Annotated in this window: 53 protein-coding genes and 1 other RNA gene (2 of these 54 cut by a window edge); 29 read left to right on the top strand and 25 right to left on the bottom strand. The window is 64.8% G+C overall.

The window, feature by feature from the left end; translation table 11 throughout:
* Together rnpA and yidC are read left to right on the top strand one after the other, a co-directional pair.
* Window positions 1–393 carry the 3' portion of a ribonuclease P protein component gene (gene rnpA / locus DDF70_RS09880; protein ID WP_114944700.1) on the top strand. It extends 42 nt beyond the left edge of the window, so the window shows 393 of its 435 coding nt (coding positions 43–435); its start codon lies beyond the left edge, outside the window; it ends in the stop codon at window positions 391–393.
* Window positions 386–2,245 carry a membrane protein insertase YidC gene (gene yidC, locus DDF70_RS09875; RefSeq protein ID WP_114944699.1) on the top strand — a complete coding sequence of 620 codons (1,860 nt, stop codon included), beginning with the start codon at window positions 386–388 and terminating at the stop codon, window positions 2,243–2,245. Before rnpA ends, yidC begins: the two co-directional genes overlap by 8 nt.
* A gap of 72 nt (window positions 2,246–2,317) precedes the next feature.
* Here the strand turns inward: yidC and DDF70_RS09870 are convergent, their stop codons facing one another.
* Window positions 2,318–2,902: an NUDIX domain-containing protein gene (locus tag DDF70_RS09870; protein WP_114944744.1), complete on the bottom strand. Its 585-nt coding sequence runs from the start codon at window positions 2,900–2,902 to the stop codon at window positions 2,318–2,320.
* A 195-nt stretch (window positions 2,903–3,097) separates the two neighbouring features.
* Between DDF70_RS09870 and DDF70_RS09865 the strand changes: the two genes are divergently transcribed.
* The 5 genes from DDF70_RS09865 (at window position 3,098) to DDF70_RS09845 (ending at window position 7,727) form a co-directional block, all read left to right on the top strand.
* Complete coding sequence (locus DDF70_RS09865) at window positions 3,098–4,648, top strand: CYTH and CHAD domain-containing protein (RefSeq protein WP_162820319.1); 1,551 nt, start codon at window positions 3,098–3,100, stop codon at window positions 4,646–4,648.
* Window positions 4,649–4,710: 62 nt separating this feature from the next.
* Window positions 4,711–5,367, top strand: coding sequence for a ribosome biogenesis GTP-binding protein YihA/YsxC (gene yihA / locus DDF70_RS09860; RefSeq protein ID WP_114944697.1), 657 nt, complete (start codon window positions 4,711–4,713; stop codon window positions 5,365–5,367).
* Window positions 5,364–5,732: a DUF423 domain-containing protein gene (locus DDF70_RS09855; protein ID WP_114944696.1), complete on the top strand. Its 369-nt coding sequence runs from the start codon at window positions 5,364–5,366 to the stop codon at window positions 5,730–5,732. The genes yihA and DDF70_RS09855 overlap by 4 nt, the downstream gene beginning before the upstream one ends.
* Window positions 5,733–5,891: 159 nt before the next feature.
* A complete protein-coding gene (gene argB / locus DDF70_RS09850) occupies window positions 5,892–6,797 on the top strand; it encodes an acetylglutamate kinase (RefSeq protein WP_114944695.1) in 906 nt (301 codons plus the stop codon).
* A 198-nt stretch (window positions 6,798–6,995) separates the two neighbouring features.
* A complete protein-coding gene (locus DDF70_RS09845; RefSeq protein WP_114944694.1) occupies window positions 6,996–7,727 on the top strand; it encodes a pyrimidine 5'-nucleotidase in 732 nt (243 codons plus the stop codon).
* A 188-nt stretch (window positions 7,728–7,915) separates the two neighbouring features.
* On the opposite strand, the gene DDF70_RS09840 is transcribed toward DDF70_RS09845, so the two are convergent.
* Together DDF70_RS09840 and DDF70_RS09835 are read right to left on the bottom strand one after the other, a co-directional pair.
* Window positions 7,916–8,419 carry a YciE/YciF ferroxidase family protein gene (locus DDF70_RS09840; protein WP_114944743.1) on the bottom strand — a complete coding sequence of 168 codons (504 nt, stop codon included), beginning with the start codon at window positions 8,417–8,419 and terminating at the stop codon, window positions 7,916–7,918.
* Between the two features lie 139 nt (window positions 8,420–8,558).
* Entirely contained in the window at window positions 8,559–9,746 is a 1,188-nt protein-coding gene (locus DDF70_RS09835; RefSeq protein WP_114944693.1) for a DNA recombination protein RmuC, read from the bottom strand.
* Between the two features lie 199 nt (window positions 9,747–9,945).
* On the opposite strand from DDF70_RS09835, the gene def reads away from it, so the two are divergent.
* Genes def through truA form a run of 4 tightly spaced genes read left to right on the top strand, consistent with a single transcriptional unit; the run spans window position 9,946 to window position 12,644 of the window.
* Complete coding sequence (gene def / locus DDF70_RS09830; protein WP_114944692.1) at window positions 9,946–10,464, top strand: peptide deformylase; 519 nt, start codon at window positions 9,946–9,948, stop codon at window positions 10,462–10,464.
* On the top strand, window positions 10,461–11,393 hold the full coding sequence (gene fmt / locus DDF70_RS09825; RefSeq protein ID WP_114944691.1) for a methionyl-tRNA formyltransferase: 933 nt from the start codon (window positions 10,461–10,463) through the stop codon (window positions 11,391–11,393). The genes def and fmt overlap by 4 nt, the downstream gene beginning before the upstream one ends.
* A gap of 8 nt (window positions 11,394–11,401) precedes the next feature.
* Complete coding sequence (locus tag DDF70_RS09820) at window positions 11,402–11,896, top strand: GNAT family N-acetyltransferase (RefSeq protein WP_114944690.1); 495 nt, start codon at window positions 11,402–11,404, stop codon at window positions 11,894–11,896.
* Window position 11,897: 1 nt separating this feature from the next.
* The gene (gene truA, locus DDF70_RS09815) at window positions 11,898–12,644 is read left to right on the top strand and encodes a tRNA pseudouridine(38-40) synthase TruA (protein ID WP_114944689.1); all 747 of its coding nucleotides are present in this window, start codon (window positions 11,898–11,900) and stop codon (window positions 12,642–12,644) included.
* 58 nt (window positions 12,645–12,702) lie between these two features.
* Here truA and DDF70_RS09810 read toward each other — a convergent pair whose 3' ends face one another.
* The 8 genes from DDF70_RS09810 to ffs form a co-directional block, all read right to left on the bottom strand.
* On the bottom strand, window positions 12,703–13,293 hold the full coding sequence (locus DDF70_RS09810) for a hypothetical protein (protein WP_114944688.1): 591 nt from the start codon (window positions 13,291–13,293) through the stop codon (window positions 12,703–12,705).
* A gap of 108 nt (window positions 13,294–13,401) precedes the next feature.
* Window positions 13,402–14,562 carry a succinyl-diaminopimelate desuccinylase gene (gene dapE, locus DDF70_RS09805; RefSeq protein ID WP_114944687.1) on the bottom strand — a complete coding sequence of 387 codons (1,161 nt, stop codon included), beginning with the start codon at window positions 14,560–14,562 and terminating at the stop codon, window positions 13,402–13,404.
* Complete coding sequence (locus DDF70_RS09800; protein WP_114944686.1) at window positions 14,559–14,963, bottom strand: DUF805 domain-containing protein; 405 nt, start codon at window positions 14,961–14,963, stop codon at window positions 14,559–14,561. The genes dapE and DDF70_RS09800 overlap by 4 nt, the downstream gene beginning before the upstream one ends.
* 50 nt (window positions 14,964–15,013) lie before the next feature.
* Window positions 15,014–15,856, bottom strand: coding sequence for a 2,3,4,5-tetrahydropyridine-2,6-dicarboxylate N-succinyltransferase (gene dapD, locus DDF70_RS09795; protein WP_114944685.1), 843 nt, complete (start codon window positions 15,854–15,856; stop codon window positions 15,014–15,016).
* Between the two features lie 306 nt (window positions 15,857–16,162).
* On the bottom strand, window positions 16,163–16,768 hold the full coding sequence (gene recR / locus DDF70_RS09790) for a recombination mediator RecR (RefSeq protein ID WP_114944684.1): 606 nt from the start codon (window positions 16,766–16,768) through the stop codon (window positions 16,163–16,165).
* 7 nt (window positions 16,769–16,775) lie between these two features.
* A complete protein-coding gene (locus tag DDF70_RS09785; RefSeq protein ID WP_114944683.1) occupies window positions 16,776–17,096 on the bottom strand; it encodes a YbaB/EbfC family nucleoid-associated protein in 321 nt (106 codons plus the stop codon).
* Between the two features lie 27 nt (window positions 17,097–17,123).
* On the bottom strand, window positions 17,124–18,947 hold the full coding sequence (locus DDF70_RS09780; protein WP_114944682.1) for a DNA polymerase III subunit gamma/tau: 1,824 nt from the start codon (window positions 18,945–18,947) through the stop codon (window positions 17,124–17,126).
* Between the two features lie 29 nt (window positions 18,948–18,976).
* Window positions 18,977–19,073: signal recognition particle sRNA small type (gene ffs, locus DDF70_RS09775), an RNA gene on the bottom strand.
* Window positions 19,074–19,304: 231 nt separating this feature from the next.
* Here ffs and DDF70_RS09770 point away from each other — a divergent pair.
* Together DDF70_RS09770 and nudC are read left to right on the top strand one after the other, a co-directional pair.
* Complete coding sequence (locus DDF70_RS09770; RefSeq protein ID WP_114944681.1) at window positions 19,305–19,715, top strand: HIT domain-containing protein; 411 nt, start codon at window positions 19,305–19,307, stop codon at window positions 19,713–19,715.
* A 4-nt stretch (window positions 19,716–19,719) separates the two neighbouring features.
* A complete protein-coding gene (gene nudC, locus DDF70_RS09765; RefSeq protein ID WP_114944680.1) occupies window positions 19,720–20,622 on the top strand; it encodes an NAD(+) diphosphatase in 903 nt (300 codons plus the stop codon).
* A 794-nt stretch (window positions 20,623–21,416) separates the two neighbouring features.
* Here nudC and DDF70_RS09755 read toward each other — a convergent pair.
* Genes DDF70_RS09755 through DDF70_RS09745 form a run of 3 tightly spaced genes read right to left on the bottom strand, consistent with a single transcriptional unit; the run spans window position 21,417 to window position 23,553 of the window.
* A complete protein-coding gene (locus DDF70_RS09755) occupies window positions 21,417–21,947 on the bottom strand; it encodes a GNAT family N-acetyltransferase (protein ID WP_114944678.1) in 531 nt (176 codons plus the stop codon).
* On the bottom strand, window positions 21,944–22,798 hold the full coding sequence (locus DDF70_RS09750; protein WP_425374067.1) for a prephenate dehydratase: 855 nt from the start codon (window positions 22,796–22,798) through the stop codon (window positions 21,944–21,946). The genes DDF70_RS09755 and DDF70_RS09750 overlap by 4 nt, the downstream gene beginning before the upstream one ends.
* Window positions 22,795–23,553, bottom strand: coding sequence for a 3-deoxy-manno-octulosonate cytidylyltransferase (locus tag DDF70_RS09745; RefSeq protein WP_114944676.1), 759 nt, complete (start codon window positions 23,551–23,553; stop codon window positions 22,795–22,797). Before DDF70_RS09745 ends, DDF70_RS09750 begins: the two co-directional genes overlap by 4 nt.
* 335 nt (window positions 23,554–23,888) lie before the next feature.
* Here DDF70_RS09745 and DDF70_RS09740 point away from each other — a divergent pair, with 335 nt between their 5' ends.
* The 15 genes from DDF70_RS09740 to DDF70_RS09670 all read left to right on the top strand — a co-directional run bounded on the left by DDF70_RS09740 (window position 23,889) and on the right by DDF70_RS09670 (window position 43,038).
* On the top strand, window positions 23,889–24,431 hold the full coding sequence (locus DDF70_RS09740) for a c-type cytochrome (RefSeq protein WP_170316049.1): 543 nt from the start codon (window positions 23,889–23,891) through the stop codon (window positions 24,429–24,431).
* Window positions 24,432–24,585: 154 nt separating this feature from the next.
* Entirely contained in the window at window positions 24,586–26,430 is a 1,845-nt protein-coding gene (locus DDF70_RS09735) for an extracellular solute-binding protein (RefSeq protein ID WP_114944674.1), read from the top strand.
* Window positions 26,427–28,289 (top strand): extracellular solute-binding protein, encoded by a 1,863-nt coding sequence (locus DDF70_RS09730; protein WP_114944673.1) that lies wholly within the window; start codon window positions 26,427–26,429, stop codon window positions 28,287–28,289. Before DDF70_RS09735 ends, DDF70_RS09730 begins: the two co-directional genes overlap by 4 nt.
* A gap of 86 nt (window positions 28,290–28,375) precedes the next feature.
* Complete coding sequence (locus DDF70_RS09725) at window positions 28,376–29,485, top strand: microcin C ABC transporter permease YejB (RefSeq protein ID WP_114944672.1); 1,110 nt, start codon at window positions 28,376–28,378, stop codon at window positions 29,483–29,485.
* 144 nt (window positions 29,486–29,629) lie between these two features.
* Complete coding sequence (locus DDF70_RS09720; protein ID WP_114944671.1) at window positions 29,630–30,793, top strand: ABC transporter permease; 1,164 nt, start codon at window positions 29,630–29,632, stop codon at window positions 30,791–30,793.
* Window positions 30,790–32,418 (top strand): ABC transporter ATP-binding protein, encoded by a 1,629-nt coding sequence (locus DDF70_RS09715; RefSeq protein WP_114944670.1) that lies wholly within the window; start codon window positions 30,790–30,792, stop codon window positions 32,416–32,418. Before DDF70_RS09720 ends, DDF70_RS09715 begins: the two co-directional genes overlap by 4 nt.
* Before the next feature lie 185 nt (window positions 32,419–32,603).
* Window positions 32,604–33,437 (top strand): hypothetical protein, encoded by an 834-nt coding sequence (locus tag DDF70_RS09710; RefSeq protein ID WP_114944669.1) that lies wholly within the window; start codon window positions 32,604–32,606, stop codon window positions 33,435–33,437.
* A 101-nt stretch (window positions 33,438–33,538) separates the two neighbouring features.
* Window positions 33,539–34,741: a cadherin domain-containing protein gene (locus DDF70_RS09705; protein ID WP_114944668.1), complete on the top strand. Its 1,203-nt coding sequence runs from the start codon at window positions 33,539–33,541 to the stop codon at window positions 34,739–34,741.
* A gap of 154 nt (window positions 34,742–34,895) precedes the next feature.
* Window positions 34,896–36,116, top strand: a complete 1,221-nt coding sequence (locus DDF70_RS09700; protein WP_114944742.1) for a phosphopentomutase — start codon at window positions 34,896–34,898, stop codon at window positions 36,114–36,116.
* Window positions 36,117–36,376: 260 nt separating this feature from the next.
* Entirely contained in the window at window positions 36,377–37,639 is a 1,263-nt protein-coding gene (locus DDF70_RS09695; RefSeq protein ID WP_114944667.1) for a GTP cyclohydrolase II, read from the top strand.
* A 101-nt stretch (window positions 37,640–37,740) separates the two neighbouring features.
* The gene (locus tag DDF70_RS09690) at window positions 37,741–38,994 is read left to right on the top strand and encodes a URC4/urg3 family protein (protein ID WP_114944666.1); all 1,254 of its coding nucleotides are present in this window, start codon (window positions 37,741–37,743) and stop codon (window positions 38,992–38,994) included.
* 137 nt (window positions 38,995–39,131) lie between these two features.
* Window positions 39,132–39,761: a uracil phosphoribosyltransferase gene (gene upp / locus DDF70_RS09685; RefSeq protein WP_114944741.1), complete on the top strand. Its 630-nt coding sequence runs from the start codon at window positions 39,132–39,134 to the stop codon at window positions 39,759–39,761.
* Between the two features lie 16 nt (window positions 39,762–39,777).
* A complete protein-coding gene (locus DDF70_RS09680; RefSeq protein WP_162820318.1) occupies window positions 39,778–40,680 on the top strand; it encodes a 2-dehydro-3-deoxygalactonokinase in 903 nt (300 codons plus the stop codon).
* A gap of 60 nt (window positions 40,681–40,740) precedes the next feature.
* On the top strand, window positions 40,741–42,123 hold the full coding sequence (locus DDF70_RS09675) for a leucyl aminopeptidase family protein (protein WP_114944664.1): 1,383 nt from the start codon (window positions 40,741–40,743) through the stop codon (window positions 42,121–42,123).
* A gap of 63 nt (window positions 42,124–42,186) precedes the next feature.
* Complete coding sequence (locus DDF70_RS09670; RefSeq protein ID WP_114944663.1) at window positions 42,187–43,038, top strand: C40 family peptidase; 852 nt, start codon at window positions 42,187–42,189, stop codon at window positions 43,036–43,038.
* 178 nt (window positions 43,039–43,216) lie between these two features.
* Here the strand turns inward: DDF70_RS09670 and DDF70_RS09665 are convergent, their stop codons facing one another.
* The 10 genes from DDF70_RS09665 to DDF70_RS09620 form a co-directional block, all read right to left on the bottom strand.
* Window positions 43,217–44,158: a 2-hydroxyacid dehydrogenase gene (locus DDF70_RS09665; RefSeq protein WP_114944662.1), complete on the bottom strand. Its 942-nt coding sequence runs from the start codon at window positions 44,156–44,158 to the stop codon at window positions 43,217–43,219.
* Window positions 44,155–45,477, bottom strand: coding sequence for a thymidine phosphorylase (deoA, locus tag DDF70_RS09660; RefSeq protein WP_114944661.1), 1,323 nt, complete (start codon window positions 45,475–45,477; stop codon window positions 44,155–44,157). The genes DDF70_RS09665 and deoA overlap by 4 nt, the downstream gene beginning before the upstream one ends.
* 1 nt (window position 45,478) lies before the next feature.
* Window positions 45,479–46,240 (bottom strand): deoxyribose-phosphate aldolase, encoded by a 762-nt coding sequence (gene deoC / locus DDF70_RS09655; protein WP_114944660.1) that lies wholly within the window; start codon window positions 46,238–46,240, stop codon window positions 45,479–45,481.
* Window positions 46,233–47,054 (bottom strand): purine-nucleoside phosphorylase, encoded by an 822-nt coding sequence (locus DDF70_RS09650; RefSeq protein WP_281024354.1) that lies wholly within the window; start codon window positions 47,052–47,054, stop codon window positions 46,233–46,235. Before DDF70_RS09650 ends, deoC begins: the two co-directional genes overlap by 8 nt.
* A gap of 59 nt (window positions 47,055–47,113) precedes the next feature.
* Window positions 47,114–47,518, bottom strand: coding sequence for a cytidine deaminase (locus DDF70_RS09645; protein WP_114944659.1), 405 nt, complete (start codon window positions 47,516–47,518; stop codon window positions 47,114–47,116).
* 2 nt (window positions 47,519–47,520) lie between these two features.
* Window positions 47,521–48,426, bottom strand: a complete 906-nt coding sequence (locus tag DDF70_RS09640) for an ABC transporter permease (protein WP_114944658.1) — start codon at window positions 48,424–48,426, stop codon at window positions 47,521–47,523.
* A 3-nt stretch (window positions 48,427–48,429) separates the two neighbouring features.
* Window positions 48,430–49,533 carry an ABC transporter permease gene (locus tag DDF70_RS09635; RefSeq protein ID WP_114944657.1) on the bottom strand — a complete coding sequence of 368 codons (1,104 nt, stop codon included), beginning with the start codon at window positions 49,531–49,533 and terminating at the stop codon, window positions 48,430–48,432.
* Window positions 49,530–49,964, bottom strand: a complete 435-nt coding sequence (locus DDF70_RS09630) for a VOC family protein (RefSeq protein ID WP_114944656.1) — start codon at window positions 49,962–49,964, stop codon at window positions 49,530–49,532. The genes DDF70_RS09635 and DDF70_RS09630 overlap by 4 nt, the downstream gene beginning before the upstream one ends.
* Complete coding sequence (locus DDF70_RS09625) at window positions 49,964–51,487, bottom strand: ABC transporter ATP-binding protein (protein WP_114944655.1); 1,524 nt, start codon at window positions 51,485–51,487, stop codon at window positions 49,964–49,966. Before DDF70_RS09625 ends, DDF70_RS09630 begins: the two co-directional genes overlap by 1 nt.
* Window positions 51,488–51,610: 123 nt before the next feature.
* Window positions 51,611–52,615 carry a BMP family lipoprotein gene (locus DDF70_RS09620; protein ID WP_114944654.1) on the bottom strand — a complete coding sequence of 335 codons (1,005 nt, stop codon included), beginning with the start codon at window positions 52,613–52,615 and terminating at the stop codon, window positions 51,611–51,613.
* Between the two features lie 258 nt (window positions 52,616–52,873).
* On the opposite strand from DDF70_RS09620, the gene DDF70_RS09615 reads away from it, so the two are divergent.
* Window positions 52,874–53,650 (top strand): HesA/MoeB/ThiF family protein, encoded by a 777-nt coding sequence (locus DDF70_RS09615; protein ID WP_114944653.1) that lies wholly within the window; start codon window positions 52,874–52,876, stop codon window positions 53,648–53,650.
* A gap of 185 nt (window positions 53,651–53,835) precedes the next feature.
* On the opposite strand, the gene pheT is transcribed toward DDF70_RS09615, so the two are convergent.
* Window positions 53,836–55,781 carry the 3' portion of a phenylalanine--tRNA ligase subunit beta gene (gene pheT, locus DDF70_RS09610; protein ID WP_114944652.1) on the bottom strand. The gene runs 466 nt beyond the window's last position, so the window shows 1,946 of its 2,412 coding nt (coding positions 467–2,412); its start codon lies beyond the right edge, outside the window; it ends in the stop codon at window positions 53,836–53,838.

The following is a 55,781-nucleotide window of genomic DNA, read 5'->3' as shown; positions in this document are numbered from 1 at the left end:
AAAAGACCTGACTTCGTCGCGGCGGCCTCTGGCCGCCGCTTTCATACCGAGCGGATGTCGGTTCAGGCTCGGCTGCGCGAGGGCTCCGGCCTCGGCCTGCGCTTCGGCCTCACGGTCACGAAGCGTGTCGGCCATGCCACCGAACGCAACCGGATCAAGCGCCGGCTCCGGGCCGCCATTCCTGCGGCAGTCCAGGATTACGCGAATATCGATGCGGACGTCGTCATCATTGGACGACGCGATATCCTCTCCGCCGATTTCGATCTGCTCATCGACGATCTGAGACGCGCGCTGCGGACGGTCACCAAGCCGAGAAGCGCACCGCCAGCAGAGCGTCGGCCCCCTTCCTCACCTCCCACCAACGGCGAGCGTCGCGGACATTCCCATGCGTGAAGACAACAGAAACCTCATCGTCGCCATCGCGCTATCGCTGGCGATCTTGCTAGGCTGGCAATACTTTTATGCGGCACCTCAGGCCGAGAAGCAGCGGCAGGCCGCCCAGCAGGCGCAATCCACGCAGGTGAACCCCACGGCGCCGAACCCGCCGGCGAGCCCGAGCCAGGCTGGCGGAGCCTCCCCGACCGTGCCGGGAACCGTCCCGAGCACTCCGGCGGCCCCGACCGTTCAATCCCGTGAGGCGGCGCTTGCCGCCTCGCCGCGCATCACCATCGACACGCCGGCGATCTCCGGCTCGATCAACCTGCGCGGCGGTCGCGTCGACGACGTGTCCCTCAAGCATTACCGCGAGACGGTGGACCCCAAGAGCCCGATCATCGTGCTCCTGTCGCCCACCGGCACCCAGAACCCGTATTACGCGGAATTCGGCTGGATCGGCACCCAGGCCGGCAGCCTGCCGAACCAGAACACGGTCTGGACGGCCGACAAGACCTCGCTCACTCCCGGCAGCCCCGTGACCCTGACCTGGCAGAACGACCAGGGCCTGGTCTTCCGCCGCACGATCTCGGTGGACGACAAGTACATGTTCACGGTCAAGGATGCGGTCGAGAACCGGGGCTCGGCTCCCGTGACGCTGCAATCCTACAGCCTCGTCTCCCGCCACGGAAAACCCGTGACCCTCGGCTATTACGTGCTGCACGAAGGCATGATCGGCGTGCTCGGCGACAACGGCCTCCAGGAAGTCACCTACGCGAACCTGGACAAGAAGGAGCCGATCTCGGGCGGCAGCACGGTCGGCCAGATCTGGGATTCGGTTACCGGCGGCTTCCTCGGCATCACCGACAAGTACTGGGCGGCGGCCGTCATTCCCGACCAGACGCAGCCCTTCCAGGGTTCCTTCACGTCGCAGCAGGGCCAGACGGCGGATCGCACCTACCAGGCAACCGTGGCCGGTGCGTCCCAGACGCTCCAGCCCGGCGCCACCACGGAAGTGACCCAGCGCCTCTTCGCCGGCGCCAAGGAAGTCGCGACCGTCGACGCCTATCACAGCGCCCTGAACATCAAGAACTTCGATCTCCTGATCGATTGGGGCTGGTTCTACTTCATCACCAAGCCGCTCTTTAAGGTTCTGGACTTCTTCTTCCGCCTGTTCGGCAATTTCGGCATCGCGATCCTCCTCGTGACCGTGATCCTGAAGGGCCTGTTCTTCCCGCTCGCCAGCAAGTCCTATCGGTCCATGGCGAAGATGAAGGCGGTGCAGCCGGAGATGGCCTCGATCCGCGAGCGCTATGCCGACGACAAGATGAAGCAGCAGCAGGCGCTGATGGAGCTCTACCGCAAGGAGAAGATCAACCCGGTCGCCGGTTGCTGGCCGGTGCTGATCCAGATCCCGGTGTTCTTCGCGCTCTACAAGGTGCTCTTCGTCACCATCGAAATGCGCCATGCGCCGTTCTTCGGCTGGATCCGCGACCTCGCGGCACCCGATCCGACCTCGATCTTCAACCTGTTCGGCCTCCTGCCCTACAACCCGGGCGCCGTGCCGGTGATCGGCCACTTCCTGATGCTCGGCGTCTGGCCGATCATCATGGGCTTCACCATGTGGCTGCAGATGAAGATGAACCCGGAGCCGCCGGACCCGGTGCAGAAGCAGGTCTTCTCCTGGATGCCGGTGATCTTCACCTTCATGCTCGGCTCGTTCCCGGCCGGCCTCGTGATCTACTGGGCCTGGAACAACCTCCTCTCGGTCACCCAGCAGGGCTTCATCATGCGCCGCAACGGCGTGAAGATCGAGCTCTGGGACAACCTGCGCAAGACCTTCAGCCGCAAGGCCAGCCCCGCCAAGGGCTGACCGGCAACCGATCGAAACCAACAAAGAACCCCGGGCTGAGCCCGGGGTTTTTCTTTGCCCGCTCGACGAGGCTCAGTCTCCCACAAGCCCTTTCAGCTTCAGGTGCTGCAGCAGCATGATGGTCTTGCCGTCGATTATGCGACCCTGATCGACCATGCCGAGGGCTTCATCGAGCGCCATTTCCAGCACCTCGATATCCTCCCCCTCATGCCTGTCGCCCCCACCCTGCCCGATGCGGTCATCCGGCGAATATCGGGCGATGAAGAACATGAGTCTCTCGGTCACGCTGCCCGGGCTCATGAAGGCGTGGAAGACGGGCTCGGCCTCGCGCAGCCGGTAGCCGAGCTCCTCCTCCGCCTCGCGGCGGATGCAGGTTTCCGGGTCATCCTTGTCGAGGAGCCCCGCGCAGGCCTCGATCAGGGGCTCCGAGTGGCCGCTCACATAGGCGGGCAGCCGGAACTGCCGGACGAGCAGCACCGTGCCGCGCTCAGGATCGTAGGGCAGGATCACGGCGCCATGGCCGCGGTCATAGGTCTGCCGCACCTGCCGCTCCAGGCTGCCGTCCCGGCGCCGGTAGTCGAACGTAAATTTCTTGAGGATGGCCCAATCGTCGGAGAGGACCTCGACCGAGCGGATGAGAATGGGGGCGTCCGTCATGTTCGAGCTTTCGTCATTGTCACGACGACCAAGCATGGCGGCGCAAAGCCCGAATGCACTCCTCCGGTTTTGGAGAAGAGTGGTACATTTCTGGTAGCCGCTGTCTGAAAGGCCCTGCCAGAGATCTTCCACGTGGCTTTCGTCGGGCATCGCTCTACATGATGGCCTAAGAAGAAACCGGAGATGCGGTTGGCCATGAATGCCGGATGGCAGGACAAGACGGGCCATGAAAGGACCAGCGAGATCGAGCTGAAGCTTGAACTCGCCGCGGATACCGCGGGCGAGCTCCTCCGCCATCCCCTGATGGCCCAGGCCCGGGCACTCCCCGACCAGGGCGGAGCCCTCCACGCCGTCTATTACGATTCGCCGGACTGCGCCCTGCACAAGGCCGGACTGACCCTCCGGGTCCGGCAGCGGGACGGGCACCGTACCCAGACCATCAAGGCGGAACGCAAGGCGCGGGGGCTCGCCCTCGACCGGGGCGAATGGGAAACCCCGGTCGACGATGGACCCGATCTCGCGGCCGCCGCCGGCACGCCCCTTGCTCCACTCGTGGCCAAGGATGACCTCCGCCGAGGCCTGAAGCCTGTTTTCACCGTGGACACGGACCGCCAAGCCTTCGAGATCGAACGCGACGGCGCCACGATCGAACTCGCCCTGGACGAGGCCAGAACGTCGACCGAAGCCGGTGCCGAGCATTTCTGCGAGGTCGAGCTGGAATTGAAGGAGGGCAGCCCGTCCGCCCTTTTCGCGCTGGCCGACGATCTCGCCGACAGCCTCCCGCTCCGTCTCTCTCCGGTGACGAAATCAGAGCGTGGCTACCGGCTTCTCGGCCAGGCCGACGGCGCACCGGTCAAGGCGGGCCGGATCGTCATTCCGACCCAGGCCTCGTGCGCCGAAGCGTTCCAGACGATCGCGCGTGCCTGCCTGTCCCAGATCATCCGGAACGAGGCGCTCCTGCGCCGGGGCAATGATCCCGAGCTGGTGCATCAGATGCGGGTCGGGTTCAGGCGGCTCAATGCGGCCGTCTCGCTGTTTAGGCCGATGCTGCGGGACCGGGACAGCGAGACCGTCCGGACCGAGCTTCGATGGGCGGGCAGGAAACTCGGCTTGGTCCGCGACCTCGACGTACTGGTCGCGCGGCTGCGGAAGGCCGACGACCAGGACAAGGGCCCGCAGGTGCTGGAGGAAACCGAACGGCTGCGGGCAAAAACCTTCGAAAGGCTCATGAAGACCCTGTCGAGGCCCCGCTTCATGCGGGCGATCCTGAAGGCCGCGACATGGATCGAGTCCGGTCGGTGGCTCACGCGAAGCAAGCCGTCCGCCAGGGCTGCGCGAGAACTGCCTGCTCGGGCGCTGGCCGCCGAGGAACTCTCGCTCCGCTGGCGGAGGATCCGGAAGGGCGCAAAGCGGATGGCCGACCTGAACGGGGAAGACCGCCACAAGCTTCGTATCCGCATCAAGAAGCTGCGCTACGGCGTGGAGTTCTTCGCCACCCTGTTTCCCGGCATTCCGGCGCGGAAGAGCCGCAAGGCGATGCTGGACCTTCTCGAAGGCCTGCAGGACACGCTGGGCAAGCTAAACGATATCGAAGTGGGCAAAACTCTGCTCGACCCGCCCTTCCGAAAATGGGTCCGTAAGGCTGCCGGCGACACGAAAAACCGCGAACGCAAGCTCCTGTCCCAGGCCGAAAAAGCCTCCAGGAAGCTCACGAAGGCGGAACCGTTCTGGGCTTCGACGCCCTGACGGCCGGAAAAGCTTGAGCGAGGTGCCTTGAACTCCGGTCACCAAGCGCCGATAAGGACCCCATGACCGATATGGAACCTGATACCGACCCCTTTCTCGAGATCGGCCGCAAGATCTTTGCCGGCGAGGCGGATTTCATCTGGGCCGCGAACTCGCTGAAGAACCTGCCGCCCATGAGCAAGGTGGAGATCGCCTTCGCGGGCCGCTCCAATGTCGGCAAGTCGAGCCTCGTGAATGCGTTGACCGGGCGCAACACGCTTGCCCGCACGTCGCATACGCCGGGCCGCACGCAGCAGCTCAACTTCTTCAACATCAACGACCGCTTCCACCTGGTCGACATGCCCGGCTACGGCTATGCGGCCGTCGACAAGCAGAAGGTCGCGGCCTGGACTCAACTGATCCACGACTACCTTCGCGGCCGCGCGAGCCTCGCCCGCGTCTACGTGCTGATCGACGCCCGCCACGGCATCAAGCCGGTGGACGAGGCGGTTCTCGAGACCCTCGGCACGGCCGCCGTCTCCTACCAGATCGTCCTGACGAAAGCCGATGAGCTGAAGAAGGACGAGCTCGACAAGCGCATGGCCGACACGCTCCAGAAGATCGAGAAGCGCGCCGCCGCCTTCCCCGAGATCCTGCCGACGTCGAGCCGCACGGGCTTCGGCATCCCCGAGCTGCGCGCCGGGATCGCCAAGCTCCTGAGTGAAAGAGGCGCGGGATGAACCTCGCCGCCCGGATCCTGATCGTCCTGGCCTCGCTCTCGGGCCTTCTCGGTGTCGGCCTGTCGGCGGCCGCAGCTCACATCACGGGCGGAAACCTCGCCACGGCGGCGCAGTTCCTGCTGTTTCACGCCCCTGCCCTACTGGCCCTCGTCGCCCTGCTGGGCGCCGGGGCCGTGAACCCCATGCTGGCCCAGATCGCCGGCTATGTGCTGGTTCTCGGCCTGATCCTGTTCTGCGGCGACCTTTCTCGCCGCGCCTTCTCCGGGGTGGCGCTCTTCCCCAGGGCCGCGCCGACGGGCGGCATCCTCCTCATGGTGGGCTGGCTCCTGGTCGGAATCTCGGCCCTTCTCCGCCTGAGAGCCTGAACTCCTGTTTGCAGCCGCCTGTTCTTGAGCCAGCGCATCGGACGATGCGCCAGTTTCCAAGCCGAAGCATCGGATGGATCCCAAAAGTGCATTCCACTTTCGGGTCCGATGCTCTAGAAGGCAGGCCGTTTGATCCCGATCCCCGCGCCGGAGCCGTTCATGTCCGATCCGTCCATCCCCCTTCCCGACGTTCATGTGCAGGCGGAGGTGCTCGTGCAGGCCCTGCCGCACATGCAGCGCTATGACCAGCAGGTGGTGGTGATCAAGTATGGCGGCCACGCCATGGGCGACCGCGCCGCGGCCGAGGACTTCGCCGAGGACGTGGTCCTGCTCGAACAATCGGGCATCAAGCCGATCATCGTCCATGGCGGCGGGCCGCAGATCGGCAAGATGCTCGAAAAGCTCGGAATCAAGTCCGAGTTCAAGGGCGGCCTGCGCGTCACGGACGAAGCCACGGTCGAGGTCGTCGAGATGGTGCTCGCGGGCTCCATCAACAAGCAGATCGTCGGCTGGATCGGCGCCGAGGGCGGCAAGGCGGTAGGCCTCTCCGGCAAGGACGGCAACATGGTCACCGCCCGGAAGGTGACCCGTACGGCCGTCGATCCCGATTCCAACATCGAGAAGGTGGTGGATCTCGGCTTCGTCGGCGAGCCGGAGCATGTGAACCGCGCCGTCCTGGACCAGGTTCTCCAGGCCGAGCTGATCCCCGTCCTCGCCCCGGTCGCGACCGGGCATGACGGCCAGACCTACAACGTCAATGCCGACACCTTCGCGGGCGCCATCGCCGGCGCCATGACGGCCAAGCGCCTCCTGCTGCTCACGGACGTTCCAGGCGTTCTCGACAAGAATAAGAACCTTATCCCTGAGATGACCATCGAGGATTGCCGCCGACTGATCGCCGACGGCACCATCACGGACGGCATGATCCCGAAGATCGAGACCTGCATCTATGCCTTGGAGAAGGGCGTGGAAGCGGTGGTCATCCTCGACGGCAAGGTGTCCCATGCGGTCCTGCTGGAGCTGTTCACCGACCATGGCGCAGGCACGCTGATCCGGAGGGGGTAGAGCATCGTCCGGAAAAGTGGACCCGGTTTTCCGGCCCGAACGATGCTCTCATTGATAGACGAAGCATCGGATGAATCCCAAAAGTGCAAGTCCACTTTTGGGTCCGATGCTGGAGAGCGTCACCCTTCACGGATGGGTCGAAAGAGCCTATATATTAGTCAGTGGGGCCGCACGGCCCCATTGTCGTCTTTGGGATCCATGAACGTTAAGCCGTCTGCCGAAAACCACCTGTCGTCCGCTGAATCCCGCCCCTTCGCGCATGTGGAGACGTGGGTCTTCGACCTGGACAATACGCTCTATCCGCACACCTCGCGGGTCTGGCCCCAGGTCGACGAGCGGATCACGCTTTATGTCGCAAACCTGTTCGGCATCGACGGTCTCTCTGCCAAAGCTCTGCAGAAGTACTTTTATCATAAGCATGGCACGACCTTGCGGGCGCTGATCGAGGAACACGACATCGACCCGGCCGACTTCCTCGACTTCGCCCACGATATCGACCACACGGATATCGAATTGAATCAAAGCCTGGGCGACGCCATCGAGAAGCTGCCGGGCCGCAAGCTCATCCTCACCAACGGCTCCCGGAAGCACGCGGAGAACGTGGCGAGGAAGATCGGCATCCTCGACCATTTCGAGGACGTGTTCGACATCGCCGCCTCGAACTTCGTGCCCAAGCCCGACCGGCGCGCCTACGAAGTCTTCCTCGACAAGCACGGGGTGGAGCCGGCACGCGCGGCCATGTTCGAGGATATCGCCAAGAACCTCACGGTTCCGCACGAACTCGGCATGACGACCACGCTCATCGTGCCCAAAACCTTCGACCCGTTCCGGGAGAGCTTCGAACAGGAGGCCGTCCGGACGCCGGAGATCGATTACATCACGAATGATCTGGCGGAGTTTTTGCGCGCCTATGCGTTGCCGGTAAAGTAGAGGCGGGATCGACGCTACCTCTCGACGTCATGGCCGGGCTTGTCCCGGCCATCCCGATTGCTTGAAACGCGGCGCCTTCCGGATCGAGATCACCGGCACGAGGCCGGTGATGACGTGCGAGGGATCATAGTGCCAAAATAAAAATGGCCCCCTTTCGGAGGCCATTTCCGTTTCATCGAACGAAGGCCCTATGCGGCCTTCGTGTTGATCTTGCTCTCGGCGATCCGGTTGAGCTTCTGGTCAGTGGACTTTTCCTGATCCAGGATCTGATGCAGGACGCCGGCGCAATCTTCGCGGCCGAGCTGCTTCGCCCAGGCGACGAGCGTGCCGTAGCGGGTGATCTCGTAGTGCTCCACGGCCTGCGCGGCGGCCAGGAGCGCCGCATCGAGAACCTGCGGGTCGTCGATGTCGCCGGCAATGTCCTGGGCTTCGTCGATGATGCCGTCGATTGCCGGGCAGGTCACGCCCTTCGGGTCGTGGCCATGCATGCGGAACACCTGCTCGACCATCTGGATCTGCTGCTGGGTTTCGCCGAGATGGGTCTGGAACGCCTGCTTCAGCTGCGGGTCGCTCGCCTTCTCGATCATCTCCGGCAGCGCCTTCGTGATCTGCTGCTCGGCGTAGTAGATGTCCTGCAGGGTGTGGATGAAGAGATCATCCAAAGACTTGATGTCCTTCGAGAAAAGGCCCATAGCGCAATCCTTCCCAAAATCCGTGATGTACCGATCATCGAACGCCATCATCCCATGGCGTCTCGTGCAGCGTGGGAAGAACGTTGCGGGAGAAAGGCGGTTCCCGGCGCCAACGCTCATGAACGTATGTCGGATCCTTTTATTCCACGGCCCGGAGATTACGACCCTGAAGGCGCAGCCACTCGGCCCGGGCCTCGGCCTCATCCTCGTCGAATTCGAGGGTCTCGATCTTCTGGCCGCGCTTGACGATCTTGTCGGCCGAGACCCGGATCTGCGACACGTCCTCCTGAGCCTGCCGGAAGTGGGTGTCGAGCTTCGCCACCCGGGCGTCCAGGCGCACCACATCCTCCAGGAGCTTCTGCACCTCGACCTGGATCACCCTCGCCTCCTCGCGGATGCGGGCATCACGGACGAGCGCCTGCATCACCTGGATGGCGAGGGTCAGAAGCGACGGCGACACGATGACGATGCGGGCGCGATGCGCCTTCTGGACTACATCGTCGAAATGTTCGGCCAGATCCGCATAGATCGATTCCGCCGGAACGAAGAGCATGGCGATATCCTGGGTCTCGCCCGGGATCAGGTACTTTTCCGCGATGTCCTTCACATGGACGAGCATGTCGTTGCGAACCTTGGCGGCCGCGCGGCTGCGCGCCTCATCGCCCTTGGACTCCCGGAAGAGGGTGAAACCCTCCAGGGGGAACTTGGCGTCGATCACGAGACCGCGCTCGTCGCCCGGCAGGCGCACGAGGCAGTCGGGCCTTGTACGGTTCGACAGGGTCGCCTGGAACTCGAAGGCATTGGACGGAAGCCCGTCGCGGACGATCGCCTCCATCCGCCCCTGTCCGTAGGCGCCCCGGGTCTGCTTGTTGGAGAGAATGTCCTTCAGACCCACGATCTCGCCGGTGAGGCTCGTCAGGTTCTGCTGCGCCGCGTCGATCACGGCGAGACGCTCGTTGAGCTTCGAGAGATTTTCCGTCTGGTGACGCGTGGATGCCTCCAGCCCTTGCCCGACCCGGTGCTGCAATCCATCGATCCGTTCCGAAATCATCCGGACGAAATCGCTTTGGCGGGAGCCGAAGACCTCGGCCATCGTGCGCATCCGTCCGGTCATTTCCGACTGGATGCGGGTGAGTTCGGCCACCTTGTCGTCCATCTCCCGTGCCCGCTCGTCCGCAATGGCGGCCTCCAGGGCCCTCTCCCGGCGCGTCCGCAGGAGAAGCATCGTCACGAGCAGGAGCAGGACGAGGCTCAGCCCGGCCATGCCCATGACGATCTGCCCCCAGGTCAGGGGAGTTTGGCCGAGGATCACGACGACATCGTTCATGGGCTCTATGGTTCCGGTTGACGGACGCATCCGAACACAAGTGCCTCGTGCGGAAAAGTGGAATCCACTTTTCCGCGAAAACGATGCACTCAGGAATGATACGCATCGGATGAGTCCCCAAAAGTGGGTCCACTTTTGGGTCCGATGCTCAAGACGAACGATTTGACCATCCATCCTCAAGCGCTTATCTCCCGCGATCATGAGCATCAGACCCCTCGTCATCATCCCCGATTCCAAGCTCCGCCTGGTTTCCGAACCCATCAAGGAAATCACGAGCGAGATCCGCCAGCTGGCCGACGACATGCTGGAAACCATGTACGACGCCCCCGGCGTCGGCTTGGCTGCCATCCAGATCGGCGTGCCGGTCCGCATGGTGACCATGGACGTGTCCAAGTCCGACGACGAGCGCCAGCCGATGGTGCTCATCAATCCGGAGATCACCTGGGCGTCGGAGGAGAAGCGGGTCTACGAGGAGGGTTGCCTGTCGATCCCCGAATATTACGAGGAGGTCGAGCGCCCCGACCGGGTGCGGTTCCGGTTCATGAACCTGCAGGGCGAGACCATCGAGCAGGATGCGGACGGGCTGCTCGCCACCTGCGTGCAGCATGAGATCGACCATCTGAACGGGGTGCTGTTCATCGACTACCTGTCGAAGCTCAAGCGCGACCGGGTGATGACTAAGTTCAAGAAAGCCGCCAAGCGCGAGGCCGGGGCATGAGCCTGCGCGTCGTCTTCATGGGCACGCCGGATTTCGCCGTGCCGACCCTGTCCGAGATCGTCGGCCAGGGCCATGACGTGGTGGCCGTCTATACCCGCGCGCCCGCAGCGGCCGGCCGTGGCATGGAGCTGAAGCCCTCCCCGGTCCACCGGATGGCGGACCGTTTCGGCTTTCCGGTGCTGACGCCGAAAACCCTGCGCACGGAGGAAGCCGCCGAGATTTTCCGCAGCCACGACGCCGACGTGGCGGTGGTGGTGGCCTACGGCATGCTGCTGCCGAAGGCCGTCCTGGAGGCGCCGGAACTCGGCTGCCTCAACCTTCACGCCTCCCTGCTCCCCCGCTGGCGCGGCGCGGCGCCGATCCAGCGTGCCATCATGGCCGGCGACCGGGAGACCGGCGTCGCCGTGATGAAGATGGAGGAGGGCCTGGATACCGGCCCCGTCGCCATGGTCGAGCGGGTGGCGATCGCGCCGGACATGAACGCGGGCGAGCTCCACGACCGCCTCATGGTCCTCGGTGCCGACCTCATGGTGCGGGCGCTCGCCGCCCTCTCCCGTGGGGGTTTGGGCTTCACGCCCCAGCCCGAGGAGGGCGTGACCTACGCCCACAAGCTCAAGAACGAGGACGCGCGGATCGAGTGGTCGAAGCCGGCGCAGGCGGTCCACGACCACATTCGCGGCCTTTCTCCCTTTCCGGGGGCCTATTTCACGGCCGATTTCGGCAAAGGCCCGGAGCGGGTGAAGGTTCTCAGAGCGGTCTTGGGAAAAGGTTCAGCTTTGCCCGCGACACTGCTCGACAACGATGGTACAATATCCTGTGGCGAGGGTGCGATCCGCCTGATTCAGGTTCAGCGTGCCGGCAAAGGCCCCGTGGCTTTCGAAGAATTCCTGCGGGGAGTGAGGCTTGGTCCGGGCGCCAGATTCGCGTGAGGTCCGGCATGAGGCTTCGTCTGGAGGAATCCGCCGACTGGGCTGGCCTCTGCGCGATTTACCAGGCTGCTTTCGGGCAATTGGCTGAAGCCAGTCTCGTCCAGCGCCTGCGCAATGACGGCGACCTCATCCTGTCCCTCACGGCTTATGGAGCGAAAGCGGTCGGGCATATTGCCTTCTCCCGTCTGTTCCTCGACGACGCTCCTTTCGTCAAAGGGTGCGGCTTGGCTCCTCTTGCAGTGATTCCCGCTCACCAGCGGCAAGGCGTGGGAGCCTTTCTCATCGAAGAGGGCCTGAAACGGATGAAGGCCAAGGGGTTCGACCTCGTGCTCGTGCTGGGCGAGCCGGGTTACTATGGCCGCTTCGGCTTCTCGACAGCGCTGGCGCGCAGGCTCAAGACGCTCTATGACGGACCCTATCTTCAGGCCCTTGCCCTTTCCGACACCGGGAAAGAGGCTCACGGCTCGGTCACTTACGCCAGAGCCTTTGCAGAACTGAAATAACATGCCTCGCTACAAGCTTGTCGTCGAATATGACGGCACGCCCTTCACCGGTTGGCAGCATCAGACGAACGGGCTCTCCGTGCAGCAGGCGGTGGAGGATGCCATCGCGCGCTTTACGGGCGCGGCCGTCCGAATCCATTGCGCAGGAAGGACGGATTCGGGGGTTCATGCCACCCACCAGGTCGTTCACGTGGACCTGGACAAGGAATGGCGGCCGGACACGGTCCGCGACGCCACCAACTCCCACCTGCGGCCGGCCCCCGTGGCGATCCTTTCGGCCCAGGTCGTACCCGAGACGTTCCACGCCCGCCTCTCCGCCGTGAAGCGCCACTACGTCTATCGCATCCTCAACCGCCGCGCGCCTCCGGCCCTGGACGCGAGCCGGGTCTGGCACGTGGCCTGGAAGCTCGATGCCGACGCGATGCACGAGGCCGCACAGACGCTGATCGGGCGGCACGATTTCACCACGTTCCGGGCCGCGGAATGCCAGGCCAACAGCCCGGTCCGGACCCTCGATCGGCTCGATGTGGAGCGGATCGGCGACGAGATCCGCATCTATGCCTCCGCCCGTTCGTTCCTGCACCATCAGGTGCGCTCCATGACGGGGACCCTGGAGCGGGCCGGCGCGGGACGCTGGTCGGTGGAGGATGTGCGCGCGGCCCTCGACGCCCGCGACCGCAGACGCTGCGGGCCGATGGCCCCATCGACGGGGCTTTACCTGATCGGCGTCGATTATCCGACGCTTTAAGGTTTTGTTTGTCGCATCTTTACACGCAAAACCGGTTCCCACTTTTGCGTTCGATGCTTTAGCCTAAAAGCCCCCGCATCGCGGTTCCGATCATGGAATTGAGCACGATGCCAAGCACCACGACGCCGAGGGCCGGCAGGCTCGCGAGGTTCAGGGTCGCCTTGGTGGCGAACCATTGCAGCCGCACGATGATGATCGCGAAGGCGAGGCCGAACAGGCTGGCGAGCCCTGGAGGCGCCCAGCCGAGCAGCATGAGCATGGCCGGCACCGACAGGAGCAGCATGCCGATGACGGAGATCCAGTTCGTCACGATCACGAAGGGCACATAGGCCTTCTCGAGCCGAAACCACCGGGCGATCCAGATCATGGCGACCGGCAGGGCGACGAAGCCCGCCACATGGCCGAGAGCGACGACGAGATCGATCCAGAAGCTATCGAGAAGAGGCCGGTCCGGCTGCAGGAGACCGAGGCGGAGGCGCTCGAAGGCAAGGGATACGACATAGGCCGGGAGCGTCAGCCAGATCGCCGTGAAGGAGCGCCAGAAGCCCCGCTCGCTCATGTCGAAGGACTTCAGGCCCTCTGACCTGCTGTTGAGCAGGTCGAGCGTTCCCCGGAACGAGCGGTTGACCTCATCAGCCGTAACGATCATGAGCGGCCCCTTCTTCGAAGACGATTGCCCTCGGAAATGGACGGACCCGATAAAACGTTCCGGCTATTCTTCGACTTTAGTCTAAACAGTCAAGTTCCAAATTTGGGCTCACGCGGCGAAATAGGCTTCAAGCACCTTGCGGTAAACCGTTGCGAGACGATCCAAATCGGCGACGGCCACCCGCTCGTCGATCTGGTGCATGGTCTGTCCGACGAGGCCGAATTCGACCACGGGGCAGTACTTCACAATGAAGCGAGCATCCGACGTGCCGCCCGTGGTGGAGAGCTTCGGCTGCGAGCCAGTCTCAGCCTTGATGGCATCGGCAATGAAGCCCACGAAGGCATTCGGCGGCGTGAGGAAGGCGACCGCGTTGGTCGGCTCCATCGTCAGGGTGTAGCGCACCGTGTTGCCGGCGGCCTCGCGCAGGCGGCGCTCGATCTCCGCCTCAAGGCTTTGGGGCGTCCAGAGATCGTTGAACCGGATGTTGAAGGTCGCCTTCGCCTCCGCCGGGATCACGTTGGCGGCGGGATTGCCGACGTCGATGGTGGTCACTTCGAGGTTCGAGGCGTCGAAATGGTCCGTGCCCCGATCGAGCGGCTCCTTCAGCAGCCCGTCGAGCAGGCGCATCATGCCCGGAATGGGATTGTCCGCGAGATGCGGATAGGCCACATGCCCCTGCTTGCCCTCGACCACGATCCGGCCCGTGAGCGACCCGCGCCGCCCGATCTTGATCATGTCGCCGAGCTGGTTCGGATTGGTGGGCTCGCCGAGGATGCAATGATCGAACCGCTCGCCGCGGCCCTTCGCCCATTCGAGGAGCTTCACCGTGCCGTTGACGGCCGGCCCCTCCTCGTCTCCCGTGATCAGGAAACCGATGGAGCCCTTGAAATCCGGGTTGTCGCGAATGAAGGCAAGCGCCGCCGCCATCATGCAGGCGATGCCGCCCTTCATGTCGACCGCGCCACGCCCATAAAGCTCGCCGCCATGGATCTCACCGCCGAACGGATCGTATTGCCACCGGCTCACATCGCCCGGCGGCACCACATCCGTATGTCCGGCAAAGAGCAGGTAGGGCTCACCCTTGCCGTAGCGGGCATAGAGGTTCTCGACATCGGGCGTACCGGGCTCGGAAAAGACCGGCCGGTGAACCTCGAACCCCGCCTCCTTCAGCACGTCCTCGATGAAGGCCAGCGCCCCGCCCTCCTCAGGCGTCACAGAGGGGCAGCGCAGGAGGGATTGGGCGAGGGAAAGCGGAGTATGGGAGGTCATGCTGGCACAGGTTCAGGAGGTGGCTGCTGAGCAGGACCATAATGGTTTGGCCCTCTTGTGCCAGCCATAATCAGCAACTCAACCATGTGTTCAATGGAAACCAATAGGAGCGTAGCTAACGAAACAGGGAAAATGGCTGTGGTCAGGAACAGAATGCAGAAGATGCTCACACGCCAACCAGTACGGTTCCGATCATGAAATCGCTTCACTTGCAGCGCTGTGCATGAGACAGCTGCCACCAGAACGATGAGGGTCAAAGGTGATAAGCAGAACCAGATCGTCTCGAGATAAACAGTAAATGCAACGGTCAGCGCTGCAGCCCAGAACAGGATGCCATAGAGGAATTGAAGCCGTCCGATGCGGCCCTGAAAGCTGAAGAAAAATCTCAGTACAGCCCACATATCTGCCTAGCCCAGAATGTCACCGAGCTAGACAGATACAATGTTTCAGATCAGTCCCGCAACAGCTCGTTGATCCCTGTCTTTGCCCGCGTCTGCGCATCGACGCGCTTCACGATGACGGCGCAGTAGAGCGACGGGCCGGGGGTGCCGTCCGGGAGCGGCTTGCCGGGGAGCGAGCCGGGGACGACGACCGAATACGGCGGCACGCGGCCCACAAAAACCTCGCCGGTGTTGCGGTCGATGATCTTGGTCGAGGCCGAGATGAACACGCCCATGGAGAGCACCGAGCCCTCGCCCACGACCACGCCTTCCACCACCTCGGAGCGGGCGCCGATGAAGCAGTTGTCCTCGATGATGGTGGGGTTGGCCTGGAGTGGCTCCAGCACGCCGCCGATGCCGACGCCGCCGGAGAGGTGCACGTTCTTGCCGATCTGGGCGCAGGAGCCGACCGTCGCCCAGGTATCGACCATGGTGTTCTCGTCCACATAGGCGCCGAGATTGACGAAGGACGGCATCAGCACCACGCCGGGCGCGATATAGGCGCCGCGCCGCGCGGTGCAGTTCGGAACGGCGCGGAAGCCCGCGGCCCGAAAGCGGTTCTCACCCCATCCGGCGAACTTGGACGGCACCTTGTCCCACCACGTGGCCTCGCCCGGGCCGCCGCCGATCACTTCCATGTCGTTGAGGCGGAAGGACAGCAGCACGGCCTTCTTCAGCCATTGATGCACCTGCCACTCGCCGCCGGTCTTCTCGGCCACACGGGCCTTGCCGGAATCGAGAAGGTTCATCGACTCCTCGACGGCTTCACGGACGGCGCCGGTCGTCGAAGGGTTGACGTTAGCCCGGTCTTCCCAGGCGGCGTCGATGGTGCGGGCGAGATCAGCGGTGGACATGGGCAACTCGGGTCAGGGTTTCGTTGCCGCCTGATTAGCAACGGCGCTCCGGCCTGTCACGTCATCATCTGCGGCTCGCATGAGATCCGCGCTTGTCATTCCGGGGCCGCGAAGCGGAACCCGGAACCCATAGCCGCTGACGGCGCAGGAAGAGGCGCAACGCTGCTCGCTCTTTCCTTCCGCGTCGTGATTATGGGTTCCGGGTTCGCCTGGGGCGCCCCGGAATGACAGCGGTGTGGGGAGCGCCTCTCCAATCGAGATCACCGGGACAAGCCCGGTGATGACATCGGAGGAATCAGAGCCGCTTCAAAACGACGTGCGCTGCCGGATCGCCGCCGAGAGCGTGCCCTCGTCGAGATAGTCGAGTTCGCCGCCGACGGGTACGCCGTGGGCGAGCTTCGTCACCTTCACGGGCAGATGGGCGAGCAGCTCGGTGATGTAATGGGCCGTGGTCTGGCCGTCGACCGTGGCGTTGAGCGCCAGGATCACCTCGTTCACGCCGGGTTCGGACGCACGGGCGACGAGGCGCTCCAGGTTCAGGTGCTCGGGCCGAACGCCGTCGAGCGGCGAGAGCACGCCGCCGAGTACGTGATACCTGGCGTTGACCGCGCCGGACCGCTCCAGCGCCCAGAGATCGGACACGTCCTCCACCACCACGAGGATGGACGGATCGCGCTTGGCATCCCGGCAGATCGTGCAGGGATCCGACGTATCGACGTTGCCGCAGGACGAGCACACGACGATGCGCTCGTTGGCGATGCGCATGGCATCGCTCAACGGGTTGAGCAGCGTCTCGCGCTTCTTGATGAGATGGAGCGCCGCGCGCCGCGCGGACCGAGGCCCCAGGCCCGGCAGGCGGGCGAGGAGCTGGATCAGGCGCTCGATCTCGGGACCGGCAACGTGCTGGGCCATCGATGTCTCAGAACAGCTTCAGGCCCGGAGGCAGCGGCAGGCCCTTGGTGATGCTTTCCATGCGCTCCTGGGTGACGCGCTCGGCCTTGCCGCGGGCATCGTTCATGGCCGCGACGATGAGATCCTCGAGGATCTCCTTCTCGTCAGGATTCATGAGCGAGGGATCGATGTTGATGGATTTCAGGCTGCCCTTGCCGGTCACCTTCACGGTCACGACGCCGCCGCCGGCGGTGCCGTCGACTTCGAGGGTGTCGAGCTCGGCCTGGGCGTCCTGCAGCTTCTGCTGCATGGCCTGAGCCTGCTTCATCAGTCCCATGATGTCCTTCATGACCGTATCCTCAATCTCAAAAGAAAATCAGAAAAGATCGTCGTCGTCCTCGGCCTCGTGCGCGGCCAGCGCATCGGCCTCGCCGAGGATCTCGGTTTCCGCATCCTCGCCGGGCTTCTCCGCCCGTTCGATCACGTTCACGATCTGCGCGCCGGGGAACTTCGTCAGCACCGCCTGCACGAGCGGATGATTGGCGGCGCCTTCCTTGCGCTCGCGCTCGGCCTCGACCGCCTTCTCATGCAGGGTCGCCTGGCCCTCCTCCGAGGACAGAGCGACCATCCAGCGCTCACCGGTCCATTGCTGGAGGGCGCGGGTGAGGTCGTTGGCGATGGTGCGGCTGCCGGTCTCGGTGAGGCTGAGCTCAATGCGGCCCTCCTCGAAGCGCACGAGGCGCACGTCCCGTTCGAGCTGCGCCTTCAGCACGATCTCGCGCTTCTCGCCGGCCAAGGCCACCACGTCCTCGAAGCGGCGAAGCCGCATGGTCGGCTCGGTCTGCACGGCGGCCTGGGGCCTCGGCTGCGGATAGGGCTGGGATGTCGCAAGCGCCATGTTGCCGGAGGTGGTGGGACCGGACGGCCGGGGCGAAGGCGCGGAAGGACCGCCGGCGGGAACCGGCGCGCCGTCCTTCAAGGCGCGCAGGGCTTCGTCCGGCGTCGGCAGGTCGGCCGCATAGGCAAGGCGAACGATCACCATCTCGGCCGCCGCGATGGGGCGGTTTGAGGATTGCACCTCGGGAATGCCCTTCAGGAGGATCTGCCAGGCGCGCGACAGGGTCCGCACGGATAGCTTCTGGGCGTACTCGGTGCCGCGCGTCCGCTCGATCTCGGAGAGGGCCGGATCCTTCGCGGCTTCCGGGATCAGCTTGAGGCGGGTGACGACGTGCGAGAAGGCCGCCAGATCGGACAGGATCACGGCGGGATCCGCACCGGCATCGTATTGCGAGCGCAGGCCTGCGAAGGCGGCCGGCACGTCGCCGCGCATCACGGCCTCGAAGAGATCGATCACCTGAGTGCGGTCGGCGAGCCCCAGCATGTCGCGCACCGTGTCGGGCGTCACCACGCCGGCGCCGTGCGCGATGGCCTGGTCCATCAGCGACAGGGAATCGCGCGCCGAGCCTTCCGCCGCGCGGGCGATGGCGGCGAGCGCTTCCGCATCGGCCTGCACGCCCTCGGCGGTGCAGATGCGGCCGAGATGGGCCACGAGCTTGTCGGCCTCGATGCGGCGCAGGTCGAAGCGCTGGCAGCGGGACAGGATCGTAACCGGGACTTTGCGGATTTCGGTGGTGGCGAAGATGAACTTCGCGTGCGGCGGAGGCTCCTCCAGCGTCTTCAGGAAGGCGTTGAACGCCTTCTCGGAGAGCATGTGGACCTCGTCGATGATGTAGACCTTGTAGCGGGCCGAGACCGGCGAATAGCGGATGCCGTCGATGATCTGGCGGACGTCGTCGATGCCCGTATGGGACGCGGCGTCCATCTCCAGCACGTCCACGTGCCGCGATTCCATGATCGCCTGGCAGTGCACGCCGAGTTCCGGCATGTGGATGGTAGGCTGACCGGTGCCGTCCGCCTTCTGGTAGTTGAGGCCGCGGGCCAGAATGCGGGCCGTGGTGGTCTTGCCGACGCCGCGGACGCCGGTGAGCATCCAAGCCTGCGGAATGCGCCCGGTCTCGAAAGCGTTCGAGAGGGTGCGCACCATCGCTTCCTGACCGATCAGGTCATCGAAGGTGCGAGGGCGGTATTTTCGGGCAAGGACGCGATAGGGGGAGGCCGGCGCTGCTGAAGCGGGCGCGGCGGGGAAGCCCGGCAGGGCCGGCTCGTCGTTCAGGGGCGTGCCGGCTGTGGTATCGTCCATCGACTGCAAGGCTTTGGAGAATCTTAAAAGGTGGGAGGCTGGACGAAGACCCGTTCGGTCTCGTTAGGGCTGCTTCCTTCCGGACCTGACCCGGTTGGCGAGTGAGACGTCCCTCGCCAACCTCCCACGGGCTATATGGGCGTATTGCCCGAGAAACGCAAGTTGGAAACGAGCCGCCCCCACGGCCATCCCCGCTCTCCACCGCCATCCGTGTCATTCCCGGCCGAAGCGCAGCGGAGGGGAAGGGAACCCATCGCTCAGCGCCTGATCGTGGATCCCCTTCCCGCACTCCGTGCGCCGGGGATGACATGCGAGGTTCAGGCTGACACGAAGCCGCAGGCTCGGTTACATAGCGCTATGACATTCACGCTCGATTCCCGGCTCGAAGCCGACACGATCCCCGTCGGCGACCTCGCCCTCTCGTCCGTCCTGTTTCTGAACGATGCGCGCTTTCCCTGGTTCGTGCTGGTGCCGCGCATCGCGGGAGCGAGCGAGTTCACCGACCTCTCGGAGGCCGATTACGCGCAGCTTGCCCAGGAGATCCGCATCGCCACCAAGGTGATGCTGGAGCTCTCCAAGCCCGACAAGGTGAATGTGGGTGCGCTGGGCAACATCGTGACGCAGCTTCATGTGCACGTTATCGGGCGCTTCCGCTCCGATCCGGCCTGGCCCGGCCCCGTCTGGGGACACGGCACCCGCACGCCTTATCCCGACCACGCGGCGACGGCCCTGATCGAGCGCGCCGCAGCCCTTTTCGCAGCGGCCTGACCCCATGACCCGACCCATCGCCTACATCACGAACCCGCTCGTCCGCCACAGCGCCGAGCGGGACCCGGAAGCGCTTGCCAATGCGGCGCGGGATCCGCGCACCGCCATGGTGGTCCTGGCCGGCGACCTGCCGGTCCTCCAGGCCGGCGAGCCTGGAACGAGCCTCCTTCCCTCCTCCATTCTGGGCCGCCTCCCCGGCCATCAGGAGCAGGTCTTTCTCGGCACGCTCGGAGACCGTCCCGTGGTGGCGACCCTGGCCGCGCCGGAGGCGGCTGAATCCTTCCTGGACGATCCGGCCTTCGCAGTCGTGGACCTGCGCTCCATCGCCGTGCGCGGCCTCGTTCCGGCGGAGGAGCTCGGGCTGCTCGCGATGGCGAAATCCCTGCTGGACTGGCACCGGCGGCATCGCTTCTGCGCCAATTGTGGCGCGCCGACGCAACTCGCCCAGGCCGGCTTCCGGCGCGATTGCGGTGCTTGCGGCGCCCAGCACTTTCCCCGCACCGATCCGGTGGTGATCATGCTGATCACGCGGGGCGACAAATGCCTCATGGGCCGCCAGCCGCGCTTTGCCGAGAAGATGTATTCCTGCCTCGCGGGCTTCCTGGAGCCGGGCGAGACCATCGAGGATGCGGTCCGCCGGGAGACGTTCGAGGAAGCCGGCATCCGGGTCGGCGCGGTGCGCTACATGACCTCCCAGCCCTGGCCCTTCCCGTCGAACATCATGATCGGCTGCATCGGCGAAGCGCTCACCGAGGAGATCACCTTCGACGGTGAGGAGCTGGAGGACGCCCGCTGGTTCACGAAGGACGATGTCAGGCGCATGCTGGAGGGCACCCACGAGCAATTCGACGCCCCCTCGCCGATCGCGATCGCCAACCATTTGGTCCGGGAGTGGGTGAAGAATTAGGCGCGTTTGAAGGGCGTCATTCGCGAGGGGTGGTGAAGGCGATCCGGGACCATGCGCCGAGAACGGCGCGGAAACCTGCGCCCTTGTCATTCCCGCGCAGGCGGGAACCCAGAACCGCGACGTCTCAAGACAGGGCGAGCCGCGTCGCGTCTCCTGCTGCACCGTCGGCGGCTCTGGGTCCCGGGTTCCGCTTCCGCGGCCCCGGGATGACGGGGGTTGTGTCTGATGTCAAAGAGCCAGCACCTGCGGGCCCGCAGCTTGTGCTGCGAGCCTGCAGGGATCGAGGGAGGGTGCCAGGACCATCCGGCTCGCTGTGTCTGTGAGAGTGGAAGAGCCGGACGGCGTCTTGCACGCGGTTCTTTTAGGCGTTTCGACTTGGCAGCCCACAGGCACCAAGGGCCTCCGGCCACAGGGTTGCGAGGCCTGCGACCGGACCGCTTCCCGCCCCGTTCTTGCGACGCCTCGCGAGCGCGCCCCTCGCCGGGCGGGAATAGAGAACGATATAGCCGAGCCTAGGAAGCTTGTCAAGAACAAAGTGAGAACATAACGTTCGCTCGATCACCCTCTCTGACCTCATCCTGAGGAGCCGCGCCAGCGGCGTCTCGAAGGATCGTCCAGAGAGCACGGGGACGCCCTCGTCCTTCGAGACGCTTCGCTCCTCAGGATGAGGGCTGCGGGGGTGGCCACAGCAGACCGAGATGGCCCAGACGAGCCCGGCCATGACGGGAGAGCGTTGCGGGAAGCGAGTCATTTCCAGGTGGAGCGACGACGATGAGATTGTGGGAACTGCGCCTCTAAGGCTGCGTCGCCAACTCGAACCGGTAGGCGACCTCGACGACCATCTGGCCGCGCAGGTCGAAGGATTGTTCGGCGCCCGGTTGCCCGCCCAGGGCCTCGTAGAAGCGACGGGCGGCGAGATTGTCCTTCAGCACCCACAGGCCGGCCGAGCGGAAGCCGTGCCGACCGAGATGATCGAGAACGCCACCCATCAGCCCGCGGCCGATACCCTGGCGCTTGACCTTGTCGAGCAGGTAGATGGCGAAGAGCTCGGCCTCGGTGCCGAGCAGTTCGGCACCGTCGCGGATCGGCCCGCCACGGGCAAAGCCGACGATCTCGCCGCTATCCGTCTCCGCGACGAGAAGCCTGGCCCGTGGATCCGGCTGCGCGAAGGCGCTTTCCCACATCCGCATCCGCTCTTCGACGGAGAGGCCCGCGAGCGCCTCGGGGCGCAGGAAATCCTTGTAGGATTCACGCCAGCCCTGGACGTGGACCCTGGCGATCCCTTCGATATCACCCCCAACCGCTTCGCGGATGAGGATGGTCACTCGGCCGCTTCCTTGATCTTCTCCCGGAACGGATCGGCCGGGTAGACGCCGAGAATGCGCAGTTCGCGGGAGAAGAATTCCAGCTCCTCCAGGGCCCGCTTGAGATTGGCGTCCTCCGGGTGGCCGTCCACCTCGGCGTAGAACTGCGTCGCCAGGAACTCGCCTTCGAGCATGTAGCTCTCGAGCTTCGTCATGTTGATGCCGTTGGTCGCAAAACCACCCAAAGCCTTGTAGAGCGCGGCAGGCAGGTTGCGGACGCGGAACACGAAGGAGGTCACGGTCGGCCCCTGCCTGGCGGGCGCCCAATACGGCGTCTTCGACAGGATGACGAAGCGGGTGGTGTTGTGCGCCTCGTCCTCCACGTTCTCCAGCAGGATCTTCAGGCCGTAGATGTCGGCCGCCATGCGGGGCGACAGCGATGCCCGGGTCGGATCCTCCCACTCCGACACCTCGCGGGCCGAGCCCGCGGTGTCGCCGGCCACGTGGGCCTTGAGCCCAAGCTTCCGGATGATCTTGCGGCACTGCCCCAGGGCGTGGACATGGCTGTAGACGTCCTTGACGGTGCCGAGATCCGCGCCCGGGATCGCCATGAGATGGAAGTGGATCGGCAGGAAATGCTCGCCGACGATATGCAGCCCGGAGGTCGGCAGCATGTGGTGGATGTCGGCCACGCGCCCGGCGATGGAGTTCTCGATGGGGATCATGGCGAGGCCCGCCGTTCCCTCGTTCACGGCTGCCAGGGCATCCTCGAAGGTCGGACAGGGGAGCGGCTCCCAGTCGGGGCGCGCCTCCGAACAGGCCGTGTGGGAATTGGCGCCCAGCTCACCTTGGAAGGAAATAAGCTTGCTCATGATGTCCTCCGGGACCCAATCATTCTGGCCGCGATGATCTCGCGCGCCCTTTCCAGATCGTGAGGGGTGTCGACGCCGAGCGGCACGTCATCGACCACGACGGCATCGATCCTCATGCCGGCTTCCAGCGCCCGCAGCTGCTCCAGTTTCTCGCGCGTCTCCAGGGGCGACGGCTTGAGGCCGACGAAACGCTGCAACGCCTTGCGGCGATAGGCATAGAGGCCGATGTGGTGATAAAGCGGACCTTCGCCGTAGGGCGCGGTCGCACGGGTGAAGTAGAGGGCGCGGAAATGTCCAGCCGAGAGCGGGCTGCCCACCATCTTCACCACGTTGGGATTGGTCTTCTCCTCCTCCCGGGCGATGACCGCCACGAGAGTCGCGATGTCGACCTCCGGATCGGAGAGCGGGACGATGGAGGCCGCAATCGCCGCCGGATCGATGGTCGGCAGGTCTCCCTGAACGTTCACGATCACGTCATGCCGCCCGTCCGGGTCGAGCTTTTCCACAGCCTCGAAGATGCGATCGGAGCCGGAGGCGTGGTCCGTCCGGGTCATGACCGCGCTCCCCCCTGCCCTGGTCACCGCTTCGGCGATCTCGGGGGCGTCGGTCGCCACGGCCACGGGCCCGATTCCCGCCTCGACGGCCCGCCGCCATACATGGACGATCATGGGTTCGCCGGCGATCTCGGCCAGAGGCTTGTTCGGCAGACGGGTCGCGGCAAGGCGGGAGGGGATCAGGACGATGGGATCGGACATGGTGCGGTCTTCAAGGAAACTGCGCGTCCTTAGAGCATCGGACCCGAAAGTGGAATGCACTTTTGGGATTCATCCGATGCCCCTGCCCTCAAGTCAGCATCGGACCGAAAAGCGGAGGGCGGGGCTTGTCGTCATCGGCCGGAACCGAACCTTCGAGCGGTTCAAGGCGTTCGGCACCCGTGCTGCGACCACGAGAACGGCGAAAACTCCTGGAAACCCCATTGTCAAAACCCCATCACTACGGCTAAGCAACGGCCCTGTCGTGGGCATCCGCCCGCGGATCCGTTCTGCTGCGCTGATTTCGCCGGTGTACGAAGGCGAGGAGAGCCTAACTGATGAATATCGAGACCAATAAGATCGCGGGCGCCGTTTTCGGTTCGCTTCTCTTCGTGGTCGGCGTCAACGTTATCGCCGGCGGCCTGTTTGCTCCCCATAAGCCCGCTGTCCCCGGATACGATCTCCCGGCCCCCGAAGCGGCTGCCGCTGGCGGTGGTGCCGCTCCCGCAGAGCCGGCACAGCCGCTTCCGGTCCTCCTGGCCAGCGCCGATCCGGCGAAGGGCCAGGCTCAGTCCAAGAAGTGCGCCGCCTGCCACACCCTCGAAAAAGGCGGCCCGAACAAGGTCGGCCCGAACCTCTACGGCGTCGTCGGACGCCCGGTCGCCTCGCACGAGGGCTTCAACTACTCGGCCGGCATGAAGGCCCATGGCGGCAACTGGACCTACGAGGCCCTGGACGCCTTCGTCCACAACCCGAAGCAGGCCACCCCCGGCACCATCATGGCCTTCGCGGGCCTTGCCGGAGCCAAGGACCGGGCGGATCTGCTGGCTTACCTGCGGACCCTCTCGGACAACCCGGTTCCGCTCCCGGCTGCCCAGTAAGTCATTCGCATCGATCGCATTTCGGAAAGCCGGGCTTGCTGCCCGGCTTTTCTTTTAGGCGCTCGCGGCATTTACGGTTTATCCCTTGCGCTCGACCCGCCGCGCCCAAAATGTAAGCTGACGACAGACGCCTCGCCCTTTCAGGAGACGCCTTGTGATCCGTACCCTTCTGCCGAGCTTCCTCGCTGCCTGCCTCGCCTTCACCCCTCTCGCAGCCCAGGAAGCCTCATGGCGGCACGGTGCGGCCCTCCTCGACGAGCCCAAATATCCTCAGGGCTTCCCGCATTTCGACTACGTCAACCCGAACGCTCCGAAGGGCGGTCTGGTGCGCCTGGGCGCGCTCGGCACCTTCGACAGCTTCAACATCGTGGTCGCGGGCGTGAAGGGATCGCCCGAGCAGGGGCTCGGCCTGATCTACGAAACCCTGACCACCGCCGCCCTCGACGAGGCGAACGCGGCCTACGGCCTGCTCGCCGAATCCTTCTCCTATCCGGAGGATTATTCCTCGGTGAGCTTCCGCCTGCGCCCGGAAGCCAAGTGGCACGACGGCCGGCCGGTGACGGCGGATGACGTGATCTTTTCCTTCGAGAGCCTGAAGGCGAACAGCCCGACTTACGCCTTCTACTATGCGAACGTCGTCAAGGCTGAGAAGACCGGCGAGCGCGAGGTCAAGTTCACGTTCAACCAGAAAGGCAATCGCGAGCTGCCGCAGATCATGGGCCAGCTGAACATCCTTCCGAAGCATTGGTGGGAAGGCACCGCGCCGGACGGACGCAAGCGCGACGTGACGCAGACCACGCTCGAACCGCCGCTCGGTTCGGGCCCCTATCGCCTCAAGAATTTCGACGCGGGCCGCAACGCGTCTTACGAGCGCGTGAAGGATTACTGGGGCGAAAAGATCAACGTGAATGTGGGGCAGAACAATTTCGACGAGATCCGCTACGAGTACTATCGCGACGCGACGGTGCTGCTCGAAGCCTTCAAGGCGGATCGCCTCGACTTCCGTACCGAGAACAGCGCCCGCAACTGGGCCACGGGCTACGACTTCCCGGCACGCCAGGAAGGCCGCGTCGTCCTGGAAGAATTCCCGTTCCGCGCCACGGGCGTCATGCAGGCCTTCGTGCTCAACATGCGGCGTGACAAGTACAAGGATCAGCGCGTCCGCCGGGCCTTCAACCTGGCCTTTCCCTTCGAGGAACTGAACAAGACGATCTTTTACGGTCTCTATGAGCGCCCCTCGAGCTATTTCTACGGGCTCGACCTAGCCTCGTCGGGCCTGCCCGAAGGCAAGGAACTGGAGATCCTGGAGAGCGTTCGCGACAAGGTGCCGGCGAGCGTCTTCACGGCGCCCTACAAGAACCCGGTCAACGACTCGCCCGAAGCGATCCGCAACAATCTGCGCGAGGCGGATCGCCTGCTCAAGGAAGCCGGGTGGGAGGTGAAGAACGGCCGCCGCGTCAACGCCAAGGGCGAGGTGCTGAGCGCGGAACTGCTCAGCAGCAGCCCCAACGAGGAGCGCGTGTTCCTGCCCTACAAGGCATCCCTGGAGCGGCTGGGCATCGCCGCGAGCGTGCGCACCATCGACGACGTGCAATACACCAACCGCACCCGCTCCTTCGATTTCGACATCGCCACCGGCCTCTGGCCGCAATCCCTCTCGCCCGGCAACGAGCAGCGCGAATTCTGGGGATCGCAGGCCGCGTCACGGGAAGGCTCCCGCAACCTCGCCGGCATTGCCGATCCCGGCATCGACGCGCTGATCGACAAGGTGATCTTCGCCACGGACCGCGAGGATCTCGTGGCCGCAACGAAAGCGCTCGACCGCGTTCTGCTCGCCCACGATTACGTGGTGCCGCAATGGACCTCGCTGAAGCAGCGCACGGCGCGCTGGAACCGCTACTCCCATCCCGAGACGATGCCGCGCTACGGCGGTGCCGCCTTCCCGACCATCTGGTGGTACGATGAAGCCAAGGCCGCCAAGACGGGAGCACCGCGATGAGGGACATCAGCCGCCGGACCATTCTCATGACGGGAGCGGCAGGTGCCGCTCTTTCCTTGCTGCCGCGCAACGCTCTGGCGCTGGTGGGTGAAACCGAGACGTATGGTCTCTCAAGCTTCGGCGAGTTGAAATACGCGCCCAACTTCAAGCATTTCGATTACGTCAACCCGAATGCGCCCAAAGGCGGCACGCTGGCGATCCAGATCAAGCAGACCACCGGCAACCAGAACTTCGACACCTTCAACACGCTCAACGTCTTCGTGCTGCGCGGCGACGGCGCGGCCGGAATGACGAGCACCTTCGACAGCCTGATGGCCGGCTCGGGCGACGAGCCCGATGCGCTGTACGGGCTTGTGGCGAAGAGCGTGCGCATCTCGGAAGACAAGCTCACCTACCGCTTCATCCTGCGCCCCGAAGCACGCTTCCACGACGGCTCGAAGCTGACCGCGAAGGATGCGGCCTTCTCGCTCAACATCCTGAAGACCAAGGGTCATCCGGTCTTCAACCAGCTCCTGACCCAGATGGCCTCGGCGGAAGCGGAGGCGGACGATGTCCTGCTCGTCCGGTTCACGCCGCAGCGCAGCCGCGACATCCACCTCATCGTCGGCGGCATGCCGATCTTCTCCGAGCGCTACTGGCAGGGGAAGGATTTCGAGGCCTCCACGCTGGAAGCGCCGCTCGGCTCCGGCCCCTACAAGGTCGGACGCTTCGAGGTCGGGCGCTTCATCGAGTTCGACCGCGTTCCTGATTACTGGGCCAAGGACCTGCCGGTGAATGTGGGCCAGAACAATTTCGAGCACGTCCGCTACGAATATTTCCGCGACCGCACCGTGGCCTTCGAGGCGTTCAAGAACGGCACGCTCAACTACAACGAGGAATACACGTCCCGCATCTGGTCGACGGGCTACGATTTTCCGGCCGTGCGCGAAGGCAAGGTGAAGAAGGAAGAGATCTCGAACGACGCGCCCTCGACGATCCAGGGCTGGTACTTCAACACGCGCCGGGACGCCTTCAAGGACCCACGCATCCGCGAAGCCATCGGCCTCGCCTTCGACTTCGAATGGACGAACGCCAACATCATGTTCGGCCTGTTCAGGCGCACGACATCGTTCTTCGAGAACAGCGACATGAAGGCGGTCGGCAAGCCCTCGCCGGAAGAGCTGGCGCTGCTCGAACCGTTTCGCGGCACGCTCCCGGCCAGCGTCTTCGGCGATCCCGTTCTGCCTCCCGTGTCCGACGGATCCGGCCAGGACCGGCGCCTTCTGCGCCGTGCCGACGAGCTGCTGCGCGAAGCGGGATGCAAGCGCGAGGGCGGAGCGCTGAAACTGCCGAACGGGCAACCCTTCAGGATCGAGTTCCTCGATTTCCAACCCTCGCTTCAGCCGCACACGCAGCCATTCCAGGCGAACCTGAAGCGGCTCGGCATCGACGCCACGTCGCGCATCGTCGATGCGGCGCAGTACCAGCGCCGGATGGACGAGTACGATTTCGACATGGCGAGCCGCAATCTCGTCGGCTCGTCCACGCCCGGGGACAGCCTGCGCATCGTCTACGGATCGGCTGCCGGCAAGAGGCCTGGCTCGCAGAACCTCGCCGGGATCGACAACCCGGCCGTGGACGCACTCATCGAGACAATCGGCAACGCCAAGTCGCGCCAGGAGCTGAACGTCGCCTGCCGTGCCCTGGACCGGGTCCTCCGTTCGGGCCATTATTGGGTCCCCATGTGGTACCGGGCCAGCGAATGGCTTGCCTATTGGGACCAGTTCTCCCGCCCCGAGACCAAGCCCCGTCTCTCATCGGGCGCACCGGGAACTTGGTGGTACGATGCCGAGAAGGCGAAGCGGATCGGAAGAGGATAAGGCTTGGACACGAACGGCTCGAAACACGCGTCAGGCTTCAACGCCCCCCACCTCGGCCGCATCGGCCTTAAGTTCGCAGGCGCTTGATGCTCGCCTATATCGCACGCCGCATTCTCCTCATGATCCCGACCATCCTCGGGATCATGCTCATCTCCTTCGCCCTGGTGCAGTTCGCCCCCGGCGGCCCGGTCGAGCGCATCATCGCGCAGCTGCAGGGACAGGATTCCAGCACGTCTTCCCGTATCTCCGGCGGCGGCGGCGATTTCGGCGTCCAGAGCCCCGGAGGCGCGGGCGCAGGCGGGGGCGACACCTCCCGCTATCGCGGCGCGCAGGGCCTCGACCCGCAATTCATCAAGCAGCTCGAAGCGCAGTTCGGCTTCGACAAGCCAGCCTATGAGCGTTTCCTGAAGATGCTGTGGGATTATGCCCGCTTCGACTTCGGCAAGAGCTACTTCCGCGACATCTCGGTTCTGGAACTGATCAAGGAGAAGCTGCCCGTTTCCATCAGCCTCGGGCTCTGGATGACGCTCCTGTCCTATGCGATCTCGATCCCGCTCGGCATCAAGAAGGCCGTGCAGGACGGCTCCTCCTTCGACATCTGGACCTCCGCCGTCGTCATCATCGGCTATGCCATTCCGGGCTTTCTCTTCGCGATCCTCCTGATCGTGCTCTTCGCCGGCGGCTCGTTCTGGCAGATCTTCCCGTTGCGCGGCCTGACCTCGGAGAGCTGGTCCCTCATGCCCTGGTATTGGCAGATCGTCGATTACTTCTGGCATCTGGTGCTGCCGATCACCGCCATGGCGCTGGGCGCCTTCGCCACCTCGACCCTGCTGACGAAGAACTCGTTCCTCGACGAGATCCGCAAGCAATACGTGCTCACGGCGCGCATGAAGGGATTGTCCGAGCGGCAGGTCCTCTACGGCCACGTGTTCCGCAATGCCATGCTCATCGTCATCGCGGGCTTTCCGGGAGCCTTCATCGGCGCCTTCTTCGCCGGAGCGCTTCTCATCGAAACCATCTTCTCCCTCGACGGGCTCGGGCTTCTGTCCTTCGAGTCCATCGTGAACCGCGACTACCCGGTGGTCTTCGCCAATCTCTACATCTTCTCGCTGGTGGGCCTGGCCGTGAACCTGGTGTCCGACCTCACCTATACCTGGATCGACCCGCGGATCGATTTCGAGACCAGGGAGGCGTGAGATGGAGCATCCATCACACCTCAGTGTCGTTCCCGGCCGGAGCGTAGCGAAGGGGAAGGGAATCCACTCACACGCTCGGCGCTATGGATCCCCTTCTCGGCCCTTGTGGGCCGCCGGGGATGACAACGGCAAGGGAGGCGTGAGATGAACGAGAACGTGCCCGTCGTCTCGCCGGCCTCGTCGCCCGTGGCTCCGCCCCTGCCGAAGGAAGGCTTCATCAGGCTCTCGCCTCTCAATCGGCGGCGCCTGCAGAACTTCAAGGCCAATCGGCGCGGATACTGGTCGTTCTGGATCTTCATGATCCTGTTCGTGCTGAGCCTGTTCGCGGAGCTGATCGCGAACGACAAGCCGATCCTCGCCTCCTACAAGGGCGAGCTGCTTTACCCGGCCTTCGTGGACTACCCGGAGGAGAAGTTCGGCGGCTTCCTGGCGCAGACCGATTATCGCGATCCGATCATCGCCAAGGAGATCCAGGACAACGGCTGGCTGCTCTGGGCGCCGGTCCGGTTCTCCTACAACACGCACAATCTCGACCTGCCCGTCCCCGCGCCCGCGCCGCCCACATGGATGCTCACCGACGAGCAATGCCGCCCCATCGCGGAGCGCACCGGCGGCACCGGCTGCAAGGATATCGAGTGGAACTGGCTCGGCACCGACGACCAGGGACGCGACGTCGTGGCGCGCCTCATCTACGGCTTCCGCATCTCCGTGCTGTTCGGGCTGACGCTCGCCGGCATCTCGTCCATCGTGGGCATCCTTGCCGGTGCGGTGCAGGGCTATTACGGCGGCTGGACCGACCTGCTGTTCCAGCGCTTCATCGAGATCTGGACAGCGATCCCTTCGCTCTATCTCCTCATCATCATCTCGGCCGTGATCACGCCGAGCTTCTTCGTGCTGCTCGGCATCCTGCTGCTCTTCTCCTGGGTGTCACTCGTAGGCGTGGTGCGCGCCGAATTCCTGCGCGCGCGAAACTTCGAATACGTGCGCGCCGCACGCGCCTTGGGCCTGTCCAACGGCACCATCATGTTCAAGCATCTCCTGCCGAACGCCATGGTGGCGACGCTGACCTTCATGCCGTTCATCATCAACGGCTCGATCACGACGCTCACCTCGCTCGACTTCCTCGGCTTCGGACTTCCGCCCGGCTCGCCCTCGCTCGGCGAGTTGCTGGCGCAGGGCAAGGCGAACCTTCAGGCGCCGTGGCTCGGCCTCGCGGGCTTCTTCGTGATCGCCATCATGCTCAGCCTCCTCATCTTCATCGGCGAAGCGGTGCGCGACGCCTTCGACCCGCGGAAGACGTTTCGATGACCGAGCCCCTCCTCTCCGTCCAAGACCTCTCCGTCGCCTTCCGCCAGGGCGGCGGCGACATGCTGGCGGTCGATCGCGTATCCTTCGACGTCATGCCAGGCGAGACGGTGGCGCTGGTGGGAGAATCCGGGTCGGGCAAGTCCGTCACCGCCCTGTCGGCACTCAAGCTCCTGCCCTACCCGTCCGCGCATCATCCCTCGGGCCGCATCCTGTTCAAGGGCAAGGACCTGGTCGCCGCCGACGAGGACGAGATGCGAAAGGTGCGCGGCGACGACATCACCATGGTGTTCCAGGAGCCGATGACCTCGCTCAACCCGCTCCACACCATCGAGCGGCAGATCGGCGAAATCCTGAAGCTGCACCGTGGCCTGTCCGACCGTCAGGCGCGCGCCCGCACGCTCGAGCTTCTCACCCTCGTCGGCATCCGCGATGCGGAATCGCGGCTCGACGCCTATCCGCACCAGCTCTCCGGCGGGCAGCGCCAGCGCGTGATGATCGCCATGGCGCTCGCCAACGAGCCCGATCTCTTCATCGCCGACGAGCCCACCACGGCGCTCGACGTGACCGTGCAGGCCCAGATCCTGAAGCTGCTCGCCGAGCTGAAGAGCAGGCTCAACATGTCGATGCTCTTCATCACCCATGATCTCGGCATCGTGCGCAAGATCGCCGACCGGGTCTGCGTGATGCTGAAGGGCAAAATCGTCGAGCAGGGAACCGTCGCGGAGGTGTTCGGCAATCCGCAGCATCCTTACACGCAACGGCTCCTCGCCGCAGAGCCGAAGGGCCGCGCCAATCCGGTGTCGAAGGATGCGCCGGTCATCGTCGATGCCGGGCCCATCAAGGTGTGGTTTCCGATCAAGCGCGGCTTCTTCCAGAAGACCGTAGGCCATGTGAAGGCCGTCGACGGCGTTTCCGTGCGCGTGCGCAGGGGCGAGACCGTCGGCGTGGTGGGCGAATCCGGCTCCGGCAAGACGACGCTCGGCCTCGCCATCCTGCGCCTCGTGCAGTCGGAAGGCCCCGTCGTCTTCCTCGGCAACCGCATCGACGGCATGCGCGGGAAGGAGATCCGCCCCCTGCGCAAGGACCTGCAGGTGGTGTTCCAGGATCCTTACGGCTCCCTCTCGCCCCGCATGTCCATCGCCGAGATCGTGGAGGAAGGGCTGCTCGTTCAGGACAAGGGCCTCACCTACGCGCAGCGTCGCGACATCGTCGCGCGAGCCTTGCAGGACGTGGGCCTCGATCCCTCCACCATGGACCGCTACCCGCACGAGTTCTCCGGCGGCCAGCGCCAGCGCATCGCCATCGCCCGCGCCATGGCGCTCGAACCGCAATTCATCATGCTCGACGAGCCGACCTCGGCGCTCGACATGTCGGTACAGGCGCAGATCGTCGAGTTGCTGCGCGATCTGCAGAAGCGGCGCGACCTCGCCTACATGTTCATCAGTCACGATCTCAAGGTGGTGCGGGCGCTCGCCAACCACGTGGTGGTGATGCAGAACGGCAAGATCGTCGAGGAAGGATCCGCCGAGAGCATCTTCGCCGCCCCCCGGACCGACTACACCAAGGCCCTCTTCGCCGCCGCCTTCAACCTCGAAACGGCGGCATCGCACGCCGTTCGGGAATAGGAAGCCCATTCGCGCATCACCACCCCGGCAGGTTCGCCGACCAGCAGTAGCGGCAGACAGCAGGCCTTAACGGTTCTACAGGATCGAGCCGGCCTTCCATGCCAATGATGATTGACGTAACGGATATTTAACAATATATCATATCAAAGATAGAGCTAATCACTTTCGGTATCAGAGACACCTTCATGTCGTATTCGACACTCGCCGCGCCATCCAACATCAAGATCAAGGTCGGCGACGCCAGTCCCGCTACAAATATCCATATTCTTGAGAACGGCCAACCTGGACGGATCATCGGCGAGGTCGTGTTCGACGGCTTCGATCCGGACCACAGCTACACTGTGTCTCTCGTAAAGCCATTGGAACCTGATCAACTGGCTGTCGTGCCATTCGAAATTGTAAACGGCACGGGCGCCGATGCCGGGAAGTTCTTCTTCAAGCTGAAAGATGGTCAGACCCTTGATTTTGAGGGCTCGGGCGTCGACAACTTCGACATCAAGGTCACCGACAACAGCTTAACCGGAGACAACACCACCGTCCGACCGATTGACTGCATAGTAGACAACGTGGTCGACGGACCGACGAGCATCACCGTGAACGCGCAGACGACGCTCGCCATCACCGAAAATGCCGATCCGCTCAATTTGGGCGACATCCTCCAGACGGGTGGGGATGACGTAGGGTACACTTATACCCTGGTCGCGGCGGGAGGCCCCGGAAACCCGGATGCCGACGCACTCGCGGAATTGTTCGAGATTTCCGAAGACCGACTCGTGCAGAAGGTCGCGTTCGACCGCGAGGCTTTTCCGGGGGGCACCTTCACCTTCAAGATCAAGGCAGAAGTCGTCGACGGACCCAGCCTGACCTATGAGCAGACGATCACGGTCAATGTAAGCAACGTCAACGAAGCTCCGACAGCCATCGACTTTGGCACGGCGGGTATGTCACCACTGCGGTCTGGCGGAACGCCCCCACCGGCACCGCCTTCCAGGCCCTGCGCACGATCGATCAGGATGTAGGGGACACCCATACCTACGCGATTGTCACCGGCGATGGCCTCGACACCCTGGTCACGAACAGCGCCTTCGCGATCGGCACCGGAAACGATGCCGGCAAGCTCGTGGTTCGCAATGCCGGTCTCCTGGCAGCGCTCAGCGGCGCTCAGACCCTGTGGATCAAGTCGACGGATTCGGGCGCCGGCCATCTGTCCGTCTGGCAACAGGTCACGGTCAACGTCGATGTGCCGCCCCACGAAAACCATGCGCCGACAGGCTTGGAAGTGCACATTGACGATGACGCTTTTACGACCGCTATCGCGTTGGACGAACTCGGCGAAGCCGGTCGCATCATCGGTGCCCTGGTCGCCACCGATTGGGATGATGATGACTCTCATACCTTCCAGATCATCGATCAGAACTCGCCCTTCGAGATCGTCGCCGATCAAGACGGCTTCAGCACCCTCAAACTGAAGGCCGGCACGGTGCTGGACCGCGAAGCCTATCCGAACGGCACTTTCACCCTGAACATCAAGGTGACCGACGCTGCCGGGGCCAGCTTCACGCAGGCGATCACCGTCGCTGTCGGCAACGTCAACGAAGCTCCGACAGACATCACCCTGTCTAAGTCGGCAGTTGCCGAGAACTCCGTGGCGGGCACCGTGGTGGGCGACCTGCGCGCCTTCGATCCCGATCTGGGCGACAGCTTCACTTTCTCGCTCTCCGACAATGCCGGCGGCGCGTTCAAGATCGAGAACGGCAAGATCGTGGTGGCCGATGCTTCCAAGCTCGACTACGAGACGGCGGCCTCGCACAAGATCAAGGTGAAGGTCACGGATGCCGGCAACCTCTCGTTCGAGAAGGAATTTGTCGTCGGCGTGACCGACGTCGCCGAGAGCGTGGACGGTGCCAAGAAGAACGACAAGCTCATCGGTGGCATTGGCGCCGACATCCTGGACGGTAAGCTCGGCAAGGACACGCTGACCGGCGGTCTCGGCAAGGACGCCTTCGTGTTCAGCACGAAGCTCGGCAAGTCGAACGTCGACAAGATCACCGACTTCAAGGTCGGCGAGGATGTGATCTACCTCGACAACGCCATCTTCAAGAAGCTCGGCAAGGCCGGTTCCCTGGCCAGCCCGGTAAAGCTCAAGAAGGCGAACTTCGTGCTCGGCGACAAAGCCAAGGACGGCAACGACTATGTCGGCTACGACTCGAAGAAGGGCGTGCTCTGGTACGACTCCAACGGTTCGGCGGCCGGCGGGCAGGAGACGATCGCGACGCTCTCCAAGAAGCTGAAGTTGACCTTCGACCACTTCTTCATCGTCTAAGTTCCGAAGAACCCCAGATCCAAGCCCCGGCGGGAAACCGCCGGGGCTTTTTCGTTCAGGAACGCCCCATCCGGAGCCATCCAAACGGCCTGTCGCCTCCATCGCATTGATCGCTTATAACCACTGGCCTGGTCTCATGACCGAAGGAGAATTCATGCCTCGCGCTCTACTCATCGTGCTCGATTCCGTCGGTATCGGCGGGGCGGAGGACGCGGCTGCCTATGGCGACGCCGGGGCCGATACGGTCGGGCACATCGCCGAAGCCTGCGCCGCGGGCCGTGGCGATCAGGCCGGTTTGCGCCAGGGCCTACTCGACCTGCCGCACATGACGGCGCTCGGCCTCGGACTTGCCTGCGAGGCCTCGACGGGCCGCATGCCGCCGAACCTGGCCCCGAAGGGCGCGCTGAAAGGCGCCTGGGGCTATGGCGTCGAGACCTCTAAAGGCAAGGATACGCCCTCGGGCCATTGGGAGATCGCGGGCGTTCCCGTCACCTTCGATTGGGGTTATTTCCCCAACACGATCCCGTCCTTTCCGGAGCAACTGACGGCCGCTCTCATCGAGCGCGGCAACCTCCCCGGCATCCTCGGCAACAAGCATGCCTCGGGCACCGCCGTCATCGACGAGCTCGGCGCCGAGCACATGCGCAGCGGCAAGCCGATCGTCTACACCTCGGTCGACAGCGTGCTGCAGATCGCGGCCCACGAGGAAACCTTCGGGCTGGAGCGGCTCTACGATCTCTGCCGGATCGGCCGCGAACTTTGCGACGAATACAAGATCGGCCGCGTGATCGCCCGCCCCTTCATCGGCTCGCCCGAGACGGGCTTCAAGCGCACCGGCAATCGCAAGGATTTTGCCACGCCGACACCCGCCGACACCATCCTCGACACGCTCGCGAAGGCGGGCCGCTCCGTGGTCACCGTCGGCAAGATCGGCGACATCTTCGCCCATCGCTCGACGGGCAAGGAGGTGAAACCCAACGGTAACGATGCCTGCCTGTCCGCCGCGATCGCGGCGCTGCAGGACCTGCCCGACGGCGGCTTCGTCTTCGCCAACCTGGTGGATTTCGACAGCGAGTTCGGCCATCGCCGCGACATTCCCGGCTATGCCGCCGCCCTGGAGGCGTTCGACAGGCGTGTCCCTGAAATCGAGGCTGCTCTTCAGGACGGCGACCTCGTCATCATCACCGCCGACCACGGCAACGACCCCTCCTGGCGCGGCTCCGACCATACTCGCGAGCACGTGCCGATCCTGAGCTTCGGGCGGGGTATGGCGCAGGGAGCCATCGGGCGGCGGGAGAGCTTTGCCGATATCGGGGCGAGCGTGCTGGAGCATCTGGGGGTGAGGAATCCGGGCAAGGGGAGGTCTTGGCTCTAATCCTCCGCGTCATGGCCGGGCTTGTCCCGACCATCCCGATCCGATGAGGCTCGGCGCTTCAGGTCATCGGGATCACCGGCACAAGGCCGGTGATGACGTAAGGACAATTGCGCCACATCCTCAAAAAGAGCCAAGCTGCCGCACCCTCGGCGGGCGCCATTGACGGCACCGAAACTTTGGATCAGTCTTCCACAGATCGTATGGAGGCTCTCCGACGATCCGTTGAGGGAGTCTTCCCGTTTTTGCGTGGAAGATCGTTCATGAGCTCGCCTAACCGCTCGACCCATATCCGGCTCACCTCCCACCCCGAGCCGAACGCAGGCACCATCAAGCATCCGATCAAATGGGGGGCACAGGATCCCAAGGAGCGTGGCCCGATCATCGGCACCGTCACCAATCCGGCCGACCGCAACGTGATCGGCGCCCATGGTGGTTCCTATTCCCTGTACCGGGCGCTCGCCATCTCGGCCCGGGCCCTCAACCCGCTGGCGCGACCGGATCTCCACAACACGCACCCGACTGCCGAGATCGGCCCGCATCCGCAATGGTTCGAGCCCGGCAGGATCGTGTCCCTCGATCCCTGGGGCCATATGGTCGGCGAGATCTACAAGGACGAGATCGCCGGCGGCCTCGACATCCGGCCCAGCATCGCCGTCACCAAGGCGCGGCTCAACATGCCCGAAATCCTCTCCGCCATGGGAGCGAAGCGGCTCAAGGCCGATGGCGGCTTCCTGCATGATTCGGGCGACATCTCGGTCACGAAGATCGCGGTCGACCCCGTCTGGTACCTGCCGGGCATCGCGCAACGGTTCGGCTGTTCCGAGGGCGAATTGCGCCGCACCCTGTTCGAGCAGACGGGTGGCATGTTCCCGGAACTCGTCACGCGGCCCGACATGAACGTCTTCCTGCCGCCCATCGGCAACACCACAGTCTATGTGGTGGGCGACGTCTCACGCCTGAGCGACCCCAAGACCCGCATCGCCTGCCGCGTCCACGACGAGTGCAACGGCTCCGACGTGTTCGGCTCCGACATCTGCACCTGCCGACCCTACCTCGTGCACGGCATCGAGGAATGCGTCCGGGAGGCGCAAGAGGGCGGCGTCGGCGTGATCGCCTACAACCGCAAGGAAGGCCGTGCGCTCGGCGAAGTCACCAAGTTCCTGGTCTACAATGCCCGCAAGCGCCAGGAGGGCGGCGATCAGGCCGCCACCTATTTCGAGCGCACCGAGTGCGTGGCCGGCGTGCAGGATGCACGGTTCCAGCAGCTCATGCCGGATGTGCTGCACTGGCTCGGCATCCGCCGCATCGACCGGCTCATGTCCATGTCCAACATGAAGTACGACGCCATTACCGACTCCGGCATCGAGGTGGTGGAGCGCGTGCCGATCCCGGCCGAGCTCGTGCCGCCGGATGCGCAGGTGGAGCTGGAGGCCAAGAAGGCCGCCGGTTACTACACGCCCGACGGCGCGCCCGACCCGGCCGAGCTGACGCAGGTGAAGGGCCGCGACCTGGAGCGGTTCTGACGCTTGGCCTTTAACCTTCTCGTCAAACGGCCGAGCGCCGGGATGCTGCGCTCGGCCGATACTATGCTATCGCTCCCGACCCGAGAGCACCGGAGCCCTGCGTGACCGACCAGCCTGAATCGTCTTCCGAGACCGAAGCCGCCCGAAGCCTGCTGACTGCCGCAGCGGTGCGGGAGCGGTCGCATCAGCTCCTCGAGGCCGGGCTCGAGGGCCGCCTCAAGCACTTCTCGGTCGATCTCGACCACCTGGAGGCTTGCGCCGACGAGGTCGTGAAGACGATCCGCGAGGCCTATCCTTCCCTCGATATCCCGTTCCATGCCCGCTGGCGCCATTTCTCCGCCGGCGGCCACGACCGCTGGGATGCGGTGATGCACGGCGCGCCCTGGGGAACCGCCGCCGACATGGCCCGCGCCGCCTTCGATCTCGCCATCGTGTCCGTTCTGCTCGATGCGGGCGCGGGGGCGCAATGGCGCTACGAGGAAGGACGCACGGGCGAAACCTATAACCGGTCCGAAGGCCTGGCGGTCGCAAGCTTCGACATGTTCGTGAGCGGCGCCTTTTCCAGCAGGCCGGAGGATCCTTTCCGAGTCGATGCCGATGTGCTGATGACGCTCACGCCCGAGGATCTGGCCGAAGGCTTCCAGGTCTCGGCCGACAATCCGCTCGTCGGCCTCGAGGGCCGCGCCGCCCTGCTCAACCGCCTCGGACGCGTGGTTGCGACGAATCCCGACATTTTCGGACAGGTCGACGATCCGAGACCGGGCGGTCTCGTCGATGTCATCGCCGCCACGGCCGAAGACGACAGCATCAAGGCGACGGCGATTCTGGAAGCCCTCCTCACCCATCTCGGTCCCATCTGGCCGGGCCGCATCACGCTCGGCGGCATCGATCTCGGCGACACCTGGCGCCATCCCCTGGTCGAAGCGCCGGACGTCACGAAGGGGCTGATCCCCTTCCACAAGCTGTCCCAGTGGCTCTCCTATTCACTGATCGAGCCGCTCGAATGGGCGGGCTTCACCGTCGTCGACATCGACGGCCTCACGGGCCTGCCCGAATATCGCAACGGGGGGCTTTTTCTCGACACGGGCGTGATCGCCCTGAAGGATCCGGCGGACGCAGCCCGTCCCCACGCGGTCGATTCCGAGCTCGTGGTGGAATGGCGGGCCTTGACCGTGGCCCTTCTCGACCGCATTGCCGAACCGATCCGCACGAAGCTAGGATTCGCCGCGAAGGACTTCCCTCTCGCCAAGGTGCTCGAAGGCGGCACCTGGGCGACGGGGCGCAGGCTCGCGAGGGAGAAGCGCGGCGACGGCTCGCCTCCCCTCAGCGTGATCAGCGACGGGACGGTGTTCTAGAGCACCGAACCCAAAAGCGGGAACCGGGTTTGCGTGAAAAGATGCGCAAAACCAAAACCTTGAAACATCGAATGGCTTCGCATTCACGTCCGATGCTTTAGATGAATCAGCATACGACGATCAAAGAGGATAAGAACATGCAGGGCGTTACCGTGGTCGATCATCCGCTGGTTCAGCACAAGCTGACGCTGATGCGGGACAAGGAACGCTCGACGAAAGGCTTTCGCCAGCTCCTCAACGAGATCGGCATGCTGCTCTGCTACGAGGTCACCCGCGACCTGCCCATGGAGCGCATCCAGATCGAGACGCCGCTCACCACCATGGAAGGCGCGCAGATCGCCGGCAAGAAGCTCGTCTTCGCTCCGATCCTGCGCGCCGGCGTCGGCTTCCTCGACGGGATGCTCACGCTGGTTCCGGCGGCACGCGTCGCCCATATCGGCCTCTACCGCGATCCGGAATCGCTCCAGGCAGTAGAATATTATTTCAAGGCTCCGTCCGACCTCGCCGACCGCATGGTGCTGGTGCTCGACCCGATGCTGGCGACCGCGAACTCGGCCGTTGCCGCCATCGACCGGCTGAAGGAGCGCGGCGCCAAGGACCTGCGCTTCGTCTGCCTGCTCGCAGCACCCGAGGGCATCGAGAAGCTGCGCGGCGCGCATCCCGACGTGCATATCTGGACCGCATCCATCGACGAGCGCCTCAACGACCACGGCTATATCGTGCCGGGGCTCGGCGATGCCGGCGACCGGATGTACGGAACGCGTTAACCGGGGATCATCAGCCTTGCGCTTCATCGTCGCCGATTGGGGAACGACCCGCTTCCGTGGCTATCTGATCGAGGGCGAGACCATTCTCGATCAGGTCTCGTCGGATGAGGGCGTGTCGGCCCTCCGACGGGGCCAGCATCGCGATGTGTTCCTGCGCCAGTGCGGACATTGGCTGAAGGCGGAACCGGACGCTCCGGTTCTTCTCGTCGGCATGGTGGGGAGCCGCGAGGGCTGGGTCGAAGCGCCCTATGCCGTCTGCCCCGCGGGCCCGGCCGAAATCGCCCGAGCGCTCGCGCCTGTGGATCTGGAGAACGGCCGCAAGGGATACATCATCCCCGGCCTGTTCTGCGAGCCCGCGCCCGGTGCCGCCGACGTGATGCGCGGCGAGGAAACGCTGGTTCTCGGCGCCGGGATCGAGAACGGATTGATCTGCTCGGCCGGCACGCATCCGAAATGGATCGAAATGAAGAACGGGCGCATCGAGCGCTTCGCCACCTACATGACAGGCGAGATGTATGCGCTGCTGCGCGAGCATTCCATGATCGGCCGCCCGGCCACCGAGCCGGAAGACCCGAAGGGTTTCGATCTCGGCCTCGATGCGGCGGACCGCAACAGCGGCGAGAACAGGGTCGGCCTGCTGCATCTCCTGTTCAGCGCCCGCGCGTCCGTGGTCTCGGGGCGGATGAACAGCAATCTGCTGGCGCCTTACCTCTCCGGGCTGCTGACGGGCGACGAGATCAACGGCGCGCTGTCGCAGTTCGGCCGCCCCTCCTCCGTCACGATCCTGGCCGCACCGGAACGCGCGGAGCTCTACATCCATGCGCTCAAGCGCCACGGCATCGAGGCGAAGACGAAGGACATGCAGCACGCGCTCATTGCAGGTCTTGCACGCATCGTGCGCGAGCATGCGATCGGATGACGCGCATGCCATCACCCATTTAATCCTGCTCCCAATTCTTCCATCGTTAGGTCAAAGCCGATGCCCCATCCTCTTCTCGCCTCCGCGACCGACGCCTCGAAGCCGGTCTGGCTCGTGACCGAGCAGACCTGGCCAGAGATTGCGGGACAGCTCCCGCGATTGGCGCAGGGCTTCGCGAAGGCCCAAGGCTTCGAAGGCAAGGCCGGGAGCCATTGCCTGCTGCCGGATGCCGATGGCGGCCTCACGGGCATCGTCTTTGGTCTCAATGGCGCCGATGCAAAACACAACGATCCGTTTCTCGTCGGCAAGCTTCCGACCCTCCTGCCGGACGGCATCTATCGCTTCGAGACGGATGCGCCGAACGCGACGCTCGCCACCCTCGCCTGGCTGCTCGGAAGCTACAGCTTCAGCCGCTACCGCACACGCCGCGAGAAAGCTGTTCGCCTGGTAGTGCCCGAAGGCGTCGATGCCGAGGAAGTCTCGCACATCGCCAACGCGGTCGTGACGAGCCGCGATCTCGTCAACACGCCGACCAGCGATCTCGGCCCGGACGGGATCGAGGCGGCGGCGCGTCAGCTCGCGGAGAAGCATGGCGCTTCCTTCACCAGCATCGTCGGCGACGATCTGCTCAAGCAGAACTTTCCGATGATCCATGCGGTCGGGCGCGCATCGGCCATTCCGCCGCGTCTCATCGATTTCACCTGGGGCAAGGCGGATGCGCCGCGCATCACGCTCGTCGGCAAGGGCGTCGCCTTCGATACCGGCGGCCTCGACATCAAGCCCGCCTCGTCCATGCTACTCATGCGCAAGGACATGGGCGGCGCGGCCGCAACCCTCGCGCTGGCCTCCATGATCATGGACGCCAAGCTCCCGGTGCGCCTGCGCGTGCTGATTCCCGCCGTCGAGAATTCCATCTCCAGCAATGCCTTCCGCCCCGGCGACATTCTGCCGAGCCGCAAGGGCATCAGCGTCGAGATCGGCAACACGGATGCCGAGGGCCGGCTGATCCTGGCCGATGCCCTGGCGCTGGCGGACGAGGAGAGCCCGGACCTTCTCGTCGATTTCGCGACGCTGACGGGCGCGGCCCGCGTGGCGCTCGGCCCCGAGCTGCCGCCGTTCTACACCGACGACGATGCGCTCGCCGCCGACATTGCCCGCCATGGCACGGCAGTGAACGACCCCGTGTGGCGCATGCCGCTCTGGGCGCCCTATCAGAGCCAGCTCGATTCCAAGTTCGCCGACATGAACAACACGGGCGGGCCGATGGGCGGATCGATCACCGCGGCCCTGTTCCTGCGCCGCTTCGTGTCGTCGGCCAAGGCCCATGTGCATTTCGACATCTTCGCCTGGAACAGCTCGACCAAGCCCGCGCGTCCCGAGGGTGGCGAGGTTCAGGCGGCGCGCGCCATGTACGCTCTCCTGAAGGAGCGCTACGGTTCATGAGCCAATGGCCTTGTGCCACCGAAGAGATTAGAAAGACGGCATGATCGTTCAGGAGTTGCCCCGATGAGTTTCGACCGCCGCATCACGCCCGTCCGTGAGGATCTCGCCGATGAGCGCCTGCGCGGGCAGGTCACGGCCGAGCGCTTCACGGCCGGTACGGTCAAGCGCGTCGTCGCGACCTTCTCGCCCCTGCACCGCCACCCGTCCCGCGAGGCGCCCGTGGACACGCAGGCGATCTTCGGGGAAAGCGTGACCGTCTACGACGAGCATGAGGGCTGGGCCTGGGTGCAGCTCCACCATGACGGTTATGTAGGGTACCTGCCGAGCGACGCCCTCGGCCAGCCGGGACCGGAACCGACCCACAAGGTCAGTGCCGTCCGCACCTTCGTCTATCCCGGCCCCAACCTGAAGCTGCCCTTTCAGGATTACCTGACGCTGAATTCCAAGGTTGCTGTCACGGAAGCGGAAGGCAATTACGCGCGCTTGGCCACCGGCGGCTGGGTCTTCGCCGCGCACCTGAGCGGTCTCGATGCTTTTGAGACGGATTACGTGGGCGTGGCCGAGCGCTTCCTGCACACGCCCTATCTCTGGGGCGGCAAGACGAGCCTCGGCATCGACTGCTCGGGGCTCGCCCAGACCGTCTTGACGGCCGCCGGCATCAAGGCCCCGCGCGACAGCGACATGCAGGAGCGCGAGCTTGGATCTCCCGTCGAGGTGAAGCCGGATCTGAGCGGCCTCAGGCGCGGCGACCTCGTGTTCTGGAAGGGCCATGTAGGGCTGATGATGGACGCAACCAACTTCATCCACGCCACCGGCCACAGCATGACCGTGATGATCGAGCCGCTGGCTGCTGCCGAGGAGCGCATTCGCAGGACGAGCTACGGGCCGATCAGTTCGATCAAGCGGGTAGGTTGACAGCGCTGTCATTCCGGGGCGGCTCGGGAGAGCCGAACCCGGAATGATTGCGATGCACCACCTCCTCACGTCATGGCCGGTCTTGTGCCGGCCATCCCGATATGGTGAAGCGCCGTGCCTTTCCGATCGAGATCACCGGCACAAGGCCGGTGATGACGGCGAATTGCGGAAACCGTCCTCAATACCCGCGCGTCCGATCCACCACGTTCTCGAACGCCTCTCCGGCCTCATGACGGCGGATCTGCTGCGCGATGTAGCGCGCCGTCGCTTCCGGTTCGCTCGTCGCCGAGTTGTGCGGCGTGATCGTCACGCGCGGGTGCGTCCAAAGCGGTGAGCTCTCCGGCAGGGGTTCGGTCTCGAACACGTCGAGCGTGGCAGCCATCAGGGTACCGTCGTCGAGACAGGCGAGGATATCGGATTCCACCTGCAGCTTGCCGCGCCCCGCATTGATCAGGACCGGTCCACCGAGCCTGCCGTCGCGCGCGAGCTTCTCGAACAGGGACCGGTTGAGGATGCCCTTCGTCTCGGGCGTGAGCGGCATGAGAGCAATGAGGATGTCGGTGCGGTTGAGGAACGGCGTCAAACCCTCGTCGCCCGCATAGACTTCGAACCCTTCGACGGATTTCGGCGTTCGGCTCCAGCCGGCGACGTCGAAGCCCATCTCCTTCAGCTTGCGCGCCGCATCCTGCCCGAGCACGCCGAAGCCCATGATGCCGACGCGCACGTCCCCGGCAATTGGAGGAGCGCGGTCGGGATTCCAGCGCTTCGCCTTCTGGTCCTCGTCGAAGCGGCGCTGCTCGCGCAGATACATGAGGCAATGCAGCACCATGTATTCGCTCATACGATGGGTGAGATCGTCCTGCGCCACGCGCACGATGGGCACGTCGGGCAGGTCCGGATAACTCATCAGGTGATCGACGCCTGCGCCGAGCGAGAAGATCGCTTCTAGCTTGGGAAGCCCAGAAAGACTTCCCGGCTTCGGCCCCCAGGTCGCCACATAGCGAACGGCGCTCCTGTCGAAATCCTCGCCCAGGACGACGATGTCCCGGTCGGGCAGATGGCGAGTGAAACGCTCGACCCAGGGCTGCGTCTCCCAGGTGACGGCAACGAGAAGGCTCATGCGGTTGCTCCGATCCGTTCCAGGATGGCGGGTCCGGGAGCGGCCTTGCCGTCACCGATGGTGTAGGCGGCGCGAACGGCGCGCGCCGCCGCCTCGGCGGCTTCCTCGCTACGTGCATGCACGATGGCGAGCGGACGTTGCGCATCGACCATCTCGCCGATGGCCGCGAGTTCCGTCAGTCCCACCGCATGGTCGATCGGATCCTGCGGACGCGTGCGGCCGCCGCCGAGGGCAACGACGGCGACGCCGATCGCACGCGCGGCGACCTTCTGTACGGTCCCGGAGCGCTCGGCGTGAACGGCGCGCACGACGGGAGCCGCCTGCAGGTGCGTCTTGTGTTTTTCCAGAAAATCGCTTGGGCCGCCCAGCGCGGTCACCATGCGCTGAAAAATCTCAGCCGCCTTGCCGGAGGTGATCGCATGCTCGATTTTTTCGCGCGCATCCTCGATGGTCACGGCGAGCTTGCCGAGCAGCAGCATTTCGGCGGAGAGTTCCACCGTCACCTTATGGAAGCGCTTTTCGCGGCGACGGCCCGTCAGGTAGTCGACCGCATAGGCCATCTCGACCGCGTTGCCGGCAGCGGAGGCCAGCGACTCGTTCATGTCCGTGAGAAGCGCGCTCGTGGGAAGGCCCGCTCCGTTGGCGACGAGCACCAGACTCTCGGCCAGCTTTCGCGCATCGTCCGCATTGTCCATGAAGGCGCCGGATCCGAACTTCACGTCCATCACGAGGCCCTGCAGCCCTGCGGCCAGCTTCTTCGAAAGAATCGACGCGGTGATGAGATCGATGGATTCCACGGTCGCCGTCACATCGCGGATGGCGTAGAGGCGCTTGTCCGCAGGCGCGAGATCGGCCGTCTGGCCGATGATCGCGCAGCCTACTGCACGCGTGACACGACGGAACGTGTCGATATCGGGTTGAGTGACATAACCCGGAATGGAATCGAACTTGTCGAGGGTGCCGCCCGTGTGACCGAGACCGCGCCCAGAAATCATCGGCACGTAGCCGCCGCAGGCCGCGACGGCAGGACCGAGCGCGAGACTGACCGTATCGCCGACGCCGCCCGTTGAGTGCTTGTCGAGCACCGGACCCGGCAGGTCCCAGGTGAGCACCGTTCCGGAATTCATCATCGCGCGCGTGAGCGCCACGCGCTCCGGCACGGAGAGCCCCCGGAAGAAGATCGCCATGGCGAAGGACGCCGCCTGGCCCTCGGTGACGCGGCCTGCCGTGAGGCCCTCGATGAAGTGTTCGATATGCTCGGCATCGAGGGCGCCGCCGTCGCGCTTGTGGCGGATGATTTCCTGCGGAAGAAGCGTCATGTCAGTAAGTACCAGTGGCCGCTGTCCCGGCCCGTCCTTCGATGGCGGCGATCAGCGTGTCGTAAACGCTGCTCGCCCCGATGCGGAATGTCCGCGGCGTCGCCCAACCCGGCCCCATGACGCGGTCGGCGAGGTCGAGATAGATCTTCGCGTCAGTCACGGTGCGGATGCCGCCGGAGGGCTTGAGGCCGACGGGCTTGCCCGACGTTTTGATGGCATTGAGCATGATCTCGGCCGCCTCGGGCGTCGCCGAAACCGGTGTCTTGCCCGTCGAGGTCTTGATGAAGTCCGCACCCGCGTCGATGGCGAGGCGGCTCGCCTGCTCGATCAGCTTCGGATCCTTCAGCTCGCCCGTTTCCAGGATCACCTTGAGCAGGCGCCCGTGATCGACGAGATCACGCACGGCCTCCACCATCTCGGAGGCAACGGCAACATCGCCTCGGCGCAGGGCGTCGTAGGGCAGCACGAGATCGATCTCGTTGGCGCCGTCGGACAGCGCCTCCTGCGTATCGTCCGTGACGCGGCTCACATCCTCGCCGCCGGCGGGAAAATTCACCACCGTGGCGATGCGCACGGGCGAGCCTCTGAGATTTTCCTGCGAGCGCTTGACGAATTGCGGCCACACGCACACGGCCGCCACCGGCCCGCGCGGATCGAGCGCCTTCTTGCACAGGGCATCGATGGCCTGATCCGTGCAGTTGTCGGTGAGATCGGTGAGATCGAGACTACGAAGGGCGCGCTCGGCTATTTGCGCATCAGACATGGGACAGCTCCGCAACGAAGGACCGAATGAGACGCTTGAACTTCTCCGACGCTTCCGCCGCCGTGTCCTTGGTTTCCTGATGCGAGGGCGAAGCGCCTTCGATCCCGGCAGCAAGGTTCGTGACGACGGAGATGGCGGCGACCTTCAGGCCGTAATAGCGCGCGAGGATCACTTCCGGCACCGTGGACATGCCGACGAGATCGCCGCCAAGGATCTGCACCATCCTGATCTCGGCCGGCGTCTCGAAGCTCGGGCCGGACAGCCAGGCATAAACGCCTTCGGGCACCACGATGCCACTCTTCTTCGCCGCGTGCTGCAGCACCTGGCGCAAGTCCGCGTCATAGGCGTTGGTGAGCGAGACGAAGCGCCCTTCCGTGTGATCGCGCAGCAGCGGATTGCCGCCCGAGAGATTGAGGTGATCGCTGATCGCCACGAGGCTTCCGGGGCGGATGTCGGCACGCACGGAGCCTGCGGCGTTGGTGGCAACGAAGACCGGAATGCCGAGTTCCTTCACGACAGCGACGGGCAGGCGCATCGCCCCCGCATCGCCCGTCTCATAGTAATGCGCGCGGCCCTGAAACAGCAGCACCCGCTTGCCTTCGAGCGTGCCGGCGACGAGCTTGCCTGCATGGCCGGAGACGCCGCTCCTCGGAAAATGCGGAATCTCGGAGTAAGGCAGGCTTACCGCGTCCGTCACTTCATCGACGAGCGTGCCGAGCCCCGTGCCGAGCACGAAAGCCGCATCGAAATGGCCGTCGAAGCCGCGGGCGCGCACGAATGCGGCCGCTTCCTGAATCATCTGGTGCATCGTCATCGTTTCAGGCCCGAACCACGGACCTTCCTCTCATTGTCGCAATCGATCCCGGACCCAACTCAACGATCCGTCAAATTGTCCGGCCCGAAGGAGAAGGGCAACAGCTCGTCGAGCGTAAAGCGTTTCCGGATCCCCTCGGGACCCGCGATGTGAATGGGCGTGTCGGGAGCGGCGAATTCCCGGATGCGCTGGCGGCAGCCGCCGCAGGGTGTGACGAGATGCTCGCCCTCGCCCATCACGACGATCTCCGCGATGCGGCTCTCGCCAGCCGCGATCATGGCCGAGATGGCGCCCGCTTCGGCGCAGGATCCGACCGGATATGCCGCGTTCTCCACGTTGCAGCCGGCAAAGATCCTGCCGTCGGGCGTGGCGATCGCGGCGCCGACCTTGAAGCGCGAATACGGCGCATACGCCTTGGCCTGGATCGACTTGGCGGCTTCGAACAGGGTGTCCAACGATGCCATGCTCAGCGCTCCTTCACATAGGGCACGCCCGCAGCCCGCGGCGGGATCGCCTTGCCGATGACGCCTGCGAGCAGGATGACCGTCATGAGATAGGGCAGTGCCTGAATGGCCTGAACCGGCACTTCGCCGATTCCCGGCAGGGAAATGCCCTGCAGGCGAATGGCGATGGCATCGAGCAGGCCGAAGAGGAAGCACGCGCCGAGCGCCGGCCACGCCCGCCATTTGGCGAAAATCAACGCGGCGAGCGCGATGAAGCCCTTGCCGGCCGTCATGTTGTTCAAAAAGCCCGCCGATTGCCCGACGGAGAGATAGGTGCCGCCGATGCCGCAGAGAATGCCCCCGATGACGACGGCGGTGTAGCGCAGGCCGGTGACCGAAATGCCCGCCGTATCGACGGCGGCGGGGTTCTCACCGACGGCGCGCAGGCGAAGGCCGAAGCGGGTGCGCCCCAGCACGAACCAGGTGACCGGCACGGCGAGCAGCACCACATAGACCAGCGCCGAATGGCCGAAGATCACATCGGCGAAGCGCTGGTCGCCCTCCAGCGGCGGCGTGCGTCCGCCCTGGTTGTACCAGGCATTGCCCACGATGGCGGTCAAGCCCGCCGCCAGCATGTTGATCGCGACGCCCGAGACGATCTGGTTACCGCGCTGGCTGATGGACGCGAAGCCGTGGATCAGACCGAAGACCACGGATGCGCCGATGCCGGCGATCAGGCCGACCCAGGCCGATCCGAAGGCGTAGGCTGCCGCCGCCGCCGCGAAGGCCGCCACCAGCATCTTGCCTTCAAGGCCGATATCCACCACGCCCGAGCGCTCGGACCAGAGCCCGGCCAGGCAGGCGGCAAGAAGCGGGATCGAGAGGCGCAGGGCCGAGTCGAAGACCGCGACGAGAGAGCTGAGTTCCATGGCTCAGGCCCTCGCCAGCTTCTGACGCGTGAACAGGTGCGCCACAAGGCGCCGGAACAGCCCGTCGAGGGCGCCGGCGAACAGAATGATGATGCCGCCAATCACCACCACCATGTCGCGGGTGATGGCCGGCTGCTCGAAGGCCAGCTCCGCGCCGCCCTGGTAGAGAATGCCGAAGAGCAGCGAGGCCAGGATGATGCCGACCGGGTGCGCTCGTCCCATGAGCGCCACCGCGATGCCGACGAAGCCGTAGCCGGAGGTAAATTCGAGCAGCAGGCGGTGCTGGTAGCCCATGAGTTCGTTGACCGCGAGGCCGCCCGCCAGCGCGCCGGAGATCACCATCGCGATGATGATGATCCGCGCAGGCGAGATGCCCGCATAGACCGCCGCCGTGGGATTGGAACCGACGACGCGGATCGCATAGCCGAGGCGCGAGCGGTAGATGAGAAGCCACACGAAATAGGACGCCGCCAAGGCCAGCACCAGCGTGAGGTTGAGCTGCGAGGCTGGGATTTCGATACCGAAGGCGGCGAAGACGTCATGCATGAAGGGAATGTTCGCCGCCTCCGGGAAGGCGCGGGTTTCCGGATTCATGGATTGAGGCTCGCGCAGCACGTTCACGAGCAGGTAGACGATCAGCACGCTGGCGAGCCAGTTGAACATGATCGTCGTGATCACGATGTGACTGCCACGCTTCGCCTGGAGATAGCCGGGCACGGCCGCCCAGGCGGCGCCGAAGGCGGCAGCGCCCAGAATGCCGAGCGGGATCAGCAGGAAGCCCGGCAGGAAAGTGAGATTGTTGAGGACCAGCGCGATGCCGAGGCCCGCGAGAGTCGCCTGCCCTTCGCCGCCGATGTTGAACAGCCCGGCGTGATAGGCGACCGCAACCGCCAGCCCGACGAAGATGAAGTCGGTCATGTAGAACAGGGTGAAGCCCAGCCCCTCCCCGGTGCCGAGGCTTCCCTGGATCAGGTAGCGGGTTGCCGAGAGCGGATTCTCGCCGATGCCGAGCACGACGAGACCGGCGACGAGAAAAGCCGCCACCACGGAGATGGCGGGAACGAGAACCGTATCGGCCCATTTGGGCAGGTCGAGAGGAGCGCTCACGTCTGAGAATCCGGCAGGAACATGTGACCCTGCTCATCGAGAGGAAAGAACGGGTTCCAGGCGACTTCCCAGAGATGCCCGTCGGGATCGGCGAAATAGCCCGAGTAGCCGCCCCAGAAAACATCCTGCAGCGGCTTGACGGGACGTGCGCCCGCCTTCACGGCGAGGGCATAGACCTCATCGGCCTCCTGCTTGGAGCGGGCATTGTAAGCGAGCGTGATGGCTGCAAAGCCGGTAGGCTTGTCCTCGACGCCGGCATCCTTTGCAAGATCGGCGCGGCCGAACAGAGCAAGCGCCAGGCCATTCGCCTGGAAGAAGGCGACGCTGGGTTGGCTCGCGGAAGATGCCTTCCACCCCCAGGCCTCGTAGAAGGCGCGGGACTTCGCCAGGTCTGCAACGCCGAGTGTGACAAGGGTCAGGCGCGGTTGCATCATGCCGCCTCGTCCGTCACGCCGGCCATGAGCAGGCCGAGGTCCTGCTCGTTGGTCTCGGAGGCCTTGCGCTCGCCCGTGATCCTGCCGCCGCACATGGTGAGGATGCGATCCGACAGGTTCATGATCTCGTCCAGCTCCACCGAGACGAGCAGGATGGCGACGCCCGCATCGCGCAAAGCGATCAGGCGACGGTGAATGAACTCGATGGCTCCAATGTCGACGCCGCGCGTCGGCTGGCCGACGAGGAGCACCTTCGGATTGCGCTCGATCTCACGCGCGAGCACGATCTTCTGCTGGTTGCCGCCGGAAAACTTCGACGATTTCAGCCTCGGCGCGGGCGGGCGCACATCGTATTGCTCCATCTTCTTCTCAAGATCCGCGATCAGGCGGTCGTGATCGAGGATCGGCCCGCGGCCGAGCCGAGGCTCGTCGCTGAAACCGAGGATGGCGCTCTCGAACGCCGGAAAGGCCGGGACGAGCCCCATGCGCAGCCGGTCTTCCGGTACATGCAGCAGGCCGAGCTGGCGCATGCGATGCGGGTTATGCTCCGAGTACGGGATGTCCCGTCCCTCAAGCCGGATCGAGCCGACCGCAGGCTGGCGCATGCCCGCGATGGCTTCCAGCAACTCGCTCTGGCCGTTGCCGGCGACGCCTGCGATGCCGACGATCTCGCCCGCACGAACGGTGAAGGACGCATTCGCCACGCGCATCACGCCGCGGGAATCGACGACGGACAGATCGCCGATCTCGAGCAGCGGCGCACCGGGCGTCTTCTCCGCCTTCTCCACGCGCAGGAGCACGCGGCGTCCCACCATCAGCTCCGCAAGCTCCGGCGGCGAGGTGTCGGCGGTCTCGACGCTCGCCACCATCTCGCCGCGACGCATGACCGAGACGCGGTCGGTGATCGCCATGATCTCGCGCAGCTTGTGCGTGATGAGGATGACCGTCTTGCCCTGCTTCTTGAGCGAGCGGAGCAGCTCGAACAGCGCATCGGCCTCAGCCGGCGTGAGCACGGCCGTCGGCTCGTCGAGGATGAGGATATCGGCGCCGCGATAGAGGGCCTTCAGGATCTCGACACGCTGCTGCAGACCGACCGAAAGGTCGCCCACAATGGCGTCCACGTCGATTTCCAGGCCGTAATCCCTGGCGAGCCGGGCGAGTTCGGCCCGTGCCTTGGCTTCGCCCGCGCGCAGCATGGCGCCGCCCTCGGCGCCGAGCATCACGTTGTCGACGACACTCAGGGGCTCGACCAGCATGAAGTGCTGGTGAACCATGCCGATGCCGGCATGGATGGCGTCGTTGGGGGAGCGGATGGAAATCGGCTTGCCGTTGACGCGGATCTCGCCGGAATCCGCCTCGTAGAAGCCGTACAGGATCGACATCAGGGTCGATTTCCCCGCGCCGTTCTCGCCGACGATGCCGTGGATCGTGCCGCGCTCGACGCGCAGGTTCACATCCCGGTTGGCATGAACGGCGCCGAAGCTCTTGTTGATGGCGATGAGTTCAATGGCTGGAGACATCGGCCTCGAATGATCTGCCGGCAATGATGAAACGAGAGCCGGATCTTATCGGAAAAACAAAAATGGGTCGAAAAAGATTTGGCCGCAGACCTTTGCGGGCCTGCGGCCAAAACATGCATCATCTTACATCGGGCACTTGGAGTCCGACATGTAGTCGTGCACCTGGATGGAGCCGGACTTGATGCCTTCGGCGGCCTTGTCGGCGGCGGCCTTCATGTCGGGGGTGATCAGCGACTTGTTGTTGTCGTCGAGCGCCCAGGCCACGCCGTCTTCCTTGAGGCCGAGAACCTGGAGACCGCCCTTGAAGGAGCCCTTCTTGGCCTGGTCGAAGACGTTGTAGGTGGCCACGTCCACGCGCTTGACCATGGAGGTCAGGATCTTGCCGGGATGCAGGCCGTTCTGGTTCGAGTCGACGCCGATGCCGAGCTTGCCCGCGTCGGCGGCAGCGCGCATCACGCCCACGCCCGTACCGCCGGCCGCATGGTAGATCACGTCGGCGCCGCGATCGATCTGGCTCTTGGCGAGCTCGCCGCCCTTCACAGGATCATTCCAGGCCGCACCCGTGGTGCCGGTCATGTTCTGGAACACCTCGGCGTCCTTCTTGGCGTATTTCACGCCCTGGACGTAGCCGCAGGCGAACTTGCGGATGAGCGGGATGTCCATGCCGCCCACGAAGCCGACCTTGCCGGACTTGGAAGCCTGAGCCGCCAGAAGGCCGACCAGGAACGAGCCCTCGTGCTCCTTGAACACGATGGATTCCACGTTGGGCTTCTCGACGACGGCGTCGATGATGGCGAACTGGGTCTTCGGGAACTCCTCGGCGACCTTCTTCAGAGCGGTTTCCTGGGAAAAGCCGACGGCCACGATGGGCGAGAAACCGTCGCGGGCGAAGCGGCGCAGGGCCTGCTCGCGCTGGGCGTCGTTCTGCGGCTCGAAATCGCGGTAATCGGTGCCGGTGTCCTTCTTGAACTTCTCGGCGCCCGTGTGAACGCCCTCGTTGAAGGATTTGTCGAATTTGCCGCCGAGATCGTACACGACCGCGGGCTTGAAGGCCGCTTGCTGCGCGAAGGCAGCCGAAGCGGAGAAGGCGAGGCCCGCGAGCGCGAGGCCGAACTTGGTTACTGTCATCGGCTTTGTTCCCTGTTAGACGCCGGCTTGGTGCCGGTTGCCCCATGACGATGGCACGGCAAGGGTCACAACGCCAAGGCTCCTGTCAAGACGGCACGTTATTTCCCTTCACGCATCGTGCGGAAAAGTGGTCCCGGTTTTCCGCACGATGCGTCAGCCTAAAACGAAGCATCCGATAAACCCCAAAAGTGCCTTCCACTTTTGGGTCGGATGCTGACGAATGGTTGATAGCAGGGGCCAATCCCGTAAGGTCACGATATGCCGCTCACATCCGACGAAATCGACCGTTATGCCCGCCACCTCGTTCTCCGCGACGTAGGAGGGCCGGGCCAACTGAAGCTGAAGGCCGCTCGCGTGCTCGTGATCGGGGCCGGCGGCCTGGGCGCGCCCCTGATCCAGTACCTCGCCGCAGCCGGCATCGGCACCATCGGCATCGTCGACGACGATGCGGTGAGCCTCTCCAATTTGCAGCGGCAGGTGATTCATTCCGTGCCTGATCTCGGCCGGCCCAAGGCGGAGAGCGCGGCCGAGGCCGTCGGGCGCCTCAACCCGCACGTGACGGTCGAACCCCATGTGACCCGGCTCACGCCTGACAACGCCCGGGACCTGATCGGCCGCTACGACATCGTGGCCGACGGCTCGGACAATTTCGACACCCGCTATGCGGTGTCGGATGCCTGCTTTTTCGAGAGGAAGCCCTTGGTGACGGCGGCCCTGGGCCAGTTCGACGGCTCGCTCACCACGATCCGGGCTCACGAGAATGGCCCTGACGGCAGACCGAACCCCACCTATCGCTGCCTCTTCCCCTCCCCGCCCCCTCCCGGGGCGATCCCGACCTGCGCGGAGGCCGGCGTGCTCGGCGCCCTGGCCGGGGTCATGGGGAGCCTGATGGCCATGGAAGTGATCCGGGAAATCGTCGGCTTCGGCGAGAGCCTCGTGGGCCGATTGCTGATGGTCGATGCCCGCGCGATGCGGTTCGATACGGTTCGATACGAGTGGGATGAGGGGAACCCGTTGAGTGGCTCCGGCGTCTGATTGCCCAACCAGTGGTCATCGAGAGCACCTGTCACGTCATCACCGGCCTTGTGCCGGTGATCCCGATTGGAAAAGCGCGGCGCTTCACAGCATCGGGATGGCCAGGACAAGCCCGGCCATGACGGGGAGAGTTGGGCGGCCATCCCGGGTCTCGCTTACGCTCGCCCAGGATGACCACTTTGGAATCAGCCGCGCAAAACCGCGCCGGTCTTCTTCGACACTTCCCCGACGATCTTGGCCGAGACGGCCTCGATCTCGACATCGGTGAGCGTCTTCTCGGTCGGCTGCAGGGTGACGGCGATGGCCACGGACTTCTTGTCCGGGTCGATGCCGGTGCCCTCGTAGATGTCGAACACGTCGACGCCCACGATCAGCTGGCGCTCGGCCCCTTGCGCCGCCTTCACGATGTCGCCGGCAGCCACGTTGCGGCCAACCACGAAGGCGAAGTCGCGGGTGAGCGGCTGGAAGTCGGGCAGGTTGAGCTTCGGCTTCATCTTGGTCGGCTTCGCCTTGGGTGGCGGCAGCGCGTTGAGGTCGAGCTCGAATGCGACCAGCGGCCCCTTCAGGTCGAGCGCCTTCAGCACCTTCGGATGAACCTCACCGAAAGCGCCGACGACATTCTTGGGCCCGAACTGCAGCGTGCCCGAGCGGCCGGGATGGAACCAGGCCGGACCGCCGGGGACGATCTGGAGACCGCCGGAGGGAATGCCGAGCGTCGCGAGCAGCGCCAGCACGTCCGCCTTGGCGTCGAAGGCATCGACGGTCTCGGCACCGCCATCCCAGTGACGGCCGACGCCCTCCGCCCGCGCCGTGCCACGACGCACGGCGGCGGCCTTGATCGACTGGCCTTCCGGCTCGTCGGACGCGAAGGTCTGGCCGACCTCGAACAGCGCCACGTCACCGAAGCCGCGATCCGCGTTGCGCTGCGCGGCCTTGAGCAGGCCCGGCAGAAGACTCGGACGCATGTCGGAAAGCTCCGCCGCGATCGGGTTGGCGAGCGCAAGCCGCGCATCTCCGCCACCGAACAGCTCCGCCTCGCTCTTGGCGATGAAGGACCAGGTGACGGCTTCCACGAGCCCGCGCACGGCCAGCGAGCGGCGGGCGAGGCGCGTGCGCTTCTGGATCAGGGTCAGGATGGGCTTTGCAACGGCGGCTTCGAGGCGCGGCAGCGGCTGCGGCTCGATGCGGTCGACGCCCGCGATGCGGATGACCTCCTCGACCAGATCCGCCTTGCCGTCGATGTCCGGGCGCCAGGACGGCACTGTCACGCTGACGCGCTCGCCCGATCCGTGGATGCCGAACCCGAGCTTTTTGAGGATCGCCTCGGATTCGGCAGGCTTTACGTCGAGGCCCGACAGGCGCGGCACTTCCGACCATGGGAACTCGACCGTGAGCCGGTTGTCCGGCACCTGGCCAGCGACGAGAGCCTCGGACGGCTCACCGCCGCACAGGTCCATGACCAGCTTGGTGGCGAGATCGAGACCCGGCACGGTGAAGGCCGGGTCGACGCCGCGCTCGAAGCGGTAGCGCGCATCGGTGATGATCCCTAGCTTGCGGCCGGTCTGCGCGATGTTGAGCGGATCCCAGAGCGCCGATTCGATCAGCACGTCGGTCGTATTCTCGTCGCAGCCCGAATGCTCGCCGCCCATGATGCCGCCGATGGATTCGACGCCGTTCTCGTCGGCGATCACCACGATGCCCGGATCGAGCTTGTAGGTGCGGGTGTCGAGCGCCAGCACCTCCTCGCCCTCCTTCGCGCGGCGGACGGTGAGGTTGCCCTTCACCTTCTTCGCATCGAAGACGTGGAGCGGACGGCCCCGGTCGAAGGTCATGTAGTTGGTGATGTCCACCAGCGCATTGATCGGGCGAAGACCGATGGACAGCAGGCGGCGCTGCATCCATTCCGGCGACGGACCGTTCTTCACGCCGCGCACGAGACGCAACGCGAAGGCCGGACAGAGCTTCTCGTCCTCGATCGTCACAGAGACCGGGCAAGCGCCCTTGCCCGGGACAGGCGCGATGGTGTCGCTCTTGAGCGTGCCGAGGCCGGCGGCCGCGAGGTCGCGGGCGATGCCGTGGATGGACGTGCAGTCGGGACGGTTCGGCGTGAGGTTGATCTCGATCACCGGAT

This window comes from Microvirga calopogonii (assembly GCF_003347665.1).
Classification (GTDB): Bacteria; Pseudomonadota; Alphaproteobacteria; order Rhizobiales; family Beijerinckiaceae; genus Microvirga; species Microvirga calopogonii.
This window is presented reverse-complemented; position numbering and strand designations above follow the sequence as displayed.

Excerpts from the sequence above, each read along its gene's own strand:
- yidC (WP_114944699.1), top strand. The coding sequence starts at position 386 with ATGCGTGAAGACAACAGAAACCTCATCGTCGCCATCGCGCTATCGCTG.
- DDF70_RS09870 (WP_114944744.1), bottom strand. The coding sequence starts at position 2,902 with ATGACGGACGCCCCCATTCTCATCCGCTCGGTCGAGGTCCTCTCCGAC.
- DDF70_RS09865 (WP_162820319.1), top strand. The coding sequence starts at position 3,098 with ATGAATGCCGGATGGCAGGACAAGACGGGCCATGAAAGGACCAGCGAG.
- yihA (WP_114944697.1), top strand. The coding sequence starts at position 4,711 with ATGACCGATATGGAACCTGATACCGACCCCTTTCTCGAGATCGGCCGC.
- DDF70_RS09855 (WP_114944696.1), top strand. The coding sequence starts at position 5,364 with ATGAACCTCGCCGCCCGGATCCTGATCGTCCTGGCCTCGCTCTCGGGC.
- argB (WP_114944695.1), top strand. The coding sequence starts at position 5,892 with ATGTCCGATCCGTCCATCCCCCTTCCCGACGTTCATGTGCAGGCGGAG.
- DDF70_RS09845 (WP_114944694.1), top strand. The coding sequence starts at position 6,996 with ATGAACGTTAAGCCGTCTGCCGAAAACCACCTGTCGTCCGCTGAATCC.
- DDF70_RS09840 (WP_114944743.1), bottom strand. The coding sequence starts at position 8,419 with ATGGGCCTTTTCTCGAAGGACATCAAGTCTTTGGATGATCTCTTCATC.
- DDF70_RS09835 (WP_114944693.1), bottom strand. The coding sequence starts at position 9,746 with ATGAACGATGTCGTCGTGATCCTCGGCCAAACTCCCCTGACCTGGGGG.
- def (WP_114944692.1), top strand. The coding sequence starts at position 9,946 with ATGAGCATCAGACCCCTCGTCATCATCCCCGATTCCAAGCTCCGCCTG.
- fmt (WP_114944691.1), top strand. The coding sequence starts at position 10,461 with ATGAGCCTGCGCGTCGTCTTCATGGGCACGCCGGATTTCGCCGTGCCG.
- DDF70_RS09820 (WP_114944690.1), top strand. The coding sequence starts at position 11,402 with ATGAGGCTTCGTCTGGAGGAATCCGCCGACTGGGCTGGCCTCTGCGCG.
- truA (WP_114944689.1), top strand. The coding sequence starts at position 11,898 with ATGCCTCGCTACAAGCTTGTCGTCGAATATGACGGCACGCCCTTCACC.
- DDF70_RS09810 (WP_114944688.1), bottom strand. The coding sequence starts at position 13,293 with ATGATCGTTACGGCTGATGAGGTCAACCGCTCGTTCCGGGGAACGCTC.
- dapE (WP_114944687.1), bottom strand. The coding sequence starts at position 14,562 with ATGACCTCCCATACTCCGCTTTCCCTCGCCCAATCCCTCCTGCGCTGC.
- DDF70_RS09800 (WP_114944686.1), bottom strand. The coding sequence starts at position 14,963 with ATGTGGGCTGTACTGAGATTTTTCTTCAGCTTTCAGGGCCGCATCGGA.
- dapD (WP_114944685.1), bottom strand. The coding sequence starts at position 15,856 with ATGTCCACCGCTGATCTCGCCCGCACCATCGACGCCGCCTGGGAAGAC.
- recR (WP_114944684.1), bottom strand. The coding sequence starts at position 16,768 with ATGGCCCAGCACGTTGCCGGTCCCGAGATCGAGCGCCTGATCCAGCTC.
- DDF70_RS09785 (WP_114944683.1), bottom strand. The coding sequence starts at position 17,096 with ATGAAGGACATCATGGGACTGATGAAGCAGGCTCAGGCCATGCAGCAG.
- DDF70_RS09780 (WP_114944682.1), bottom strand. The coding sequence starts at position 18,947 with ATGGACGATACCACAGCCGGCACGCCCCTGAACGACGAGCCGGCCCTG.
- DDF70_RS09770 (WP_114944681.1), top strand. The coding sequence starts at position 19,305 with ATGACATTCACGCTCGATTCCCGGCTCGAAGCCGACACGATCCCCGTC.
- nudC (WP_114944680.1), top strand. The coding sequence starts at position 19,720 with ATGACCCGACCCATCGCCTACATCACGAACCCGCTCGTCCGCCACAGC.
- DDF70_RS09750 (WP_425374067.1), bottom strand. The coding sequence starts at position 22,798 with ATGAGCAAGCTTATTTCCTTCCAAGGTGAGCTGGGCGCCAATTCCCAC.
- DDF70_RS09745 (WP_114944676.1), bottom strand. The coding sequence starts at position 23,553 with ATGTCCGATCCCATCGTCCTGATCCCCTCCCGCCTTGCCGCGACCCGT.
- DDF70_RS09740 (WP_170316049.1), top strand. The coding sequence starts at position 23,889 with ATGAATATCGAGACCAATAAGATCGCGGGCGCCGTTTTCGGTTCGCTT.
- DDF70_RS09730 (WP_114944673.1), top strand. The coding sequence starts at position 26,427 with ATGAGGGACATCAGCCGCCGGACCATTCTCATGACGGGAGCGGCAGGT.
- DDF70_RS09725 (WP_114944672.1), top strand. The coding sequence starts at position 28,376 with ATGCTCGCCTATATCGCACGCCGCATTCTCCTCATGATCCCGACCATC.
- DDF70_RS09720 (WP_114944671.1), top strand. The coding sequence starts at position 29,630 with ATGAACGAGAACGTGCCCGTCGTCTCGCCGGCCTCGTCGCCCGTGGCT.
- DDF70_RS09715 (WP_114944670.1), top strand. The coding sequence starts at position 30,790 with ATGACCGAGCCCCTCCTCTCCGTCCAAGACCTCTCCGTCGCCTTCCGC.
- DDF70_RS09710 (WP_114944669.1), top strand. The coding sequence starts at position 32,604 with ATGTCGTATTCGACACTCGCCGCGCCATCCAACATCAAGATCAAGGTC.
- DDF70_RS09700 (WP_114944742.1), top strand. The coding sequence starts at position 34,896 with ATGCCTCGCGCTCTACTCATCGTGCTCGATTCCGTCGGTATCGGCGGG.
- DDF70_RS09695 (WP_114944667.1), top strand. The coding sequence starts at position 36,377 with ATGAGCTCGCCTAACCGCTCGACCCATATCCGGCTCACCTCCCACCCC.
- upp (WP_114944741.1), top strand. The coding sequence starts at position 39,132 with ATGCAGGGCGTTACCGTGGTCGATCATCCGCTGGTTCAGCACAAGCTG.
- DDF70_RS09675 (WP_114944664.1), top strand. The coding sequence starts at position 40,741 with ATGCCCCATCCTCTTCTCGCCTCCGCGACCGACGCCTCGAAGCCGGTC.
- DDF70_RS09670 (WP_114944663.1), top strand. The coding sequence starts at position 42,187 with ATGAGTTTCGACCGCCGCATCACGCCCGTCCGTGAGGATCTCGCCGAT.
- DDF70_RS09665 (WP_114944662.1), bottom strand. The coding sequence starts at position 44,158 with ATGAGCCTTCTCGTTGCCGTCACCTGGGAGACGCAGCCCTGGGTCGAG.
- deoA (WP_114944661.1), bottom strand. The coding sequence starts at position 45,477 with ATGACGCTTCTTCCGCAGGAAATCATCCGCCACAAGCGCGACGGCGGC.
- deoC (WP_114944660.1), bottom strand. The coding sequence starts at position 46,240 with ATGTCTGATGCGCAAATAGCCGAGCGCGCCCTTCGTAGTCTCGATCTC.
- DDF70_RS09650 (WP_281024354.1), bottom strand. The coding sequence starts at position 47,054 with ATGACGATGCACCAGATGATTCAGGAAGCGGCCGCATTCGTGCGCGCC.
- DDF70_RS09645 (WP_114944659.1), bottom strand. The coding sequence starts at position 47,518 with ATGGCATCGTTGGACACCCTGTTCGAAGCCGCCAAGTCGATCCAGGCC.
- DDF70_RS09640 (WP_114944658.1), bottom strand. The coding sequence starts at position 48,426 with ATGGAACTCAGCTCTCTCGTCGCGGTCTTCGACTCGGCCCTGCGCCTC.
- DDF70_RS09630 (WP_114944656.1), bottom strand. The coding sequence starts at position 49,964 with ATGCAACCGCGCCTGACCCTTGTCACACTCGGCGTTGCAGACCTGGCG.
- DDF70_RS09625 (WP_114944655.1), bottom strand. The coding sequence starts at position 51,487 with ATGTCTCCAGCCATTGAACTCATCGCCATCAACAAGAGCTTCGGCGCC.
- DDF70_RS09620 (WP_114944654.1), bottom strand. The coding sequence starts at position 52,615 with ATGACAGTAACCAAGTTCGGCCTCGCGCTCGCGGGCCTCGCCTTCTCC.
- DDF70_RS09615 (WP_114944653.1), top strand. The coding sequence starts at position 52,874 with ATGCCGCTCACATCCGACGAAATCGACCGTTATGCCCGCCACCTCGTT.